This window comes from Amycolatopsis sp. NPDC101161 (genome assembly GCF_044768185.1).
GTDB lineage: Bacteria > Actinomycetota > Actinomycetes > Mycobacteriales > Pseudonocardiaceae > Amycolatopsis.
The window spans coordinates 1,666,192-1,720,714 of record NZ_JBIWPI010000002.1 but is presented as its reverse complement, the minus strand read 5'-3'; the positions used below and the strand labels follow the sequence as shown (position 1 = coordinate 1,720,714).

Annotated in this window: 57 protein-coding genes, 2 tRNA genes, 1 other RNA gene and 1 pseudogene (2 of these 61 running past the window's edge); 39 read left to right on the top strand and 22 right to left on the bottom strand. The window is 71.5% G+C overall.

The window, feature by feature from the left end; translation table 11 throughout:
• From ACIRSS_RS19515 to ACIRSS_RS19500, 4 genes are all read left to right on the top strand, one after another.
• On the top strand, positions 1–190 hold the 3' portion of the coding sequence (locus ACIRSS_RS19515; RefSeq protein ID WP_372671697.1) for a tRNA adenosine deaminase-associated protein. Its footprint begins 293 nt before the window's first position; 190 of the gene's 483 nt are visible here — the last part of the coding sequence; the start codon falls outside the window, past its left edge; its stop codon occupies positions 188–190.
• A 23-nt stretch (positions 191–213) separates the two neighbouring features.
• Positions 214–642, top strand: a complete 429-nt coding sequence (locus ACIRSS_RS19510; protein WP_400896612.1) for a nucleoside deaminase — start codon at positions 214–216, stop codon at positions 640–642.
• A 20-nt stretch (positions 643–662) separates the two neighbouring features.
• A complete protein-coding gene (locus ACIRSS_RS19505) occupies positions 663–878 on the top strand; it encodes a CsbD family protein (protein WP_400896610.1) in 216 nt (71 codons plus the stop codon).
• A 33-nt stretch (positions 879–911) separates the two neighbouring features.
• Positions 912–999, top strand: a tRNA-Ser gene (locus tag ACIRSS_RS19500).
• A gap of 19 nt (positions 1,000–1,018) precedes the next feature.
• On the opposite strand, the gene ACIRSS_RS19495 is transcribed toward ACIRSS_RS19500, so the two are convergent.
• The gene (locus ACIRSS_RS19495) at positions 1,019–1,735 is read right to left on the bottom strand and encodes an NBR1-Ig-like domain-containing protein (RefSeq protein WP_400896608.1); all 717 of its coding nucleotides are present in this window, start codon (positions 1,733–1,735) and stop codon (positions 1,019–1,021) included.
• 89 nt (positions 1,736–1,824) lie between these two features.
• Here ACIRSS_RS19495 and ACIRSS_RS19490 point away from each other — a divergent pair, with 89 nt between their 5' ends.
• Both ACIRSS_RS19490 and ACIRSS_RS19485 read left to right on the top strand, forming a co-directional pair.
• On the top strand, positions 1,825–2,229 hold the full coding sequence (locus ACIRSS_RS19490; RefSeq protein ID WP_400896606.1) for a hypothetical protein: 405 nt from the start codon (positions 1,825–1,827) through the stop codon (positions 2,227–2,229).
• Between the two features lie 64 nt (positions 2,230–2,293).
• Positions 2,294–3,061 (top strand): SDR family oxidoreductase, encoded by a 768-nt coding sequence (locus ACIRSS_RS19485; RefSeq protein ID WP_400896604.1) that lies wholly within the window; start codon positions 2,294–2,296, stop codon positions 3,059–3,061.
• Here the strand turns inward: ACIRSS_RS19485 and ACIRSS_RS19480 are convergent.
• A complete protein-coding gene (locus tag ACIRSS_RS19480; protein WP_400896602.1) occupies positions 3,054–3,626 on the bottom strand; it encodes a hypothetical protein in 573 nt (190 codons plus the stop codon). The two genes, ACIRSS_RS19485 and ACIRSS_RS19480, sit on opposite strands and share 8 nt — an antisense overlap.
• The gene (locus ACIRSS_RS19475) at positions 3,623–3,997 is read right to left on the bottom strand and encodes a hypothetical protein (protein WP_400896600.1); all 375 of its coding nucleotides are present in this window, start codon (positions 3,995–3,997) and stop codon (positions 3,623–3,625) included. The genes ACIRSS_RS19480 and ACIRSS_RS19475 overlap by 4 nt, the downstream gene beginning before the upstream one ends.
• 323 nt (positions 3,998–4,320) lie before the next feature.
• Between ACIRSS_RS19475 and ACIRSS_RS19470 the strand changes: the two genes are divergently transcribed.
• Positions 4,321–5,241 carry a TauD/TfdA dioxygenase family protein gene (locus ACIRSS_RS19470; RefSeq protein ID WP_400896598.1) on the top strand — a complete coding sequence of 307 codons (921 nt, stop codon included), beginning with the start codon at positions 4,321–4,323 and terminating at the stop codon, positions 5,239–5,241.
• 16 nt (positions 5,242–5,257) lie between these two features.
• On the top strand, positions 5,258–5,704 hold the full coding sequence (locus ACIRSS_RS19465) for a limonene-1,2-epoxide hydrolase family protein (protein WP_400896596.1): 447 nt from the start codon (positions 5,258–5,260) through the stop codon (positions 5,702–5,704).
• Between the two features lie 293 nt (positions 5,705–5,997).
• Here ACIRSS_RS19465 and ACIRSS_RS19460 read toward each other — a convergent pair whose 3' ends face one another.
• A complete protein-coding gene (locus tag ACIRSS_RS19460; protein WP_400896594.1) occupies positions 5,998–6,936 on the bottom strand; it encodes a CapA family protein in 939 nt (312 codons plus the stop codon).
• Positions 6,937–7,062: 126 nt separating this feature from the next.
• Here ACIRSS_RS19460 and ACIRSS_RS19455 point away from each other — a divergent pair, with 126 nt between their 5' ends.
• The 6 genes from ACIRSS_RS19455 (at position 7,063) to ACIRSS_RS19430 (ending at position 12,554) form a co-directional block, all read left to right on the top strand.
• Positions 7,063–9,540 carry an endonuclease/exonuclease/phosphatase family protein gene (locus tag ACIRSS_RS19455; protein WP_400896592.1) on the top strand — a complete coding sequence of 826 codons (2,478 nt, stop codon included), beginning with the start codon at positions 7,063–7,065 and terminating at the stop codon, positions 9,538–9,540.
• A 135-nt stretch (positions 9,541–9,675) separates the two neighbouring features.
• On the top strand, positions 9,676–10,128 hold the full coding sequence (locus ACIRSS_RS19450; protein WP_400896590.1) for a hypothetical protein: 453 nt from the start codon (positions 9,676–9,678) through the stop codon (positions 10,126–10,128).
• Positions 10,125–11,324: a putative T7SS-secreted protein gene (locus ACIRSS_RS19445; RefSeq protein WP_400896588.1), complete on the top strand. Its 1,200-nt coding sequence runs from the start codon at positions 10,125–10,127 to the stop codon at positions 11,322–11,324. The genes ACIRSS_RS19450 and ACIRSS_RS19445 overlap by 4 nt, the downstream gene beginning before the upstream one ends.
• Entirely contained in the window at positions 11,324–11,899 is a 576-nt protein-coding gene (locus tag ACIRSS_RS19440; RefSeq protein WP_400896586.1) for a hypothetical protein, read from the top strand. Before ACIRSS_RS19445 ends, ACIRSS_RS19440 begins: the two co-directional genes overlap by 1 nt.
• Positions 11,896–12,192, top strand: a complete 297-nt coding sequence (locus ACIRSS_RS19435; protein ID WP_400896584.1) for a hypothetical protein — start codon at positions 11,896–11,898, stop codon at positions 12,190–12,192. The genes ACIRSS_RS19440 and ACIRSS_RS19435 overlap by 4 nt, the downstream gene beginning before the upstream one ends.
• The gene (locus tag ACIRSS_RS19430; RefSeq protein ID WP_400896582.1) at positions 12,189–12,554 is read left to right on the top strand and encodes a YbaB/EbfC family DNA-binding protein; all 366 of its coding nucleotides are present in this window, start codon (positions 12,189–12,191) and stop codon (positions 12,552–12,554) included. The genes ACIRSS_RS19435 and ACIRSS_RS19430 overlap by 4 nt, the downstream gene beginning before the upstream one ends.
• On the opposite strand, the gene ACIRSS_RS19425 is transcribed toward ACIRSS_RS19430, so the two are convergent.
• From ACIRSS_RS19425 to ACIRSS_RS19400, 6 genes are all read right to left on the bottom strand, one after another.
• Positions 12,551–12,955 carry a hypothetical protein gene (locus ACIRSS_RS19425; RefSeq protein WP_400896580.1) on the bottom strand — a complete coding sequence of 135 codons (405 nt, stop codon included), beginning with the start codon at positions 12,953–12,955 and terminating at the stop codon, positions 12,551–12,553. The two genes, ACIRSS_RS19430 and ACIRSS_RS19425, sit on opposite strands and share 4 nt — an antisense overlap.
• Positions 12,952–15,681 carry an FtsK/SpoIIIE domain-containing protein gene (locus ACIRSS_RS19420; RefSeq protein WP_400896578.1) on the bottom strand — a complete coding sequence of 910 codons (2,730 nt, stop codon included), beginning with the start codon at positions 15,679–15,681 and terminating at the stop codon, positions 12,952–12,954. The genes ACIRSS_RS19425 and ACIRSS_RS19420 overlap by 4 nt, the downstream gene beginning before the upstream one ends.
• Before the next feature lie 33 nt (positions 15,682–15,714).
• Positions 15,715–15,960, bottom strand: a complete 246-nt coding sequence (locus ACIRSS_RS19415) for a hypothetical protein (protein ID WP_086677304.1) — start codon at positions 15,958–15,960, stop codon at positions 15,715–15,717.
• 4 nt (positions 15,961–15,964) lie between these two features.
• Positions 15,965–16,225, bottom strand: a complete 261-nt coding sequence (locus tag ACIRSS_RS19410; protein WP_086677306.1) for a hypothetical protein — start codon at positions 16,223–16,225, stop codon at positions 15,965–15,967.
• Between the two features lie 486 nt (positions 16,226–16,711).
• Positions 16,712–16,796: transfer RNA gene (locus ACIRSS_RS19405), tRNA-Ser, on the bottom strand.
• A gap of 44 nt (positions 16,797–16,840) precedes the next feature.
• Positions 16,841–17,584: a PP2C family protein-serine/threonine phosphatase gene (locus ACIRSS_RS19400; RefSeq protein WP_400896576.1), complete on the bottom strand. Its 744-nt coding sequence runs from the start codon at positions 17,582–17,584 to the stop codon at positions 16,841–16,843.
• A gap of 78 nt (positions 17,585–17,662) precedes the next feature.
• Between ACIRSS_RS19400 and ACIRSS_RS19395 the strand changes: the two genes are divergently transcribed.
• Together ACIRSS_RS19395 and ACIRSS_RS19390 are read left to right on the top strand one after the other, a co-directional pair.
• Positions 17,663–19,354, top strand: coding sequence for a class I SAM-dependent DNA methyltransferase (locus ACIRSS_RS19395; RefSeq protein ID WP_400896574.1), 1,692 nt, complete (start codon positions 17,663–17,665; stop codon positions 19,352–19,354).
• Between the two features lie 8 nt (positions 19,355–19,362).
• A complete protein-coding gene (locus tag ACIRSS_RS19390; RefSeq protein WP_372671672.1) occupies positions 19,363–20,253 on the top strand; it encodes a serine/threonine-protein kinase in 891 nt (296 codons plus the stop codon).
• Here the strand turns inward: ACIRSS_RS19390 and ACIRSS_RS19385 are convergent.
• The gene (locus ACIRSS_RS19385) at positions 20,243–20,752 is read right to left on the bottom strand and encodes a hypothetical protein (protein ID WP_400896572.1); all 510 of its coding nucleotides are present in this window, start codon (positions 20,750–20,752) and stop codon (positions 20,243–20,245) included. The two genes, ACIRSS_RS19390 and ACIRSS_RS19385, sit on opposite strands and share 11 nt — an antisense overlap.
• 216 nt (positions 20,753–20,968) lie before the next feature.
• On the opposite strand from ACIRSS_RS19385, the gene ACIRSS_RS19380 reads away from it, so the two are divergent.
• From ACIRSS_RS19380 to ACIRSS_RS19370, 3 genes are all read left to right on the top strand, one after another.
• Complete coding sequence (locus tag ACIRSS_RS19380) at positions 20,969–21,613, top strand: L,D-transpeptidase (protein ID WP_400896570.1); 645 nt, start codon at positions 20,969–20,971, stop codon at positions 21,611–21,613.
• Positions 21,614–21,724: 111 nt separating this feature from the next.
• Positions 21,725–24,553, top strand: coding sequence for a PQQ-dependent sugar dehydrogenase (locus ACIRSS_RS19375; RefSeq protein ID WP_400896568.1), 2,829 nt, complete (start codon positions 21,725–21,727; stop codon positions 24,551–24,553).
• Between the two features lie 139 nt (positions 24,554–24,692).
• Positions 24,693–25,220: a L,D-transpeptidase gene (locus tag ACIRSS_RS19370; RefSeq protein ID WP_400896566.1), complete on the top strand. Its 528-nt coding sequence runs from the start codon at positions 24,693–24,695 to the stop codon at positions 25,218–25,220.
• Here ACIRSS_RS19370 and ACIRSS_RS19365 read toward each other — a convergent pair.
• Positions 25,210–26,730 carry a 3-hydroxyacyl-CoA dehydrogenase gene (locus ACIRSS_RS19365; RefSeq protein ID WP_400896564.1) on the bottom strand — a complete coding sequence of 507 codons (1,521 nt, stop codon included), beginning with the start codon at positions 26,728–26,730 and terminating at the stop codon, positions 25,210–25,212. The two genes, ACIRSS_RS19370 and ACIRSS_RS19365, sit on opposite strands and share 11 nt — an antisense overlap.
• Before the next feature lie 38 nt (positions 26,731–26,768).
• Entirely contained in the window at positions 26,769–27,440 is a 672-nt protein-coding gene (locus tag ACIRSS_RS19360; RefSeq protein WP_400896562.1) for a TetR/AcrR family transcriptional regulator, read from the bottom strand.
• A gap of 127 nt (positions 27,441–27,567) precedes the next feature.
• On the opposite strand from ACIRSS_RS19360, the gene ACIRSS_RS19355 reads away from it, so the two are divergent.
• Positions 27,568–28,014, top strand: coding sequence for a nitroreductase family deazaflavin-dependent oxidoreductase (locus ACIRSS_RS19355; RefSeq protein WP_400896560.1), 447 nt, complete (start codon positions 27,568–27,570; stop codon positions 28,012–28,014).
• Here ACIRSS_RS19355 and ACIRSS_RS19350 read toward each other — a convergent pair.
• The 4 genes from ACIRSS_RS19350 to ACIRSS_RS19335 all read right to left on the bottom strand — a co-directional run bounded on the left by ACIRSS_RS19350 (position 28,004) and on the right by ACIRSS_RS19335 (position 30,787).
• Positions 28,004–28,201, bottom strand: coding sequence for a hypothetical protein (locus ACIRSS_RS19350; protein ID WP_400896558.1), 198 nt, complete (start codon positions 28,199–28,201; stop codon positions 28,004–28,006). The two genes, ACIRSS_RS19355 and ACIRSS_RS19350, sit on opposite strands and share 11 nt — an antisense overlap.
• Before the next feature lie 9 nt (positions 28,202–28,210).
• Entirely contained in the window at positions 28,211–28,876 is a 666-nt protein-coding gene (locus ACIRSS_RS19345; protein WP_400896556.1) for a response regulator, read from the bottom strand.
• Positions 28,873–30,027 carry a sensor histidine kinase gene (locus ACIRSS_RS19340; protein WP_400896554.1) on the bottom strand — a complete coding sequence of 385 codons (1,155 nt, stop codon included), beginning with the start codon at positions 30,025–30,027 and terminating at the stop codon, positions 28,873–28,875. Before ACIRSS_RS19340 ends, ACIRSS_RS19345 begins: the two co-directional genes overlap by 4 nt.
• 106 nt (positions 30,028–30,133) lie before the next feature.
• A complete protein-coding gene (locus ACIRSS_RS19335; protein WP_400896552.1) occupies positions 30,134–30,787 on the bottom strand; it encodes a hypothetical protein in 654 nt (217 codons plus the stop codon).
• A 175-nt stretch (positions 30,788–30,962) separates the two neighbouring features.
• Here ACIRSS_RS19335 and ACIRSS_RS19330 point away from each other — a divergent pair, with 175 nt between their 5' ends.
• From ACIRSS_RS19330 to ffs, 11 genes are all read left to right on the top strand, one after another.
• Positions 30,963–31,712, top strand: coding sequence for a response regulator transcription factor (locus tag ACIRSS_RS19330; RefSeq protein WP_033261680.1), 750 nt, complete (start codon positions 30,963–30,965; stop codon positions 31,710–31,712).
• Positions 31,690–33,201 (top strand): sensor histidine kinase, encoded by a 1,512-nt coding sequence (locus ACIRSS_RS19325; protein WP_400896549.1) that lies wholly within the window; start codon positions 31,690–31,692, stop codon positions 33,199–33,201. Before ACIRSS_RS19330 ends, ACIRSS_RS19325 begins: the two co-directional genes overlap by 23 nt.
• Positions 33,202–33,282: 81 nt before the next feature.
• Positions 33,283–35,145 carry a glycosyltransferase family 39 protein gene (locus tag ACIRSS_RS19320; RefSeq protein WP_400896547.1) on the top strand — a complete coding sequence of 621 codons (1,863 nt, stop codon included), beginning with the start codon at positions 33,283–33,285 and terminating at the stop codon, positions 35,143–35,145.
• Positions 35,146–35,803: 658 nt separating this feature from the next.
• Positions 35,804–36,772, top strand: a complete 969-nt coding sequence (locus tag ACIRSS_RS19315; RefSeq protein ID WP_400897564.1) for an ABC transporter substrate-binding protein — start codon at positions 35,804–35,806, stop codon at positions 36,770–36,772.
• Positions 36,769–37,707, top strand: a complete 939-nt coding sequence (locus ACIRSS_RS19310) for an ABC transporter permease (RefSeq protein WP_400896545.1) — start codon at positions 36,769–36,771, stop codon at positions 37,705–37,707. Before ACIRSS_RS19315 ends, ACIRSS_RS19310 begins: the two co-directional genes overlap by 4 nt.
• Positions 37,704–38,492: an ABC transporter ATP-binding protein gene (locus ACIRSS_RS19305; protein ID WP_400896543.1), complete on the top strand. Its 789-nt coding sequence runs from the start codon at positions 37,704–37,706 to the stop codon at positions 38,490–38,492. The genes ACIRSS_RS19310 and ACIRSS_RS19305 overlap by 4 nt, the downstream gene beginning before the upstream one ends.
• A gap of 25 nt (positions 38,493–38,517) precedes the next feature.
• Positions 38,518–41,271, top strand: a complete 2,754-nt coding sequence (locus ACIRSS_RS19300; protein ID WP_400896541.1) for a nitrate- and nitrite sensing domain-containing protein — start codon at positions 38,518–38,520, stop codon at positions 41,269–41,271.
• A complete protein-coding gene (locus ACIRSS_RS19295) occupies positions 41,268–41,702 on the top strand; it encodes a roadblock/LC7 domain-containing protein (RefSeq protein WP_361087652.1) in 435 nt (144 codons plus the stop codon). The genes ACIRSS_RS19300 and ACIRSS_RS19295 overlap by 4 nt, the downstream gene beginning before the upstream one ends.
• Positions 41,702–42,049 (top strand): DUF742 domain-containing protein, encoded by a 348-nt coding sequence (locus ACIRSS_RS19290; RefSeq protein ID WP_364447434.1) that lies wholly within the window; start codon positions 41,702–41,704, stop codon positions 42,047–42,049. The genes ACIRSS_RS19295 and ACIRSS_RS19290 overlap by 1 nt, the downstream gene beginning before the upstream one ends.
• Positions 42,027–42,626, top strand: coding sequence for a GTP-binding protein (locus ACIRSS_RS19285; RefSeq protein WP_400896539.1), 600 nt, complete (start codon positions 42,027–42,029; stop codon positions 42,624–42,626). Before ACIRSS_RS19290 ends, ACIRSS_RS19285 begins: the two co-directional genes overlap by 23 nt.
• Before the next feature lie 21 nt (positions 42,627–42,647).
• Positions 42,648–42,742, top strand: an RNA gene (gene ffs / locus ACIRSS_RS19280) — signal recognition particle sRNA small type.
• A gap of 155 nt (positions 42,743–42,897) precedes the next feature.
• Here the strand turns inward: ffs and ACIRSS_RS19275 are convergent.
• Positions 42,898–43,773: a spermidine synthase gene (locus ACIRSS_RS19275; RefSeq protein ID WP_400896537.1), complete on the bottom strand. Its 876-nt coding sequence runs from the start codon at positions 43,771–43,773 to the stop codon at positions 42,898–42,900.
• 55 nt (positions 43,774–43,828) lie between these two features.
• On the opposite strand from ACIRSS_RS19275, the gene ACIRSS_RS19270 reads away from it, so the two are divergent.
• Both ACIRSS_RS19270 and ACIRSS_RS19265 read left to right on the top strand, forming a co-directional pair.
• On the top strand, positions 43,829–45,379 hold the full coding sequence (locus ACIRSS_RS19270) for an ALF repeat-containing protein (protein ID WP_400896535.1): 1,551 nt from the start codon (positions 43,829–43,831) through the stop codon (positions 45,377–45,379).
• Positions 45,380–45,422: 43 nt separating this feature from the next.
• On the top strand, positions 45,423–47,795 hold the full coding sequence (locus ACIRSS_RS19265; protein WP_400896533.1) for a DNA polymerase III subunit gamma and tau: 2,373 nt from the start codon (positions 45,423–45,425) through the stop codon (positions 47,793–47,795).
• Between the two features lie 3 nt (positions 47,796–47,798).
• On the opposite strand, the gene ACIRSS_RS19260 is transcribed toward ACIRSS_RS19265, so the two are convergent.
• Positions 47,799–48,230: a TIGR03618 family F420-dependent PPOX class oxidoreductase gene (locus tag ACIRSS_RS19260; protein WP_400896531.1), complete on the bottom strand. Its 432-nt coding sequence runs from the start codon at positions 48,228–48,230 to the stop codon at positions 47,799–47,801.
• A gap of 49 nt (positions 48,231–48,279) precedes the next feature.
• Here ACIRSS_RS19260 and ACIRSS_RS19255 point away from each other — a divergent pair.
• Positions 48,280–48,634: pseudogene (locus ACIRSS_RS19255) on the top strand (winged helix-turn-helix transcriptional regulator).
• Here ACIRSS_RS19255 and ACIRSS_RS19250 read toward each other — a convergent pair.
• Positions 48,619–49,476, bottom strand: a complete 858-nt coding sequence (locus ACIRSS_RS19250) for an N-acetylmuramoyl-L-alanine amidase (protein WP_400896529.1) — start codon at positions 49,474–49,476, stop codon at positions 48,619–48,621. The pseudogene ACIRSS_RS19255 and the gene ACIRSS_RS19250 overlap by 16 nt on opposite strands.
• A gap of 78 nt (positions 49,477–49,554) precedes the next feature.
• Here ACIRSS_RS19250 and ACIRSS_RS19245 point away from each other — a divergent pair, with 78 nt between their 5' ends.
• From ACIRSS_RS19245 to ACIRSS_RS19235, 3 genes are all read left to right on the top strand, one after another.
• The gene (locus ACIRSS_RS19245; protein ID WP_400896527.1) at positions 49,555–49,914 is read left to right on the top strand and encodes a YbaB/EbfC family nucleoid-associated protein; all 360 of its coding nucleotides are present in this window, start codon (positions 49,555–49,557) and stop codon (positions 49,912–49,914) included.
• Between the two features lie 5 nt (positions 49,915–49,919).
• Positions 49,920–50,516 (top strand): recombination mediator RecR, encoded by a 597-nt coding sequence (gene recR / locus ACIRSS_RS19240; RefSeq protein WP_400896525.1) that lies wholly within the window; start codon positions 49,920–49,922, stop codon positions 50,514–50,516.
• A gap of 64 nt (positions 50,517–50,580) precedes the next feature.
• Positions 50,581–51,021 (top strand): hypothetical protein, encoded by a 441-nt coding sequence (locus tag ACIRSS_RS19235; RefSeq protein ID WP_400896523.1) that lies wholly within the window; start codon positions 50,581–50,583, stop codon positions 51,019–51,021.
• On the opposite strand, the gene ACIRSS_RS19230 is transcribed toward ACIRSS_RS19235, so the two are convergent.
• Positions 50,978–51,535 carry a glucosaminidase domain-containing protein gene (locus ACIRSS_RS19230; protein WP_400896521.1) on the bottom strand — a complete coding sequence of 186 codons (558 nt, stop codon included), beginning with the start codon at positions 51,533–51,535 and terminating at the stop codon, positions 50,978–50,980. The two genes, ACIRSS_RS19235 and ACIRSS_RS19230, sit on opposite strands and share 44 nt — an antisense overlap.
• A 56-nt stretch (positions 51,536–51,591) precedes the next feature.
• Complete coding sequence (locus ACIRSS_RS19225; protein ID WP_400896519.1) at positions 51,592–52,689, bottom strand: UDP-N-acetylglucosamine 2-epimerase; 1,098 nt, start codon at positions 52,687–52,689, stop codon at positions 51,592–51,594.
• A gap of 84 nt (positions 52,690–52,773) precedes the next feature.
• Between ACIRSS_RS19225 and ACIRSS_RS19220 the strand changes: the two genes are divergently transcribed.
• Positions 52,774–53,793 (top strand): glycosyltransferase family 2 protein, encoded by a 1,020-nt coding sequence (locus ACIRSS_RS19220; protein WP_400896517.1) that lies wholly within the window; start codon positions 52,774–52,776, stop codon positions 53,791–53,793.
• Between the two features lie 8 nt (positions 53,794–53,801).
• Positions 53,802–54,523 carry the 5' portion of a hypothetical protein gene (locus tag ACIRSS_RS19215; protein ID WP_400896515.1) on the top strand. The gene runs 583 nt beyond the window's last position, so 722 of the gene's 1,305 nt are visible here — the first part of the coding sequence; it begins with the start codon at positions 53,802–53,804; the stop codon falls past the right edge of the window.

The following is a 54,523-nucleotide window of genomic DNA, read 5'->3' as shown; positions in this document are numbered from 1 at the left end:
ACCGGACGAGGAGGACGACTCCGTCTGGCCCGAGGGCGACCTGGCGATCCTCGCCGACCTCGGGCTGCCGGGACCGGAGCTGGAGGTCATCGTCGGCGAGGTCGACCTCTACCCGGACGAGCAGCTGCAGATGGTCGCGCAGCGGTGCGGGTTCGGCAGCGAGTTCGCCAAGCTCCTGGACGAGCTCTGAGACGGCTGTCCGACACCGAGGCCGTGGAGGCCGCGCTGGAGGCAGCGCGGGCTCCGGGCGCGGACGTGCCGATCGGGGCGGTCGTGTTCGGCCCCGACGGCGTCCCCCTGGCGGCGGCGCGCAACGCGCGCGTCGAGCTGGGCGACCCGACGGCGCACGCGGAGATCCTCGCGCTGCGCGCGGCGGCGGCCGTAGTCGGCGACGGCTGGCGCCTGGAGGGCTGCACGCTGGCGGTGACGCTGGAGCCGTGCACGATGTGCGCGGGGGCGCTGGTGCTCGCCCGCATCGCGCGGCTGGTGTTCGGGGCGTGGGAGCCGAAGACGGGCGCGGTGGGGTCGCTGTGGGACGTCGTGCGTGACCGCCGTCTCAACCACCGCCCGGAGGTCCACGGCGGCGTGCTGGTCGAGGAGTGCGCCGCCGTCTTGGAGACGTACTTCGCTACGCGTCGCTGATTTTTGGGTACTCCTCCGGTATGACGATGAAGCACAAGATCCAGCAGGCAATGGGCAGTGCTCGCGAGAAGGCCGGCGAGGTGACCGGCAACCGCCGTCTGGAGGCATCGGGCCGGGCGCAGAAGCGGTCGGCCCAGTTCCGCTCGGCGGTCGACGACGTCCGGGTGCGAGCGGGTCGCGCGGTGCGGGAAGCGCAGGTCAGGCTCCGGTCGGGCCGCCGTATCGACCCCTCGTGAGGCAGCGGCGGGCCCTCGGGTATTGTTCTCGGCGGTGGCGTGTCCGAGCGGCCGAAGGAGCACGACTCGAAATCGTGTGACGGCTAATCCCCGTCCGTGGGTTCAAATCCCACCGCCACCGCTTTCACTCGGACCCCCGGTCAGCCCAGCTGGCCGGGGGTTTGGTCGTCTGCGGGGCAGTGCCCGCCGACGAGGCGGCGAAGATCCGGTGGGTACGCTCCGGCTTCGACCACGATCGTCGTGAAGATGCCTTGGTAATAGCGGTCTGGAAAGTACTCGAAGCCGTCTTCGTCGACCATCTTCCAGTGCACCTCAGCGGTTCCCGGCAGGATGTGCGCCTTCAGCGGAACCAAGATGTCGACGGTCTCACCGGGGTTCGTGTCGGCGATCCGTACCTGGACAGGCGAGCTCGGAATGCCCAGTCCGCCCGGTGCGCCGAGCCGACGGAGGAAACGGCCTGACCACGGGACAGTGCCGCTGTTGCGGAGCCGCCACACCTTTTCGAACCTGAACCCCGGCGGCATCACAGTTCCGTCGGGAACGGTCACGTCGGCGACGAACGTCGACTCATCACCGTCGAGCGGGTAACCGGGCCGGTCGCGGCGGGCCTGGGGGCGTCTCCTCGGGCCGGCCACGGTCTCCACGTACGCCGACCACAGCTGACCCTCGCCGCCGTAGGCTTCTTCGTAGAACGCGACCAACTCCCAGCTGGGAGCGTCGCGTCCACGCTCGACGTTGCTGAGGTGCCCCTTGCTGACGCCGGCCGCGCGGGCGGCCGCGGTCAGGGTCACCTCGTTCGCGATCCTGAGAAGGCGCATGGTCTCGCCCAGGGTTTCCAGGGCGCTCTCGCGGCTCATGGAAACAACCCTGGTTGGGGGTTCGCCAAACGGCAATCGTCCGACCTAGCGTGTTGTTCCCCGTTCGCCGCGACCGCTGGGAGAAACCGATGGCCACCCCTTCCGACTTCGACCTCGGTCGATCACTGCGGTTGGTCCGTGCTCTGAACAAGCTACGGGCGGACTCCCGGTTTGGGCCGTTGCCCCAAATCGAAGCTGCGGACAACCTCGCTTGGCAGGTCGTCCTCGAAATGCAGAAGCGGAAGAACCGCCCAGCAGAGCCCTACGGTCCCGCCGCCGGGCTGCCGCCGTCGACACTGCGACGTGCGGGCTTCCGGCCGAAGCAGATCGTCGGGTACCGGGCGTACAAGGCAGGGACGGAATTGGACTTGCTGCCGCGGATCTGGGTTCAGCAGGTCGAATCCTTCCGTCGCTTCGTGCTCGACGAACGGGTCGCCTGCTGCGGCGCGGCGCACCAGAACAACTGCTATGCGCTGATCCTCTCGGCTAAGTAGCTTGACTTGAAGAGCCCTTGAAGTGTGACCGTGGTCGGCGGAACCGATCACCAGGGAGCACACCATGAAGGTCCTCGTCACCGGGGCCACCGGCAACACCGGCCGGCACGTCGTCCGCGGACTCCTCGACCGGGGCGACGATGTCCGGGTCCTCGTCCGCGATCCGGCCAAAGCCGCCGGAGGAGAAGTCGTTCAAGGCGACATCAGGGACAACGCCGAGGCCGCCGAAGGGGTCGATGCCGTCTACCTCGTCTGGCCCTTCTACTCCTCCGAAGGAATCGACAAAGCCCTAAAACCCTTCAAAGACAAGAAAATCGTCTACGTCTCGTCGGCGGCCGCCGAGGATGGCGGGTTCTGGGGTGATGTCGAAGACGCCGTCAAAAACGTCACCGATGACTGGACCTTCCTCCGCATCACCGGACTCGCCACCAACACCCTCGGCTGGGTCAAGCAAGCCGAAAGCGGCAAGGTCCGAGCCCCTTACGGACAAGCCAAACGTTCCCTCGTCCACGAAAAAGACGTCGCCGACATGGCGATCAAAGCCTTCACCGAAGACCACGCGAAACAGATCTACCTCGTGACCGGACCGGAAGCCCTGACCCAGGCCGACCAAGTGAAGATCATCGGGCAAGCGATGGGAAAGCCCGTCCGCTGGGAAGAACAGCTCGAGCAGGAAGCGATAACGCAACTGGGCGAGGAATTCGCGAAGAGCGCCCTGCCTTACTGGGCCTCGCTCGTCGATGATCCGGAGCCCGTCTCGCTCGACGTTCCGAGAGTCACCGGGCACCCCGCGCGGTCCTTCGAGGAATGGGCGCGGGAACGGTTCAGCTGAGCTCGACCGCCGGTGCCGTCAGCGGCTCCAGTTCCGCCGCCAATGTGGACAACGACGCGACCTGCGCGGACACCGTCCGGAGCACCGCTGTGCAGGTCGAACTGACCGTGCTCACCACCTCGGCCGAACGGTCGCCCGCCAGGACTGCCGTTACCGATGTGGCGGCCGCCGAGGCCAGCTCGCACACCTGCGTCGCTGTCGAGACCGCCAATGCGTCCAGCTCCGAGGCGATCCGGGCGCCCAGCGCCGCCGTCGCCGCGGCTGCTCGGGCCGCGGCGCCGTACTGACCGTCCACTGTGTCCGCCCAGATGCCGAACGTCTCCGCGCTGCCGCCCGTCTCCGCGTGCTCGACGCCCGCTCGGAACTCCGCCGATGCCGACGTCACCAGCAACGCGCCCGCGTCGACCGCCGAAGCGGACGTGCTGATCGACGTCGGTGCGCAGTCCAGGTGGCGCAGGGCCGCTACCGGGTCCGGGGCGCCGATGCGGCCGGCTGCCTCGCGCAACGACGCCAGCGAAGCGGCCGCCGACGTCAACGCCGGGTGCTCGAACACCGGAGACGTCACGGCGCCACCGCGATGCGGCCGCGGAAGCCGGTGCTACGGGTGCTCTCCGCCGCCATGCGCAGGCGGCCGGCCAGGTCGGACGTCGCGTCGCCGAGGACGCGCGCGTCCGCCTCGCGGGCCGCCAGTGCCGCTGACCAGCGGGCCGCCAGCTCGCGGGCCTGCGCCGAGATGCCGAACGGCGTCGAGTCGACGCGGGCCTCGGCGAACCTCCCCGCTGCCTTGTCGTCGGCGGCCGTCGCCTGGTCCAGCAGGTCGGCTGCAGTGCGGAGCCGATCAGGCCTCTTTGCGGGGGTCCGGGTGGCGGAGCCCCCGGCCCCGGAGCGCAGCTCCGGGACGGCACTGTCGATCCGCGAGCCTCTGCCTTCCGGCATGGGGACCTCCGTCGTCCAAGGGCGCTCACCCGATCGTGGAAGATCTTGCCTCATGCCCCCGAGCCGCCCGCATCGCGGTGACCAGCGGCGTTGACCGTGTTCCACCAAGTGGACGTCTTGACCGCAGGGCGGGAGGAAGAACACCATGAGCGCATGCCCGCCACCTCGGAAAGCACGCCTGTCCGGTGGCACGGCCGCGCCTCCAAGCGGTCGGTCGGGGAAGGCACCGTGGAGCTCCTGCTGCGCCGCGGCCGCCTGGGCTCGCCCCCTGCCTGACGCGAGCCCGGCGTCCGAACCCTCCCGAAAACCCTTGGAGCACAACCATGTCCGTAGACCTGCCTGCCCGCATCCAGCTGCGGGAAGCCGTCACACCCCCGGACGGCCTCCTCGAAGGCCCGCGCGTCCTGCGCCGGAGCGGAAGCGAACCGTACGAACTCCTCCGAATCCGCCCGCTTGGCCGGCTGATCGGCGCGGAGATCGACGGCGTCGACCTGCGCGAGCCGCTCACGCCCGAGCTGCGTGAGGAGCTCAACCGCGCCCTGCTCGAGTGGAAGGTGCTCTTCTTCCGCGACCAGGACATCACGTCGGCGCAGCAGCGCGCGTTCGCCGCGAACTGGGGTGAGCTGGAGACCAACCCGTTCATCCCGAAGGGTGACGACGACGCCGTCACGCGCTTCGAGCGCACCGCCGCCATGCCCGGCTACGAGAACATCTGGCACGTCGACGTCACCTGGCGGCCCAACCCGGCGCTCGGCTCGGTGCTGCGGCTGATCGAGGTGCCGCCCGTCGGCGGCGACACGCTGTGGGCCGACATGGCCGCCGCCTACGACAACCTGCCCGAAGACGTCCGCGCCCGCATCGACGGGCTCACCGCCGTCCACGACTACCTCCCCGGCTTCGACCGGTTCTCCGATCCCGCGCTGCTCGCGCAGTGGCAGGACGAGTTCCCGCCGGTCGAGCACCCGGTGGTCCGGACGCACCCGGAGACCGGGCGGCGCACCCTGTTCGTCAACCAGGCGTTCACCACGCACATCGTCGGCCTGGACCGCGACGAGAGCGACCGGCTGCTGCGGTACCTGTTCCTGCAGGCCCACACGCCGGAGTTCCAGGTCCGGTTCAGCTGGCGGCCGAATTCGGTGGCCTTCTGGGACAACCGCGCCACGCAGCACTACGCGGTCAACGACTACCACCCGCACGTGCGGATCGCGGAGCGCGTCGCCATCGCGGGCGACCGGCCGTTCTGACCCTTAGCCTGGGGCCATGACCGATGAACCCCAGGCAGTGGTGACCGGTTTCCTGAAAGCCCTCGAAGACCTCGACGTGGACCGCGCGCTGACGTTCGCGGCGAGCGACATCGTGTACCAGAACGTGCCGTTGCCGCCCGCCCGCGGCGTCGCCGCGGTCGAGAAGCAGCTGCGTCTGATGGCCCGCTTCGGGTCCGGGTTCGAAGCGCGGACGCACCACATCGCCTCGGACGGCAACGTCGTGCTCACCGAACGCACCGACGTGCTGCGCCGCGGCGCGTGGGAAGCGGAGTTCTGGGTGTGCGGCACGTTCGAGGTCGAAGCCGGCCGGATCGTGCTCTGGCGCGACTACTTCGACTGGACGACGGTGCTGGCCGCGAGCGCGAAGGGCGCCGGGCGGGTCGCGCTCGCCGGTGCGCGGACGCTTCTCGGCCGCTACAAGGCGAAGCAGGCTGTGCGCTAGACCCGGTGTTCGCCGCGGTCGTGGTCCCGAAGGTCCACGACCGCGGCTATCCCCAGCACCAGCACGAACACGCAACTGAGAACAATCAGCCCCCACATGATGGTTCTCCCTCCCCCACGTGTTCGTGCTGGTCGAGAGCTGTCGAGGAGTGGTCTGTGCCACTTTTCCGGCGGCTCTCGCAGACCGTACCGCCGCTTCACGCGGGTTGTTCCCGGTCTTAGGGAGCATTTAAGGCAGATGCGCCGGATGGGTGACAGGAGCACCGCGTCCTGTAACAGCTCGCACGCGATCAGTTATGTGCCAACGCTTACCGATGCTATTCCGTCCCGGATGGAGACGGACGTCGAGCGCCGGGCCGAAAGATCCGCGACGTACTGCAGGACTTTGCCCGCTTCGTCCCCCGCGAGCGGTACGCACTCGTTGTCGGCGTTGCGCCGCACCGGGATCAGCTCGAGGCGGGGTTCGTCGCCGAACATGCAGCCGGCCAGCAGCCCGTCGACGTGGCGGCCGCGCATCGCCGGCCAGTCGAAGACGAGGTTGCCGAGGCTGTAGAGGATCGGACGGCCACGGTAGACCTCGACGGCTTGGATCGTGTGCGGCCCGTGCCCGGCGACGAGGTCGGCGCCCGCGTCGATCGCCGCGCGGCCGTAGGCGACCTGGTACTCGGCCAGTTCGGCGCCCGGCAGGCCCCAGTGCATCGAGACGACGACGTGGTCGTGGGCGGCCTTGGCCTGCTTGACGTCGGCGACGAGCCGGTCGAGGTGCTCGGGCAGGGGTGTCGTGCGGACCAGCGGCGGCCGGCCCGGGATCTCCGCGACGCGCGGATCGGGCTGGTAAGCCGTGGTCGCAAACGCTTGCGCAACGCCGGGAAAGTCCAGATGCGAGCCGTAGGGGCGAAGTGACGTGTACGCGAGGAAGGCGACCTGCTCCCCGGCCCGTTCGAGCACCGCGGGCGCGTGCGCGGCGGCGAGGTCCGGGCCCGCGCCGCAGTGCGCGATCCCGGCGTGGTCGAGGACCGGGAGGGTGGTCAGCACCGTGAGGTCGTTGGCGCACGAGACGACGTCGATGCCGCCCGACGTCAGCGCTTCGGCCATCGCCGCGTCGAGGGGGCCTTCGAGGTTCGCGAACCGGACGTCGGCGCCCTTGAGCAGCGGTTCCAGCCGCTCGAACGCCGTTGACGGCGTCGCGCGGCCCTGAACATTGACGTCTCCGCCGAGTACCAGCGTGATCACGAAACCTGCTCTGCCGAACGAGTGACGACGAAAGTAGTTGTTACGAATCGTTGCATCTTTGTCTTCCTCCTCCTCACTTGCCCGGGGGACTATGCCACGACTGTTCAAGCACAAAGGGGACTCAGGGTGACCAAGACCCACAGAGGCAAGGCCGCGCTCACCGCGGCCGTCGCGTCCGGCCTCGTACTCGGTGGCGTGGCCGCACCGGCCGCGCTCGCCGCGCCGAGCGCCGACGCGGTGATCGCCGAGGTCTACGGCGGTGGCGGCAACTCCGGCGCCACGTTGACCAACGACTTCGTCGAGCTCGCCAACCACGGTACTGCGGCCGCGAGCGTGGACGGATTCAGCGTCCAGTACCTGTCCGGCTCGCCGAGCGCGTCCAGCACGTGGCAGGTGACGCAGCTGGCCGGCAGCGTCGCGCCCGGTGGGCGTTACCTCGTCGCCGAGGGCAAGGGCAGCGGTGGCACCGTCGCGCTGCCCACCCCGGACGCGACCGGCGCGATCGCGATGTCCGCGACCGCGGGCACGATCGCCCTCGTCTCCGGCACCACCGCGCTGACCTGCAAGACCGCTGCGGACTGCGCCGCCGAGCCCCGGATCAAGGACCTCGTCGGCTTCGGTGCGGCGACCGTGCGCGAAGGCGCCCCGACGGCCGCGCCGTCCAACACGACGTCCGTCGCGCGCGCCGCGTCGCTCGCCGACACCGACGACAACGCCACCGACTTCACCGTCGGCGACCCGACCCCGACGAACACCAAGGGCGAGACGACCGGCGGCGGCACCCCCGGCGACCCGGGAACCCCGGCGAAGATCCACGAGATCCAGGGCACCACGCGCATTTCGCCGTTCAAGGACAAGAAGGTCAGCGACGTCACCGGCGTCGTGACGGCGACCCGCACCTTCGGCTCCTCGCGCGGCTTCTGGCTCACCGACCCGAACCCCGACAACGACCCGCGCACCAGCGAGGGCCTGTTCGTGTTCACCGGTTCGACCAGCCCGGCCGTCGCGGTCGGCGACGCGGTGACCGCGGCCGGCACCGTCCGCGAGTTCTACCCGGACGCGCCGGCGACGTCGAACTACCAGTCGCTCACCGAGCTGAGCAGTGCACAGTGGACGGTCGGCTCGCACGGGAACGCGCTGCCCGCGCCGACCGTGCTGAACCCCGACACCGTGCCGACGACGTACGCGCCGTCGCCCGGCGGCAACATCGAGCCGCTCACTTTGGAGCCCACCAAGTACGCGCTGGACTTCTGGGAGTCGCACGAGAGCGAGATCGTCCAGATCAGCGACGCCCGGGTCGTCGGCCCGTCGAACTCGTTCAACGAGCTGTACGTGACGTCCAAGCCGGACCAGCACGAGTCGGTCCGCGGCGGCAGCGTCTACCTGGGCTACGACCAGCTCAACAGCGGCGTCATGAAGGTTTCGTCGCTGATCCCGTTCGACCAGCGGCCGTTCCCGAAGCTCAACGTCGGCGACGTGCTGACCGGCACCACCTCGGGCCCGGTCGAGTACAGCAACTTCGGCGGCTACACGCTGTTCGCCAGCGTGCTGGGCACCGAAAAGGACAACGGGCTGCAGGCCGAGACCACGCGCAAGCAGCGCTCGGGCGAGCTCGCCGTCGCGACCTACAACGTCGAGAACCTGGCGCCGAGTGACCCGCAGGCGAAGTACGACCGGCTCGGCGAGGCGATCGTGACGCACCTCGCGACGCCGGACATCGTGAACCTGGAAGAGATCCAGGACAACACGGGCGCGACCGACGACGGGACCGTCGCAGCGGACCAGACGCTGCAGAAGTTCACCGACGCCATCGTCGCCAAGGGAGGCCCGCGCTACCAGTGGCGCTCGATCGACCCGGTGAACGACCAGGACGGCGGCCAGCCGGGTGGCAACATCCGCGTGGCGTTCCTGTTCAACCCGGCGCGGGTGTCCTTCGTGGACCGTCCGGGTGGGACGTCGACGACCCCGGTCGGGGTCGTCCGCGAGCACGGGAAGACGCACCTGACGGCGTCGCCGGGCCGCGTCGACCCGGCGAACGACGCCTGGACGTCCAGCCGCAAGCCGCTGGCCGGCGAGTTCGTCTTCAAGGGCCGCACGGTGTTCGTGATCGCCAACCACTTCAACTCCAAGGGCGGCGACCAGCCGACGCACGGCCGCTTCCAGCCGCCGGTGCGCAGTTCCGAGGTGCAGCGGGCGAAGCAGGCGACGGTGCTGCGCGGGTTCGTCGACTCCCTGCTGGCGTCGGACAAGAGCGCGAACATCGTCGTGGCCGGTGACCTGAACGACTACCCGTTCTCGCCGGCGGTCCAGACGCTCACCGCCGGTGGCGCGCTGAAGGACCTGATCGCGTCGGTGCCGGAAGCCGAGCGGTACAGCTACGTGTTCGAGGGCCAGTCGCAGGTGCTGGACCACATCCTGGCGTCGACGGCGCCGCGCGGGGTGGACTACGACGTCGTCCACATCAACGCGGAGTTCGCCGACCAGGCCAGCGACCACGACCCGCAGGTGGTCCGGTTCCGGCCGGGCTCGGGGAACGCGATCCAGGACGGGCTCAACGACCTGCTCGACTACCTGGAGCAGCTGCTGGACAAGTACTTCCCGTAAGCCAATACCCGGAAAGGCCACCGTCGGGCGTTTTGCCCCGATGGTGGCCTTTTCCGTGCCTGCTCCAATGGGTGACTATGGAACCACGCAGCGTGGACGGCCGTCTCACCACGGACGGACCACAGGGGAGGGTGTGTGGACGGGTATGCGGTGAAGGTCGACGAGCTGGGCAAGCTCATCGGCGACCTCGACACGGCGGCGGGCCGGATGGCCGACGCCAACCGGAAGCTGGGCGGTGGCGGGGCGTTCGGCTCGCTGGGCACGGCCGGCTTGGGCCAGGCGGGCGTCGAGTTCGAGCAGGCCTGGGGGTACGGCATCGGGCGGCTCGGCGACGCGGCTTCGGACATCACCGAGCGGCTGAAGCAGGCGAAGGCGAAGTACGAGCAGATCGAGGCGGAGTTCGGCGAGGGGTTGTCGAAGTTCGGCGCCGAAGTGCTGGGTCCCGTCGACGACGGGCAGACCGGCGGCCGGCGGGGGACGTACCCGGGGGTCGGACAGCCGATCGGCGACGTGCTCGGCGACGACGGCATGGTCGGCGGCGGCGCGACGGGCGGCATCCCGGGCCTCCTGGACGGACTGGACCGATGAGCACCCGCGACTTCCCGGCCCTGGGCTTCGACCCCGCGCCGGGCGACCTCGACGGCGTCGCCGACCTGGCCGGCAAGTACCGCGCGGTGAGCACCGACCTCACGGAGGCCGATGACGCGCTGCGGCAGATCGTCCGGAAGCAGGGCATCTGGCAGGGCGAGGCGAGCGAGGCGTTCGCCCGCCGCATCGGCCCGCTGCCGCAGTACCTCGAGGGCGCGGCGAGGTCGATGGGCTCGGCGGCCGACGCACTCGAAAAGTGGTCCCACGGCCTAGGTGACCTGCAGAAACGGGCAGCGGACCTGGAGGCCCGCGCCGAGGCGGCGGCGAAGGCGGCCGAAGCGGCGCGGGCGAACCCGGACCTGGGGCTGGCGAACCGGACGTTCCCGGACGAGCAGTCATTGCAGATCGCCCAGCGGCTGCTGGACAACGCGGGCCACCAGCTCCAGACCGCGATCGACGGCTGCCAGAACGTCCAGGACGCGGCGAAGCAGCTCCAGCAGGAGCACGCGGAGGCGGCGGGCCGGGTCGCGGAGGCGCTGCGGAAGGCGAAGGAGCTGGCGCCGGAGGAGCCGGACGTCCTCGACAAGCTGAGCGACGCCGTCGGCGGGGCACTTGTCGACTTGTCGAACACCCTCGCCGATGGGGTGGACCAGGCTTGGGACTTCGTCCAGGACCACGCCGAGGTGATCTCGAAGGTCTCCGACGTGGTCGGTGACCTCGGCAACATGCTCGGGATCGTCAGCGACGCGGTCCCCGATCCAGCCGGCATGATCGTGAGCGGGATAGCCACCGGCCTGGGGGTCATGGCACTGGAGGGCCACGCGACGGCGAAACTCGCGGGTGCCGACGTAGCGCCCGAAACCCTCGCGTTCGACGCTCTCGGTGCGGCCACGTCGCTCGTGGGCGTGATCCCGATGGTGCCGGATTCCGCGGCGAAGGCGATGACCTTCGCCGGATACGGATTGCTGGGGGAACAAGCGGGCGGAGAACTCGCCGCCGATGCCATGGGCAAGAAGTTCGAGGGACCGATCGGCGACTTCAACAACTACTGGGTGCCGAAGAGCGCCGCGCAGGTAGTCGAGATGAGGCTCTCGTGGGCGGGCGTCGCGGCTTGGAACGCCATGGACGCCGGGGAGCAGGCCGACAACGCGCCGGAGCGGCGTCGTGCGCGGGCGGAAGACGAGGTGTGGAACTGATGCCTCTGCAGATCGATCTGCCGCCCGGGTTCGCCGGGATGCCGGTGGGCGCCGACGACAAGATGAACCGCGGTTACGCGTGGACCGTCGCCGAGAACGCGGCGGCCGGGGCCGGGAAGTCCGTCGAGGAGTTCGGCAGCTACCTGATGGCCCTGGTGCCCACCATGCAGGCCAACGGCATCCGCGTCTTCGGCAAGTTCGCCGTCGGTCCTCGTCAGGGAGACGTCGCCACCCTGACGCTCGGCGTGGCGCACTGGCCGGAAACCCCGCCGGGGAACCGCGAGGCGCTCGTGGCGGCCTTGGCCGAGCAGTACCGGAGCCGGCACAAATGCGCGGTCGTGCAGCCGGTGCGCCTTCCGATCGGACCGGCGATCGTCGCCATCAGCGGGGGCGAGTTCCACCTGCCCGGCCAGGACGCGCGGCCCCAGCTCAAAGCGGAGTACCAGATCCCGCTCCCCGACGGCCGGTCGGTGGTGATCCTGACGGCGGTGGCGGAGTCGGAGGAAGCCTGGCCGGCGATCGCCGAAGCGACGGCGAAGGTCGCCTGGAGCCTCCGCAGTCAGGACCTGTCGTGACCGGCGTCGATGTGATCGGCGCGGTCACGATGGGCGGCTTGGTCGCCACCGGCCTGACCATGACCATCGTCCGCATAGTCCGTTCGACGAAACCGCGGGAGAAGCAGATGGCGCGGCTGGCCGCGGAGCTGGACGGCCGGAACCAGGTGTATCTCCGCATGATCGAAAACGGTCTCGCCGAGCAAGATCTCGCCTGGGTCGCGGGCACCCGCGGCTACAGCGTGATCGTCCACCGGTCCTTCAAGTGCTACGAGTTCGTCTACACGCCGCACCAGCCGGGGAGGATCGCATGAGCGACAACGCGCAGCTGATCGAGGAAATGCGTTGGCAGCTCAAGCAGATCGAAGACCGCAAGGCCGAAAACCAGCGTCTCCTGGCCGGCATCGCGGGGAGCGGCCACACAACCGTCGTCTCGCCGGATCGGTCCGTCACGGTCCTCGCCGGGCCCGGGGGTGTCGTCAGCGAGGTGCGGCTCGCGCCCGAGGCCATGCGGTTCGACGCCGTCACGCTGAGCCGGACCATCACCGCCGCCGTCCGGGAAGCCGTGGCCGCCGGGGTCAAGCCGGCGCCGGTCCCGCAGCGGCAACCACCGCAGCCCCAACGCAAACCGGCCCCGGCCGACGACGAGCCCTATGACACCGTCTACGACCTCTAGGCCGGCGGCTGGTCTCCCCGCTTCGACGCCGCCCGCTTGGCGCGCCAGCCCAACGCGAGTACCGCCTGCACCAGCTCCTGGTAACTGGGCTTGACCTCCTCGAGGTACCGCTCCAGGTACGCCGGGCGGGCCGTCGCGATCGGGTGGGGCTCGTCGCCCGGGTCCAGCCACAGCAGGCCCTGGATGTTGTGCAGCGCCATCTTCCACCAGCGCGTCGCGCGCTCGGCCGCTCGCCGCTCGCGTTCGGTCGCCGCCTCGATCGCGGCCTGGGCTTCCTCGATCTCCGCTTCCAGCGCCTCCGCGCGCTGGAGTTCCCAGTCGCGCAGGTTCTCCGCCGAGCCGCGGGACAGGGCGATGATTTCCTTGTACCGCATGGCCGCGGTGGCGCCGTCGTCGGTCACTGGAGGTTCTCCGGGCGCTGGAACGGGATGATCACTTCGGGGGCGCCGTGGGTCGTGCGGTCGAAGAACAACGCGCGGCCCGGACGCGGCGACCAGTGCACCACCTGGCCGGCCGCGAACGGCGAAAGCTCGTTGCCCTGGACGTCGAGCGCCGCCCACGTGCCGATGTCGTCGGTGCCGGCGAACCCGAGCGTGTCCTTCAGCCGGGCGATGCTGCGCCACCAGCCGATCGTGTGGATGCCGTGCCCCGGCCCCTGTTTCAGCACCACACGCAGGTGGTCGAGGCCGCTCTTCAGCTGCCCCACGGCCTTCGTCTCCAACGCCGGCAGGGCCGCGTCGACGCCGTACAGGAGCAGGATCTTCGCGCCGCCCGACATCGAGCCCGTCATCGACTCGAGCACGCCGGTCAGGTCGTCGACCAGCGTCGCCGCGTGGCCGTCCGCGCGCAGGCGCTCGGTCAGCTCCAGCGCGGCCGGGGCGCACGCCTCGATCGGGCAGCTCAGCAGGAACTCGACCTCGCCGGGTTCGTACTGCCGGGACAGCGAGCGCGCCGCCGAGTCCATGATGGACAGTGCTTCCGCCGTCGCCGACCCGAGCACCGCGACGTTGCGGCCCGGCGCCCGCGGCAGGTCCACCCCGCACGCCGTCTCGGTCACGTCGATCGACTGGCCGAGCAGCGCCCGCGGCTTCGAGTTCGTCTTGAGGTCGAGGTACGCCGGGAACTGTTCCAGCACCGGCGAATGCGCGCCGTCGAACAGGCGCGGCCGCGGGAAGTACCCCGCGTACGCCTCCCACAGCCGGTGCTGCAGCCGGACGAAGACGTTCTTGCTGCTCGCGTCCGGGATGTGCGCCAGCTGGTTGCCGTGCGCGACGCCGGAGTCGTGGTTGATCACCGCGTGCCACTTCGGCGCCGACACCGCCGCGTTGTTCGTCTCGGCCAGCACGCGCCGCGCCTTCGGCATCGCGATGCGCAGCGTGCACTGCTCGAACACCGCCGGCTTGCCCCAGAACGCCTCGATGCCGGCGACGTCCTGGCTGGCCAGCACCAGGTGGATGCCCTGCGACCGGCCACGCCGCGCGATGTCCTCCAGCAGCTGGGTCGCCGCCGCCGTCACCTGGTCGCGGCCCGCGAACAGGTACTGGAACTCGTCGATCACCGCGACGATCCGCGGCCAGTGCCCGCCCGGGTCGGCTTCGCGCAGGTCGGCGAGGTTGGTGACCTCGTGCTCCTTCGCGGCCGCGGACCGGCGCCGCAGCTCGTCGGCCAGGAACCGCAGCAGCGCCAGGCCGAACTCGCGGTCGGTGTTGACGTTGACGCCGACGAGCCGCGCGTGCGGCAGCCAGCTCGCGTCCTTGCGCCCCGGCGCCAGCCCGGCGAACGAGACGCCTTCCTTGAAGTCCAGCAGGTACAGCGCCAGCTCGTCCGGGGTGTACCGCGCCGCGAGGCTGCCGAGCAGCGCGTACAGGAAGTTCGTCTTGCCCGAACCGGACGGTCCGCCGATCAGGGCGTGCGGGCTCGCGTCGCCGATGACGACCTCGACCGGCTCGCCCTCGAAGAACCCGACCGGCGCCCGGAGTTCCCGCGCGGAGCTTTCGTGCCCGATCTCGGCCGGGAGCAGATCGTCGAACGACCGTGGCCCGCCCTGCTTGGCGATCAGCGCCTCCGCGATCTTGGAGACGGCGCGGATCACCTGTCCCGACGGCAGCGGCGGGTCGAGCGCGACGGTCAGGTCGGTCCCGGTCATGCTGCTGATCGCGTGCCGGTCGTCGATGAGGCTCAGCGTCTCGACGGGCGCGCTCACCGCCGTCGGCACGTCGACCATGATCAGGCAGATCCCGGCAGCCAGCGCGCCGCTCGCGACGCGCTTGAGGTCGCGGGCGCGTTCCGGTTCGAGGGTTTCGCCGTTGCCGTACAGCACGACGACGCGGTACGGCTCGCTCCGCTGCCCGGTCTTCTGCCGCATTTCCCGCAACGACGTGTACCCGGCGGACATGCAGCTGGCGTGGATGCGGCGGATGTGCCCGGCCAGCTCGTCGAGGAGGTCCTCGAGCCGGCCCGGGTCGTACAGCGAAAGCGCGCTCGTGCGGCTGAGCGGGTAGAGGTCGGGCAGGATCGCGGTCAGCTGCCCGATGTCCCACAGGTGCACGCGCACCGCGCCGGCTTCGAACGTCGAAAGCACGCGGAGCAGCAGGTTCTGCACAATACCGTCGATGGTGGGCCGCGTCTTCGGCGCCGACGTGATCGCCAGGTGCGACTCGTCGAGGAGCGGCACGGCGACGTCGAACGTACGGGTGGCGTCACTGCCCGCGGCCGTCGCGGATCCGACGCGCCACAGGCCGGGCGAGGTGAGGCCGGCGTTGTGGCCGACGCGCCCGAGCCACTCGCCCGGCGGCAGCCCGGCCGGGCCCGGCGCGTTCTGCGAGACGAGCTCGCGCAGCATCGACGGACCTTGGCTCCAGTCGGTGTAGAAAGCGCTTCGCGCACTCCCGAGCGCGCCGAAGACTTCGTGCGCCGCCGGGTGCCGGGACCACTCGTTCTGCTGCTCGGTGGTGGCGTGGTTCATGCCCACCTTGACGATGGCGCGTTCCAGCTCGAGCTTCGCGAGGTCGGCCTCCGCGGCTTGGCGCGCACCGGCCGCCGCGCCCAGCACCAGTCCGATCTGGTGGCGTACCCGGTCGAGCGCGGTTTCGACGCGGTTGCGTTGTTCGGCTGCCCTGTTGGCCATCGGCGTCCCCAAAAACGGTGTCCCCTGCAAGGATTACAAACGCGACCGGTATCCGCTCACCAGATCTTCCGCGGAGGCCAGGCGGCCGAGGAGCTGGTCCAGCCCCTCGCCGGCCTGTGCGTACTGCGAAGGGAGCCAGGGATCGGCCTTGGCCTGGGCGTCCACGAGAGCCTGTCGCGCTTCCCCGAGCAGGCTGGTGGCGCGCTCGGAGTGGGCTCGCGCGTCGGCGAGCCCGGTGACGACAGCGGTGAGCAGCTGGTGGAGTTCGGCGAGCGTCATCCCGCTAGAGACGCGCCGAGTAGGAGTCGGCGGAGGAAATGCTCGCTTGGACGGTGCTCTGCAGACCGTTGATGCCCTGCAGGGCTTCCGCGAGCAGACCGTGGGCCTGGCTCACTTCGTGCTGGCTGCTGCCTTGGGTCGCCTGCGACAGCGACTGCTGCGCTTCTTCGAGAGACTGCGCTGCTTGTTGCAGAGCGGCGATGCTCGCGGACGCCTTTTCGTTGGCGAGAGCGATGCCAGCGCGGATCTCTTCGACTCCGGCCATCGGGCCTCATACTCCTCGGAATCGGGGTGGTTGAGAGGGGGACTTCCATTGAAACAGATCCAACGACTGAGCGTGATCATCTGATTGTGCGGAGTGATCGCGATTGCTGAATCGACAAGGCCCCGGACGTGGGAACGTCCGGGGCCAGACCGATCACGGTGTGTGCTGGGGGTGGCCCGGCACCACAACCGCGCGCGAAACGTCGTTGGCCAGCGCTGTCGCAGGTCAGAGCGGTTTTCGTGCCACTGCTGGCCTTTCTGGAAGCGTCGGGCTTGGTTCGGGGTGAGACTAGCGCGACCGGAGCAGCGGGCTGCGATCAGCCCCGCCGGTAACTCCCTGTGGACGCACGAATTTGTCCGTCAGTCTGTCGAAGACATTTCACCTTCTGGCCGGTGGCTTGCTCCGACCGGCGGCACGGCACTAGGCGGTTCGCCCCGGAACGACGAAACGCCGGGCGCGTGGCCCGGCGTCTCGACTGTTCAACGGCGGAGGATACAGGATTCGAACCTGCGAGGGCGTGAACCCAACACGCTTTCCAAGCGTGCGCCTTAGGCCGCTCGGCCAATCCTCCGCGGGAGACGATACCGGATGGCTCCGCTCTCCCGTGCAGGTGGGTCAGCTCGTGACGTCGGCCACCACGCAGGTGATGTTGTCCGGGCCGCCGCCTTCGTTGGCCAGGCGGATCAGCTCCGGGATGACGTCCGCCGGGTCGGGGATCGAGTCCAGGACGTCGCGCATGGTCGCTTCGGTGACCGGGCCGCTCAGGCCGTCCGAACACAGCAAGTACCGGTCGCCCGGCTTCGCCTTGAACGTCCAGATGTCGGGCTGGCTGGACCCGGTCGTCTGCAACGCTTTCATCAGCAGCGAGCGTCGCGGGTGGGTCGCCGCGTCTTCGGCCGCGACCCGGCCGTCCTCGACCAGCGCCTGCACCAGTGTGTGGTCGCGGGTCAGCCGGCGCAGGTCGCCCTTGCGCAGCAGGTAGCCGCGGGAGTCGCCGATGTGGGCCGCGGCGAACTCGGCGCCGTCGAACATCAGCGCCGTCAGCGTGGTGCCCATGCCTTCGGTCGTCGGCTCGTTGGACGCGACCTCCGCCAGTCGCTCGTCGATCGACTTGACCACGCCGGTCAGCGTCGCCGCCAGGTCGACGTCCGCGAGGTCCATTCTCCGGAGGTCGACGTCGAGCTCGCGCAGCACGTCGACCGCGGTCGCGCTGGCGACTTCGCCGTGCGGCTGGCCGCCGATGCCGTCGGCGACGGCGAGCAGGCGGGAACTCGCGTACAGCGAGTCCTCGTTGACCTTGCGGCGCCTGCCCACGTCCGACCCCGCGGCGTACCGGAGGACGTACCGATCGTGTGTCATGCCACCCATGAAAGCATTGGTTGACTGAGTTCACAAGCAACTCGGCTGAATGGAGCACCCTCCGATAGAGTGCCCGCCATGGACGACGACGCCACGGTCAGCGCGGCCGACATCGCGCGGCTCGCCGGGGTCGGCCGGGCCGCCGTGAGCAACTGGCGCCGTCGCTACCCGGACTTCCCGCCGCCGGTCGGCGGCACGGCGTCCAGCCCGTTGTTCGGCCTGTCCGCGGTCGCCGGCTGGTTCCGCGCCCGCGGCAAGAAGTTCGAGCTGTCCGCCGGCGAACGCGCGTGGCAGCGCCTGCGCGCGCTGGGCGACGACCTCGACCTGGCCGAGCGCGTGAGCCGCGCCGGCGTCTTCTTCGCCTTCCAGGCGGGCGTCCTCGACACGTTCGACAGCCGGCTCGACGACCCCGAGCTGATCACCCTGCTCAGCGAGATGACGCACCGGGCGGGCCCGCTCGAGTCCTTCGAACTGTTGTGCCGCCGGTACTTCGAGGCGCATTCGCGGCGGTTGTCGGCCACGCCGGAGCCGGTCGCCGAGCTGATGGCCCGGCTCGCCGGTCCGGTGTCGACGATCCTCGACCCCGCCTGCGGCTTCGGCGCGCTCGCGCTGGCGAGCGGCGCGAAAACCGTGCTGGCCCAGGACAGCGACCCGATGACGGCCTCGATCGCGACGATGCGGCTGCGGTTGCGCGGCATCGAAGCCGAGGTTCACGCGGTCGACGCGTTGCGCGAAGACGCTTTCGCGGGCCGGACCGCCGAAGCCGTGTTGTGCGATCCGCCGTTCAACGAGCGGGCCTGGGGGCACGACGAGCTCGTCGGCGACGCGCGCTGGGAGTACGGCCTGCCGCCGCGGGGCGAACCCGAGCTCGCCTGGGTGCAGCACTGCCTCGCGCACGTCGAACCCGGTGGGACGGTGGCGATCCTGATGCCGGGCGCGGCGGCCGGGCGGCGCAGCGGCAAACGCATCCGCGGCAACCTGCTGCGCGCGGGCGCGGTCCGCGCGGTCGTCACGCTGACGTCGGCGGGGCCCGACCTCTGGCTGCTGCGGCGGCCGGTGCCCGGGCAGCGCCCGCCGTCCACCGTGCTACTAGCCGAGGCGGGCGACGATCTGTCCACAGTGGACGAACTGTGGCGGGAGTTCTTCGAGCGTCCCGAATCCGGCGTCCGGATCATCGACCTCCTCGACGACGACGTCGACCTCACGCCGTCCCGGCGCCGCGGCCGCGACGAGGACCTCGGCCAGGCTTTCCAGGTGGTGCACGGCAGGTTCGCCGAACTGGCGCCTCGGCTGCCGCCGCTAGAAGCGGCCGACGGCGAACCGGCGTTCACGACGATCGGCGAACTGGTCAAGTCCGGCGTCGTCGAGGTCAAGCACGCCGCTCGCACCGACGGCGAGCACCCGATCGCCGAAGATGGCGACGTCGTCGCGTCCGTGACCGGGATCGCGTACGTCCACAGTGGAGTGTCGGCGCCGGTGGGGGCCGGCCTCACCGTGTACCGCGTCGACGCGAACCGGCTGGACGCGGACTTCCTGGCCGGCTGCCTGCGCGCGGCCGACCTGCCCGCCGCGTCGGCGTCGACGCGGATCGACGGCAGGCGCGTGCGGATCCCGCGCGTGGCGATCGACGTCCAGCGCGAGTACGGCGAGGTCTTCCGGCGCCTGGCCGAGTTCGACACCGTCCTGCGCCAGACGGCGGAAACGGGCCGCGAGCTGGTCCGGCTAGGCTTCGCTGGACTTGTCGAGGGACGGCTCAGGCCGGGCCGTTAGGGGAACGGATGCTGATCGCCGACCGCTACGAGCTCGACGAGCTGCCGCTCGGCCGCGGCGGGATGGGCGCGGTGCACGGCGGGCACGACCGCAGGCTCGGCCGGCGCGTGGCGATCAAGCTGCTCAGGCTGCCGGGTCGCGACGAGGAGCTCGAAGCCCGCTTCGCCCGCGAAGCGCGGATCTTGGCGACGCTCGACCACCCCGGCGTACCGACGTTGTACGACTACGGCACCCACGACGACCGGTTGTTCCAGGTCATGCAGTTCGTCGACGGTGTGACGGTGGCCGATCTGCTCGCCGAGCACGGGCCGCTGCCGGTGGCGTGGGCCGCGGCGATCGCGGCGCAGGCGTGCGCGGTGCTGGCCGCCGCGCACGCGCTCGCGGTGTGCCACCGGGATCTCAAGCCGTCCAACCTGATGCTCGGGCCCGACGGCGGGGTCAAGGTGATGGACTTCGGGCTCGCGGTGCTGCGCGAAGCGGACGCCGCGCAGTTCACGCGCGCCGGCCAGCTGCTGGGGACGCCGTCGTACATGGCGCCGGAGCAGATCCAGCGCGGCGGCGCGGAACCGCGCAGCGACCTCTACGCGCTGGGCTGTGTGCTGCACGAGATGCTCACCGGGCGGCGGCTCTTCGACGGGCCCACCGCGTACGCCGTGTTCGAGCGGCAGGTCAAGGAGCTCCCGCCGCCGGTGCCCGGGGTGCCGAAGCCGCTCAACGCGTTGCTCGCCGAGATGCTGGCGAAGGACCCGGAAGCCCGGCCGCCGGGCGCGGCCGTGCTGTACGAGCGGCTGGGCGCGTTCGTCGGCGCGCTGCCGCCGCTGCCGGGGTTCCTGGTGCCGCCTTCGGTGCCGAGCCCGGGCCGGATGTACGCGCGGATGCTGGGGCGCGTCAGCGGCTGAGCGCCGCCGGCCGCCGGTCGGCGAGCGGCAGGCCGCGCTGCTGGACGCGGTAGTAGGTCGTGGCGTTCTGCACGGCGATGCTGACGCCGATGGTGAGCGCGATCGACGCGGAGGTCAGCGGCCCGGCGATGCCGAGCGCGGTGCCCAGCGCGACGAGCCCGACCCGCACACCGATCGTGAGTACCCACAGCCCGACGGTGATGGCCGAGCCCTTCTGGAAGGTCGTGCCGTCGCGCTCGGTGAGCGTGGTGGTGGTGCTGCGCAGGACGCCGAGCCCGGCGAGCACGACGAGGTCGACGGCGAGCAGCCCGAGTTCGGCGGCCGAGGCGCCGGGGAGCGCTTTCGCGCAGAGGTAGCCCCCGACGGCGACCAGGACCAGCGGCATGACCGTCAGTGTCCGGCGGTCGAGCAGCGTGCCGCGGACCTGCCTGTAGACGACCCGGTAGAGGACGTAGGCGACGATGGCCACGTAGAGCAGGACGTTCGCGGCGCTGGGCATTTCGGGGCTCCTTGGTTGGCGAGGTGCCTCCAGCTTCGGCGAACGGCGGGCGGGTTTCGTCGGCGTGGGGATCGGGGCTGGGTTGATCCGGAGGTCAACCCAGGGGTTGAGGCGCTTCTGCCCAAATCGTGACCTTTCCGGACGAACCTCGACCGGGTGACCCCCGTCTTTACGGGTGTCCACAAGCGATGATCGAACAACTGGGGGTTACGGATCGTGAAGAGGCTTTTGGCGGGAGCGGCCGCGCTGGCCACCGCGTTCGTGCTGGCCGCGTGCTCCGGGGGTGGGGCGGCGACGCCGAACGCCGGGGGCGGGGCCGTCGCCGCGGCCGGGACCGGGGGTGGGACGCCGACCACGTCGAGCAGCAGCGCCGCCCCCACCACGACGACGACCAGTGCCACCCCGACTCCGACGCCGTCCACCACCAAGCCGGCGCCGACCACCAGCGCGAAGCCGAAGCCGAAGCCCAAGCCGGCCGCTCCGGCGAGTGACCCCGGCGTTCCGTGCGCGGCCGCCGCGGCTTCGGCCGGGACCGCCGCCTGCGTCGACCTCTCCGCGCACAAGGCGTGGATCCTGCAGGGCGGCAAGGTCGTCTACGGGCCGGTGCCGATGCTGCCGGGCCGCAAGGGGTACGCGACCCCGACCGGCACGTTCCACGTGCTGTCGAAGGAGAAGGTGCACCTGTCGAAGGAGTTCGACAACGCGCCGATGCCGAACTCGGTCTTCTTCTACCCGGGCGACGCCTTCCACACCGGCAGCCTCTCGGTCTACTCGCACGGCTGCATCCACCTGTCGGCGGGCGCGTCCCTGAAGTTCTTCAACACCTTGCACATCGGTGATGTCGTCCAGGTCGTTCCGTAACCGGTTCCGGACAGTTACGGACAGTAGATCACAGTAAGGTAAATTCACTCAGCCGAGTGCAACTGGCCCCCCTGTTCAGGCGATAAGTGATCGCTTGGGAAGGGGGGCCAAATGGCCTTGGGAAAGCTCAGAGCACTACGCCACGCCTTCGTGGCGGCGGTGCTGACCGGCGCGCTTCTGCCCGTCGTGTCCACTGGGGAAGCGGCAGCGGCGACCACGCTGCCGGCGGGATTCGTCCTGCAGGACACCGCCACCGGCACGGGGCAGTACCAGCTCACCGACTTCGCGTACCTGCCGGACCAGTCCGTCCTCGCCACGGCGAAGAACGGCCGCGTCCAGTGGGTCCCGACGAGCGGGGCACCGCGGACCATCGCGACGCTGCCGACCCGCGAGATCAGTGACATCGGGCTGGTCGGGCTGGCCGTCGCACCGGACTACGCGACGTCGCACACGATCTACACCACGCGCTCGCTGAACGTCGGAACCGGCTTCGTCATGCGGCTTTCGAAGTTCACCGTGGGCCTGGACGCGGCCGGGGCGCCCGCGTCGCTGGCCGGCGAGCAGACGCTGTTCGAGGTGCCGGGCATCTCCGAAGTCCACGGCATCAACGGCATCATCCCCGCCGCCGACGGCACGCTGTGGCTGTCCATCGGGGACAACGGCGACTTCACGAAGGTGGACGCGGGCTCGCTGCGTTCGCAGGACATCAACCAGCCGTACGGCAAGATCTTCCACCTGGCCGCCGACGGCAAGGGCGTGCCGGGCAACCCGTACTACGACGCGGCCAACCCGGCGTCGACCGCCAGCAAGGTCTTCGCACGCGGGTTCCGCAACCCGTTCCGGATGACCATCGACCAGAACTCCGGCCTGCCAGTCGTGGGTGACGTCGGCTGGAACACCTGGGAAGAGGTCGACGTCGTCCAGCGCGGGTCCAACCAGGGCTGGCCGTGCTGGGAAGGCAACCACGCGACCTCCGGCTACAGCACCCTCGCGGGCTGCGCCGGCGTGCCGAACCAGGCGCCGCTCTACGAGTACCAGCACGGTACCGGCCCCATGCAGGGCAACAGCGTCACCGGCGGGATCGTCTACAACGGATCCAGCTACCCGGCGTCCTACCGCGGCTCGTACTTCTTCGGTGACTACGTCGGCCAGAAGATCTGGACCCTGCGCTACGACGACCAGGGCAAGCTCACGCAGGCCCCGGAGAACCCGCCGGTCTTCACCGGCATCGGCGGCCCGGTCAAGTTCGCGGCGGCGCCCAACGGCGACATCGTCTTCGCCGACATCCTCAGCGGCAACCTGCGCCGGCTGAGCTACTCGGCGGGCAACACCGCGCCGGTCGCCAGGGCCACGACGACGACCGACCCGGACACCCGCACGGTGTCCTTCGACGGCTCGACGTCGGTCGACTACGACAACGACCTGCTGAAGTACGACTGGGACTTCGGAGACGGGACCACGGCGGCCGACGCCGGGCCCACCACCAGCCACCAGTACGCGGCCGGCACCGAGTCGTTCACCGCGAAGCTGACGGTCCGCGATCCGCTGGGGCTCACCGGCACGACCGACATCAAGGTCGCGCCCGGCAACCACACCCCACAGCTCACGCTGACCACGCCCGGCGACACCGCGACGTTCGCGGTCAACCAGCAGGTCGGCCTGAGCGCGACGGCGACCGACACCGAGGACGGGCCGCTCACGGTCAGCTGGACCAGCGCGGTCCGGCACTGCCCGAGCGAGGCGACCTGCCACGCGCACCCCGGCGCCGGCGGCACCGGGGCGAGCTTCTCGCAGCCGTTCACCGAGCACCCGGACTCCCGGATGGAGTTCACCGCGTCGGTGACTGACAGCGCGGGTGTCACCACGTCGAAGACGTACGTGGCCCGGCCGCGCCAGCACCGGATCACCCTGCTCAGCACGCAGCCCGCGGCGCTGAGCATCCCGGTCGAGGGCGGCGTCAACACCGCGCTGGTGACCGAGGGCGCCAGCTTCGACGTCGAGGCCTCGCCGCTGGGCACCGACGGCGTCTCGAAGTTCACCGGCTGGCAGGGCGGTCCCACGGACACCACGTGGGTCGTCACGGTCGGCACGAGCGACCTGACGCTGACGGCGAACTACGACACCCCGATCGACCAGCGCTACAACGCCGACGCGGCGTTGCGCGCGACGCTCGGGGCGCCGACGGCGGCCGAGGTCACCGACGGCGCGATCCACTACCGGACCTACGCCAACGGCCGCATGTACTGGGGTGCCGACACCGGAGCGAAGTACCTGACCGGCCCGGTGCTGGACAAGTACCTCGCCGTCGGCGGGCCCACCAAGCTCGGCCTGCCGACGAGCGACACCGCCCCCACGACGGACGGTGCGCAGTTCAGCAACTTCGTCCTCAACGGCAACGTGGGGTCGATCTACTACACCGCCGCGACTGGCGCGCACGCGATCTACGGTGAGATCCGGAAGAAGTGGGCGGCGCTCGGCTACGGCGCGCTGCTGGGCTACCCGACGAACGACGAAGACGGGACACCTGACGGCATCGGCCGCTTCAACCACTTCCTCAAGGGCAACAACGTCGGTTCGATCTACTACACGCCTTCGACGGGCGCGCACGCGATCTACGGCGAGATCCGGAAGAAGTGGGCGGCGCTCGGGTACGAGCGCGGTCTCGGCTACCCGACGAACGACGAGGACGGCACGCCGGACGGCATCGGCCGGTTCAACCACTTCAGCCTCGGCCACTCGATCTACTTCACGAACGCCACCGGCGCGCACGCGGTGAAGGGCGAGATCCGCAAGCGCTGGGCGGCGCTGGGCTGGGAGCGGTCATACCTGCGCTACCCGACGACGGACGAGTACGTGACGGGCGGGGTGTACCGCAGCGACTTCCAGGGCGGTTACATCACCTACACGCCGCAGACGGGAGCGGTCGACCGTCCTTGGTGACGGGTTCCCGCGGCAGCTGAACGAGGCTCAGGCCGTCTCCGGACCTCCGGGGGCGGCCTGAGCCGTTTCCGTGGAACCTCGCCGCCGGTCGCGCGTCTTGGTGGCAGAGAACGGGAACCACGGATTTCTGGGGGAACACATGCGCATTCGGCGCGCGCTGGCCGGTCTGTCCACTTTGGTCGTCGCGGCGGTCCTGACCGCCTGCTCGGCGGGGCAGACCGCCGACGTCCGGCTGGCGGCCGGAACGCCGTCCGCGGCTCCGTCCACTTCGCACCCCGCCACGACGTCGCCGGCGCCGGTTCCGACGATGGCGCCCGGCGTTCCGTGCACGATCACCGCGAAGGCCTGCGTTTCGCTTTCCGGCAAGCAGGCCTGGCTGCTCGACGAGGGCAAGATCGTCTACGGCCCGGTGAAGATCATGCCCGGCAAGAAGGGCAGCACCACTCCGGTGGGCACGTGGCACGTGCTCTACAAGGAAAAGCTGCACCTGAGCCGCGAGTTCGACAACGCGCCGATGCCGAACTCCGTGTTCTTCTACAACGGCGTCGCGTTCCACGAGGGCAGCCTGGGCAAGTACTCCAACGGCTGCGTGCACCTCTCGGCCGGGGCGTCGCTGAAGTTCTTCTCCTCGCTGGACAAGGGTGACGAGGTTCAGGTCATCCGTTGACCAGGTCCGCCGGCGTGGTGCCGGCCGACGTCAGCGGCAGCCCGAGCGCGACGCGCTCGGTGAGCCACGGGCTCGGCCGGTACCGCGGGTCCCCGGTGCTCGCGGCCAGGCCGCGCAGGATGCGCAGCACGATGTCGCCGCCCACCAGGTCGCCCCACTCCAGCGGGCCGCGCGGGTAGCCGAGGCCGAGCCGGACCGCCGTGTCGATGTCCGCCGGCGTCGCCAGGTGCTGGCCCGCGATGAAGCACGCCGTGTTGACGATCGAGGCCAGGAGCCGCTGGGCGATCGGGGCCGGGCCGTCGCGGACCACCGTCACCGGCCGGCCCGTCGCCGCCAGTGCGCCCCACGCCGCGCGCCCCGCCGCCGGGTCGAGTCCCGGGTGGACGGACATCGTCAGGCGCCTTTCGTAGCCGCCCAGGGGATCGACGCCCGCGACGCGGTCCAGCCGCAACCCGGCGCGGGTGCCCGCGTCCACTGTGGACTCGCCGTAGAGCGGGACGAGCAGGACCGTGTCCGGGTAAGCGTCCGACACCACCTGCACGCCGGCCGCGGACAGCACGCGGGCGAGGTGCTCGTCCGCCGTGAACACCGGGCTCGTCGGCTTCGGCGGCGCGGCCGGCTCGTCGGCGAGCTGCTGCTTCCCGTCGGCGTAGTCGTAGAAGCCCGAACCGTTCTTGCGCCCGAACAACCCGGCGGCGACCCGCGGGCGGGTCAGCCACGACGGGCGCAGGCGGGGGTCGCCGTGGAACCCGCTCCAGATGCTTTCCAGCACGGCGTGGGACACGTCGAGGCCGGTCAGGTCGAGCAGTTCGAACGGCCCGAGCTTCAGGCCGAGCGTTTCCCGCGCGACGCGGTCGACGTCGGCGGGCTCGGCCAGCGCCTCGGCGAGGATCTGCAGCGCCTCGGTGTTCAGGCCGCGGCCGGCGTGGTTGACCAGGAAGCCCGGCGCGTCCTTGGCCAGCACCGGTTCGTGGCCCCAGCTCCGGACCAGCTCGAGCGCCTCGCCGGGCAGCCAGTCGCGCGTGCGCGCGCCCGGAACCACCTCGACCAGGCGCATCAGCGGCACCGGGTTGAAGAAGTGCAGGCCGATAAGGCGCCCGGGGTCGGCGAGCTCGGCCGCGATCTCGGTGACCGACAGCGAGCTGGTGTTCGTCGCGAAGATCGTCTCTTGTGGACAGACGCGCTCGAGGCCGGCGAACAGGGCCCGCTTGGTCGCCAGGTCCTCCCGCACGGCCTCGATGACGACGTCGACGCCGTCCGCGGGCGCGTCGGGCGCGTCCACCGGCACGAGCCGCGCGCGCACCGCGGCCGGGTCGTCGAGCTTGCCCTTGGCGGCCAGCTTGTCCACCATCGCGCCGACGTGCTCGACCGCCTCGGCGACGGCCTCGCGGCGGACGTCGGCCAGCTCGACGGTCACCCCCGCGGTCGCGGCCAGCTGGACGATCCCGCGGCCCATCACCCCGGTGCCGATCACCCGGATCCTGCCGACCTTCCCGGCCCACCCCGTCACGTCACGCCCGCCTTCCGCCGTTGGACTCCCGCCCCAGCCTAGAGGCCGACGAACTCCGCCATCCGCTTCGCCGAGTGGGCGAAGAACGCGTCGGCCGGGTCGACGCTGCCGACGTACTGGCCGAACAGGTCGAAGCTGATCGCGCCGAACAGCTGGGTCCACGCCATCAGCAGCCGGGCCACGGTCTCGGGGCCGGCGACGATCCCGAGGGTCTTCGTGAGCACCTCCGCCTGGGTGCGCAGCTCGGGCGGGACCTCACCGTCTATGTTCCGCAGCTCGGTGTGCGTGAGCACCTTGACCAGGGCGAGCGCGACGCGGGCGGCCGGCACGACGGTGTCCTGCGGCGCCGCGTACCCGGGGATCGGCGAGCCGTAGATCAGCGCGTACTCGTGGGGGTGCGCGCGCGCCCAGTCGCGCGTTCCCTGCCAGATCGCCAGCCACCGGTCGCGGGGTGCGCCCTGGCCGGGGTCCGCCTTCTCGGCGGCTTCGCCGATCGCGTTGTAGGCGTCGACGATCAGGTCGGTCAGCAGCCGGTCGCGGCTGGGGAAGTACCGGTACAGCGCGGACGACACCATGCCCAGCTCCCGCGCCACCGCGCGCAGCGAAAGCCCGTGCGCGCCGACGTCGGCGAGCTGGCGGCGGGCCTCGTCCTTGATCTCCTGGGTGAGTTCGGCGCGGGCTCGTTCGCGCGCGGTCCGGGTCGCGGTCATGGGGATCAGTGTGCCACGACGAGAGCGGCGCACAAAATAGAGAGCGGTGCTCTTGACAGAGAGCGGCGCTCGGGTGTTCACTGCTCTTAACCGAGAGCACTGCTCTCCCAAACTTCCGGAGGACACCATGACCGCCGCCCGCTACATCGAGCCGAAGAAGGCCACCAACGCGTTCAACGAGGTCGTCGCCAAGCTGACGAACCTGGGCGTGAGCGTCTGGGGCAGCCGGGTGCTGACCGTCGTCGGGCGCAAGAGCGGCGAGCCGCGGTCGGTGCCGGTCAACCTGCTGACCGTCGACGGCGTCCGCTACCTCGTCGCCCCGCGTGGCGAGACGCAGTGGGTGCGCAACCTGCGCGTCGCCGGCGGAGGCACGCTTTGCGTCGGGAAGCGCGTCGAGGAGTTCACCTTCCGCGAGCTGGCCGACGACGAGAAGCCGGGCATCCTCCGCGCGTACCTCAAGCGCTGGAAGTTCGAGGTCGGCGTGTTCTTCGACGGCGTCGACGCGAAGGCGTCGGACGAGAAGCTGCGCGAGATCGCGCCGGGCTACCCGATCTTCGAGATCTTCACGAAGTAGGTTTGCGCCGCGTCAGGTTGGCCGCGACCAAGACCACGCCGACGAGGAACGCCGCCAGCCCGATCAGGAACCACAGCTTCTGGCCGGTCATGAAGCTGCCGGTGATCACGCCGATGCCCTGCAGCACCCAGACGGCGCCGACCAGCACGAGCACGACCCCGACCGCGAGGGTGATCCACCGCCTCATCGGGCCAGCTTAGGCCGGTCGCCCGTCCGGCACGAGTTTGTGGCGGTAGGCGTAGACGACGGCGTGCACGCGGTCGGGGAGCCCGAGCTTGCTCAGCACGCGCGAAACGTGCGTCTTGACCGTCTCCTCGCCGACGTGCAGCTGCCGCGCGATCTCCGCGTTGCTGCAGGCGTTGGCGATCAGCAGCAGGACTTCGCGTTCGCGGGAGGTCAGCCGGGCCAGCTCGGGGGGCTCGGCGGCCGCGGGTTCGAGCACCGCGGTGAACTTCGCGACCAGCCGCCGCGTCACCGACGGGTCGATCAGCGCGTCCCCGCGCGCGGCCACCCGCATCGCCGCGACCAGCTCCTCGGGCGCCAGGCTCTTCAGCAGGAACCCGCTCGCCCCGGCGCGCAGCGCGCGGTAGACGTACTCGTCGGCGTCGTAGGTCGTGAGCACGAGGACGCGGGTGTCGTTGCCCGGCGTGGCGAGGATGGCTTCGGTCGCGGCGAGGCCGTCGAGGCGGGGCATCCGGACGTCGAGGACCGCGACGTCCGGGCGCAGGCGGGCGGTCTCGGCGACGGCTTCGCGGCCGTCGGAGGCTTCGCCGACGCAGGTGAAGTCGGGCTGGGTGTCGAGCAGCGCGCGCATCCCGGAGCGGAACATCGCGTGGTCGTCGGCCAGCAGGACGCGGATCATGTGCTCTCCACCGGGAAGGTCGTGCGCAGCTGCCACTGGTCGTCGGATTCGCCGTAGGAGACCTGGCCACCGAACAGGGTGACGCGCTGGCGGATGCCTGCCAGGCCGCGGTGGGCGTGCTCTTCCTGCGGGACGCGGCCGGCGCGCAGGCCGTTCGTCACCGTGAGCACGACCTCGGTGCGGCCGTGGTGCAGCTCGACCTCGACCGGGCCTTCGCCGTGGCGCAGCGCGTTGGTCAGGGCTTCCTGGGCGATCCGGTACAGGGCGACGTCGAGCGAGCCGGGGAGGTCGCGGGGCTCGCCGCGCAGGGTCAGCCGGGTCGGCAGGCCGGCCGCGCGGACGGTCTCGACCAGCTCGTCGAGGTTGTCGAGGCCGGGTTGTTCGGCGTTGGGCTGCGCGTGCAGGAGGTCGAGGAGGCGGCGCAGGTCGGCCATCGCCGAGCGGCTCGCGGACTCGACGGCGCCGAGGGACTTGCGGACCGGGCCGTCGCCGTCGGGGAGGCCGAGCCGGGCCGCGCCCGCGTGCACGCCGATGGCGCTGACGTGGTGGGAGATGACGTCGTGGAGGTCGCGCGCGATGGTCGTGCGCTCCTCGAGGACGGCTCGTCTGACGGCTTCTTCTTCGTGCTGGCGGCGTTCGTCGGCCGCGCGTTCGAGGTCGGCGATGTAGGCGCGGCGGGCCGTCGTGTACCGGCCGACCAGCCACGGCAGGAGGCCGCTGACGCTGACGCTGATGGCGGTCAGCCGCCAGTCGGACGCGGTGCGGCCGCCGCCTTCGAGGCACCCGGCGACGACCCCGGCGAGCAACGCGAGGAGCGCGAGGACGGCGGGTTTCGGGCGCAGCCAGGCCCCGGCCCGGTAGCCGGCGATGAGGATGCCGGCGTTGTTCCCGACGACGTAGCCGGAGCAGGTGCAGAGCAGCAGGGGCGCGCCGGCGAAGAGGACGGCGTGCGCGAGGGCGACCCAGCCGGAGTAGCGGGCGGGTCCGGCGAGGGCGGCGTTGACGGCGACCCCGCCGAGCAGGACGGCCCAGGCCCGCCAGCCGGCTTCGGCGAGCGGGGCGCGAAGGCCGAAGAGCGCGGCATCGCAGACGACGCAGACGAGCGCGACCAGCAGCGACTGGCGTCGCAGGGAGCCGCTGATGTCGTGCACAGCTGCCACTTTGCCCTAGTCGCGGGGCGGGATGGGCGGGAACGCCCCGATGCGGCGGGAGGGGGACGCGGCACCGGGGCGGTCCCTGGTCGGCGGGGCTCCCGGCTCAGTTCGTCGGGCGGGCCGAATACTCCCCGCCGCGGCGCTGGCCCGGCTGGCGCTGGCCCGGCTGGAAGCCCTGCCCCAGCGTGGTCGCCGTCGCCGTGGTGCCCTCGACCTTGGCCACCACCGTCACGTTCGTGTCGCCCTGCTTCACGTCGCCCGTCTTCTGCGTCGAGTCGTTGAGCGTGTACGTCTGCTTGTAGCCGTCCTTGCTCGTCAGCGTCACCGAGGTCGCGCTCAGCTCCGTCACGTCGCCCGTCTGCAGCCGCTCCGTCGTGTAGCCGCCGCTGCCGTTCGACACCACGAAGTCGCCGTGCAACGCCTCGCGCAGCGCGGCCATGCCGCCGCCCGGTCCGCCGCCCGGGAAGCCCTGGCCCTGGCCGCCGCGGGGGAACTGGCCGCCGCCGAAGCCGCCCGGGCCGCCCTGCTGGGCCGAGTTGTCCGCGCTGCTGGTGCCCGCCCAGATCGCCGCGCCGCCGCCGGCCGCGATCACCACCGCGATACCGGCCGCGATCGCCGTCTTCTTGCCGGACCAGCCCTTCTTGGGAGCGGCCGGGGCCGGGTCGCCCCAGTTGGCCGGGGCCGGCTCACCCCAGGCCGGGGTGTTCGCGGCGGGGGCCGGCTCGCTCGGCGGCGGGGTGTTCGGCTCGGTCGTCATCGTGTCCTCCGGTCGTGCCCACACTGGTCCAGGCCAGGTTCGCCGCCGTGGCTGTGTTTGAGCTGTGCGCGCCGTCAGCGCGTGCTGTGGCTCCCTTACCCGAACGAAGGACCTTCACAGGAAACGCACAGCGGTGTCACAGTGAGCACTGAAGAGCCGCCGAGAAGATGGCACTATGACCGCTATGAACGCCACGTCACCCGGCCCTGGCAAGGCCGACCTGCGCCGCGCCGACGGGAGCCCGGTGCGGGTTCTCGTCGTCGACGACGAGGCGACGCTGGCCGAGCTCGTGTCGATGGCCCTGCGCATGGAGGGCTGGGAGGTGCGCAGCGCGGGCGACGGCACGGAGGCCGTCCGGATCGCGCGCGACTTCCGGCCCGACGCCGTCGTCCTCGACGTCATGCTCCCCGACTTCAGCGGTCTCGAAGTGCTGCGGCGGATGCGGTCCGAGGCACCGAACCTGCCCGTGCTCTTCCTGACGGCGAAGGACGCGGTCGAAGACCGCATCGCCGGGCTCACCGCGGGCGGCGACGACTACGTCACCAAGCCCTTCAGCCTCGAAGAGGTCGCGCTGCGCCTGCGCGCGCTGCTGCGCCGGGCCGGCGGGGTGACCGGCGCGAGCGGGTCGACGCTCGTCGTCGGCGACCTCACCCTCGACGAGGACAGCCGCGAGGTGCACCGCGGCGGCGACCTCGTGCCGCTCACCGCGACCGAGTTCGAGCTGCTGCGCTACCTCATGCGCAACCCCAAGCGCGTGCTGTCGAAGGCCCAGATCCTGGACCGCGTGTGGAGCTACGACTTCGGCGGCCAGGCCAACATCGTCGAGCTCTACATCTCCTACCTGCGCAAGAAGATCGACGCCGACCGCGAGCCGATGATCCACACCATGCGGGGCGCCGGGTATGTCCTCAAGCCAGCGGGCTGAGCGGCGGCGGTTCCGGGTGCGGCGGCCGTGGTCGCTGCGGCGGCGGCTGATCGTCCAGCTCGCCGCGCTGCTCGCGCTGGTGTGCGTGGTCGTCGGCGTCGTCACGGAGTTCGCGCTGAGCGAGTTCCTGGTGCGCCAGCAGGACGACCGGCTCAAGGCGGCCACCGACCGCGCCGCGCACGGCGGGGAACGCCCACCGTGGCCCTACGGCGAGGCGCCGCCGCCGGACCCGCTGCGCGTGCTCGGCCAAGGCGACGGCACGCTCGCGGTCGTCCAGACCGGCAACCAGGCGCAGGCCGGCGTGCTCGACTTCAGCGCGGGGACGCCGTCGAAGCGCCGTCCGCCGCTGAAGGCGATCCCGACGGCCCAGGTGCTGACCCTGCTGGCGGTGCCGTCCGACGGGAAGCAGCGCAGCATCGACCTCGGCGGCAGCCTCGGCGAATACCGCGTCGTGTCGACGATCTCGCGCAGCGGCGAGAAGACGGTCATCGGCCTGCCGCTGAAGGACGTCAACGAGACGCTCTGGCGGCTGGGCTTCATCCTCGGCGGCGTCGCGCTCGCCGGGATCCTGGTGGCCGGCGCGGTGGGCGCGGCGACGATCCGGCGCACGATGAAGCCGCTCGACCGGCTGGCCGCGACGGCGACGCGCGTCTCCGAACTGCCGCTGGACCGCGGCGAAGTCGCGCTGTCGGAACGGGTTCCCGAGGCGGACACCGATCCAGGCACCGAGGTCGGCAAGGTCGGCTCGGCGCTGAACCGGATGCTGCAGCACGTCGCGAACGCGCTGACCGCGCGGCACGCGAGCGAGAACCGCGTCCGCCAGTTCGTCGCGGACGCGAGCCACGAGCTGCGCACGCCGCTGGCGGCGATCCGCGGGTACGCCGAGCTGACCCGGCGCAGCGGCGAGCAGGTGCCGCCGGATGTGGCGTTCGCGATGAGCCGCGTCGAGTCGGAGTCGCGCCGGATGACGACGCTGGTGGAGGACCTGCTGCTGCTCGCGCGCCTGGACTCCGGGCGCCCGGTGGTGCACGAGTGGGTGGACCTGTGCCGGCTGGTGGCCGACGCGGTCGCGGACGCGCACGTCGCGGGCCCGGACCACAAGTGGCTGATGGACGTCCCGGGCGAGCCGCTCGGCGTCCTCGGCGACGCGGGCCAGCTGCACCAGGTGGTGATCAACGTGCTGGCCAACGCGCGCACGCACACCCCGGCGGGCACGACGGTGACGACCGCGCTGTCCACATCGGACGGAGTGGTCCGGCTGCACGTGGCCGACGACGGCCCGGGTATCCCACCGGACGTCCTCCCGGACGTCTTCGAGCGCTTCGCCCGCGGAGACAACTCGCGGTCCAGGGCGGCGGGGAGCACGGGCCTCGGGCTGGCGATCGTGGCGGCGGTGGTCGGCGTGCACGGCGGCCGCGTCGGAGTGCAGAGCCGGCCGGGGCGGACGGAGTTCGAGATCACGTTCCCGGAGGCGCCGGCGCCGTCGTGATCACCCGATCGGAGCCGATGCACAGCTGACGCACAGCTTCGGCACAAGTTCACCACATGCGGCGCCGACACGGTGGGCCTCATGACGACCACGCTGTCGGCGCCCGCACACGCCCAGCCCGCTCCCGAAGCCGTCCGGAAACCGCGGTGGGTCAAGCCTTCCGTGGCCGCGCTGCTGGTCGGGACCGGCCTGCTCTACCTGTGGGATCTGGCGAAGACCGGCTGGGCCAACGACTTCTACGCCATGGCCGCCCAGGCCGGCACGTGGAGCTGGAAGGCCCTGTTCTTCGGCTCGCTCGACCCGGGCAACGTCGTCACCGTGGACAAACCGCCGTTCTCGCTGTGGGTCATGGGGTTGTCCGGCCGGATCTTCGGCTTCTCCAGCTGGAGCCTGCTCGTGCCGAACGCGCTCGCCGGGGTCGCGTCCGTCGGGCTGCTCTACCTCGCCGTGCGCCGGCTTTCCGGGCCCGCCGCCGGCCTGCTCGCTGGCGCCGCGCTCGCGCTGACGCCGGTCGCCGCGCTCATGTTCCGCTACGACAACCCCGACGCCTTCCTCGTGCTGCTGCTCGTCGCCGGCGCCTACTGCGTCGTGCGCGCGCTCGAACGCGGGAGCACGATGTGGCTGGTGCTCGCCGGGGTCGCGATCGGGTTCGGCTTCCTCGACAAGATGCTGCAGGCGTTCCTCGTCCTGCCCGCGTTCGTGCTGGCGTACGCCGTCGCGGCGCCGACGTCGCTCGGGCGCCGGATCGGTCAGCTCTTCGCCGCGGCCGGGGCCGTGGTCGTCTCCGCGGGCTGGTGGATCGCGGCCGTCGCGCTGTGGCCGGTCGCCGACCGGCCGTACATCAGCGGTTCGACCGACAACACCGTGCTGGAACTGGCTTTCGGCTACAACGGCCTCGGCCGGATCTTCGGTGAGGGCCGTGGTGGCGGCGGGACGTCCACCCCACCGAGCGGCGCCGGCGGCCGCGGCTTCGGTGGCTTCGGCGGCGAAACCGGCCTGACGCGGTTGTTCAGCGGCGAGTTCGGTGGGGAAGCCTCGTGGCTGCTGCCCGCCGCCGTCATCGGCCTGGTCGCCGGCCTGTGGTTCACGCGCCGCGCGCCGCGCACCGACCGGACCCGCGCCGCGCTGCTGCTGTGGGGCGGCTGGCTGGTCGTCACCGCGCTCGTCTTCAGCTACATGAGCGGCATCATCCACCCGTACTACACGGTCGCGCTGGCCCCCGGGATCGCCGGCACGCTGGGCATCTCCGCGCGTGAGCTTTGGCGCGGCCGGGCGAACTTCGCGGCCCGCGCGGTGCTCGCCGTCATGCTCGCGGTCTCGGCGGTGTGGGGGTTCGTGCTGCTCGCGCGGACGCCGGACTGGCAGCCGTGGATCCGCTACGCGCTGCTCGTGCTCGGCGCGGCCGCCGTCCTGGCGCTGCTCTTCGGCGCCGACCGCGTCCGGCGGCTGAGCCCCGCCGTGGCCGCGGTGGGCCTGGTCGGCGCGCTGCTCGGGACGGCGTCCTTCACCGTCGCCACCGCGGCGACCGCGCACTCCGGTGGGACACCGTCGTCCGGCCCGTCCGTCGCGAGTGGACGCGGGTTCGGCCGCGGCTTCGGCGAGGGGCAGACCGACACCGCGGTGATCGACCTGCTGAAGGGCACGACGACGAAGTGGGCCGCGGCGCAGAGCGGCGCGATGCAGTCGGCCGGCCTGGCGCTCGCGAGCGGCCGCCCGGTGCTCGCGATCGGCGGCTTCAGCGGCAGCGACCCGGCGCCGACGCTGGCGCGGTTCCAGCAGTACGTCGCCGCCGGCGACATCCACTACTACGTCGCCGGGGGACGCGGTGGCTTCGGCGGCGGCCGCGGGACCTCGGGCGAGATCGAGACCTGGGTCGAGCAGAACTTCGCGCCGATGACCGTCGGCGGCACGACGATTTACGACCTAACGAAATCGGTCAATTGATCGAAATTCGGCCGATTGTTTCAGGCGTGTTAACAGTCGAGGAATCATTCGCGGCCCCGGACCCGGTGCGCTATCGACGGGGGCGAACACCTGTTCGAACACGGTCTCGCTGACCGGTGCATTGCGAACGATTGTTCGGCTCTCGCGAGTAGCCCTCGGTGATGATCACGGGGCGGCGTAACGACGAGGGACTACGGCCCGTGCAACTGCACGGGCCCGCGGCCGCGATCTTGGCCGGGCGGCCGACAGAAACACGGCGGTACTCGATCTTCGAAGTTGTCGATGTTGCTGGTTGACACGGTTGATGGTCACTCGTTCGGATGCACTGCCGAGGCGTTGTGGGGATCTTGTGCTACTCGCTAGGCTCTCCGCCGGGAGAGGGACAAGGGGTGGCTGACCCAGCGCGCTGAGTGCTGGGTTTTGGGGGTGCTCCCGGTCCTGTTCTCTCGCCATGACCCGATCAGGTGCGGCTGGAAGAGAGCAGTGATGACCGTGCGCGGTGGCGCCGCTCGGCCCGACCCCCCTCCTCGTCGTCACCGGTCGTAGTTCCGAGCACCGCAATTCCCCCATTGGTACGGCACCACTCCACTTCCCCCGCAACCTGGAGTTCGTTGTGATTTCCCGTTCCCGCCCCCGTCTGCTGACGGTGCTCTTGACCCTGCTGACCCTCGCCGGCGTCACCGCCCTTTCCGGGTGCAGCGACAGCGACGCTTCCGGCACCGGCGGCAAGATCACCCTCGGGTTCAGCGCCTGGCCGGGCTGGTTCCCCTGGCAGGTGGCGCAGGAACAGGGACTGTTCGCGAAGAACGGCGTGAACGTCGACCTGAAGTACTTCGACAACTACACCGACAGCATCAACGCGCTGTCCAGCGGGGCGATCGACGCGAACAGCCAGACCCTCAACGACACGCTCTCCTCGGCGTCGGGCGGCGCCAAGCTGTCGATCGTGCTGGTGAACGACAACTCCACCGGCAACGACAAGATCATCGCGCGGGAGGGCATCAACGCCATCGCCGACCTGAAGGGCAAGAAGGTCGCGGTCGAGCAGGGCACGGTCGACCACTACCTGCTGCTGCTCGCGCTGCAGGAGGCGAAGCTGACCGAAAAGGACATCGAGCTGGTCAACCTGCCGACCGACGCCGCCGCGGCCGCGTTCGTCGCCGGCCAGGTCGACGCGGTGGGCGCGTTCGCGCCGTTCACCTCGAAGGCCCTCGAGCGCAAGGGCAGCCGCGCGATCTCGACGTCGGCGGAGTTCCCCGGCGCCATCCCGGACCACCTCGTCACGTCGCAGAAGCTGGTCAAGGAGCGCCCGAAGGACGTCCAGGCGCTGGTCAACACCTGGTTCGAGACGCTGACCTGGATCAAGAACAACAAGGACGCGGCCATCAAGATCATGGCCAAGCGCGGCGGTGTGTCCGACGCGGACTACAAGTCCTACGACGCCGGCACCACGATCTTCACGCGCCAGCAGAACATCGACGCGTTCACCCCGGGCGTCACCGCGCAGCACCTCGACTTCCAGGCGAACAAGATCGTCGACTTCATCGTGAACACCGGGCTCGCGCAGCAGCGGCCGTCGCTGGACGGGCTGTTCGACGACCAGTTCGTGAAGGCCGCACCGCAGTGACCGGTCCGACCCAGCGCACCACCCCGGCGGTCACGGCCGACGAGCGGGCCGCCGAGGCGCTGGAGGCCGAGCAGCGCCTGGCCGAGGAGCAGGAGTCCGGCCGGGGCCGCCCGGCCTGGGCCCCGCTGCCGCGCCGGGCCGCGCCCAAGGCCGCGTCACCGCTCTTTTCGTTGCGCACGCCCCTTTCCGCGGGGGCGCGCTGGACGCTGGCGGTGCTGTCGTTCGCGATCCCGTTCCTCGCGTGGGTCGTGCTGAGCGTCAGCGGGGCCGTCGACTCGACGTTCCTGCCGTCGCCGGCCGCGGTGGTCAAGGCCGGCGTCGACATGGCGAGCACCGGTGAGCTCTTCGGCGACCTGTGGGCGACGACCCAGCGGGTGCTCGAAGGTTTCGGTCTCGCCGTGCTCGTCTCGGTGCCGCTCGGCATCCTGATGGGCACCTTCGCCGCCGGGCAGGCGTTCTTCGAGCCGCTGATCGGCCTGCTGCGCTACCTGCCGGCGAGCGCGTTCATCCCGCTGCTGATCATCTGGCTCGGCCTCGGCGAGCCGTCGAAGATCGCCATCCTCTTCATCGGGACGGTCTTCTTCAACACGCTGATGACCGCCGACGTCGTCCGCGGCGTGCCGGGCGCGCTCATCGACGTCTCCTACACCCTCGGCGCGCGCCGGGGCGAGGTGCTGCGCAAGGTCGTCGTGCCGCACTCGCTGCCGGGCATGATCGACGCGATCCGCGTCAACGCAGCCGCGGCGTGGAACTTCGTGGTCGTCGCCGAGCTGATCAACTCCTCGGCCGGTCTCGGGTACCGGATCGTCCGCGCGCAGCGGTTCCTGCAGACGGACAAGATCTTCGCCGTGCTCGTGGTCATCGGGATCGCCGGGCTGGTCATCGACGTCCTGCTGCGCCTGCTGCGCACGCGGGTCGGGAAGTGGGCGGCATGACGCTGGAACTGCGGAACGTCGCGAAGGACTACACCGTGCGCGGCAAGGTGACGCGCGCGCTCGACGGCGTCGACCTCGAAGTGCTGCGCGGCGAGTTCGTCTGCGTCGTCGGCGCGAGCGGCTCGGGCAAGTCGACGCTGCTTTCGCTGGTGGCCGGGCTCAGCAAGCCGACCGAGGGCGAGATCGTGCTCGACGGTGTCCCGGTGACCGGCCCCGGCCCGGACCGCGGGCTCGTCTTCCAGGCGGGCGCGCTCTACCCGTGGCGCAACGTCGAGAAGAACGTCGCGTTCGGACTCGAGCTGCTGCCGGTCGACGCGGCCGAGCGCGCCAAGCGCGTCGACTGGTACCTCGCCGAGACGGGCCTGCACGCCGTGCGCAAGTCGCTGCCGAAACAGCTTTCGGGCGGCCAGAAGCAGCGCGTCGCGATCGCGCGGGCGCTCGCCTGCGAACCGGACGTGCTGCTGCTGGACGAACCCTTCGGCGCCTTGGACGTCCAGACCAAAGAGGACATGCAGGTGCTCATCCGCCAGGTGTGGGCCGACACCGGCACCACGGTGCTGATGGTCACCCACGACGTCGAGGAAGCGGTGTTCCTGGGCGGCCGGGTGGTGGTGCTCGCCTCCGACCCCGGCCGGATCGCCGCCGACGTCGAGGTGACGCTGCCCGCGGAGCGGGACCTGGCGGTGAAGCGCGAACCGCGGTTCCTCGCGCTGCGCGCCCGGATCGAGGACCTGGTCCGGGAGCAGCACCGCGGGCACGTGAGCCGGGTGGCCGCGGTCGAGTGAGAACGGAAGACGGGAAGGTGGCGGGATGAGGCACGGCGGGGCGACCGCGGAACGGGCCGGCGGCGGGGGAATCCTGGCCCGGCTCGGCATTCGCGGCAAGCTGAACCTGCTGCTCCTGCCCCCGCTGGCCGCGGTGGTGCTGGTGTCGGTGCCGTTCGTGCTGACCCAGGCGAACAGCGCGGTGGCCGCGACGCAGTCGGCGACGGTGGCGCGGCACACCCAGCAGCTCGGCGGACTGGTCTGGCAGCTGCAGCGCGAACGGCTGCTCACCGGCGCCTTCGTCGCGACGCCGTCGATGCCCGCCGACCAGATGCTCCAGCAGCAGAAGGCGGTGGACGCGGCGGTCGAGAACGTCCGGTCGTCGCTGGGTGCCGACGCGCCCGACGAGCTTTCCGCGGCCCTGACCCGGATCGGGTCGCTGAACGAGCTGCGGCACAACGCGCAGCTGCGCGGCGTCGCGCTCGACAGCGTCGCCCGCACCTACCACGCGGTGATCGGGGCGGTGATCGACTCGCTGCGGCTCGTCCCGCAGCTGACCAGCGACGCCGAGGGCACCCGCGAGCTGACCGCGCTGGAGGCGCTGCTGCGCGCGAACGAGGAGAACTCGTTGCGCGGCATGGCGTTGATCGTGACGGCGGTGTCGCCCGACGCCGGCCGGTCCATCCTGGACGACGCGACCCAGCAGGCGCCGATCTTCACCGAGCGGTTCGTCCAGCAGGCCGACGACGAAGAGGACCGCGGCCAGTCCGCGCTCGTCGTCAACGTCGAGGAGAGCGAAGCCGGCCGCCGGATCGACGACCTCGCCGCCCAGATCGGCAACCCGCGGGACCCGGCGGCCACCACCCGGTACGTCACCGACGTCCTCACCGCGTCGGAAAGCCAGGCGAGCCAGCGGAAACTGGTGCAGGAGCGGGTCACCGGCGAAATCGCCGACGCGGCGACCGGGCGAGCCGACGCCGGCACCCGGCTGGCCTGGACGGTCGGTGTCGGCGCCGGGCTGCTGTTCCTGCTGGTCGCCTTCCTCGCCGTCGCGGTGTCGCGGTCGATCGCCCGGCCGCTGCGGCGGCTGACCAGCGCGGCGACGTCGGTCGCCGACCTCGCCGGCACCGAGCTCGTCCGCGTGACCGACACCGAGGAGGCCGAGGAGCAGGTCCCGCGGCTGGCCACCATCGACGTCGTCTCGAGCGACGAGCTGGGCAAGCTCGCCGCGGCGTTCAACCGGGTCCAGACCACCGCGGCCGAGCTGGTCGAACGGCAGGCGCTGACCCGGCGCAACACCAGCCTGATGTTCGCGAACGTCGCCAAGCGCACGCAGAACCTCGTCGGCCGCCAGCTCGCGCTGATCGACGAGGTCGAGCGCAACGAGCAGGACACCCGGCTGCTGGCCAGCCTCTACCGGCTCGACCACCTCTCCACCCGCTTGCGCCGCAACGCCGACAACCTGCTCGTGGTATCCGGCACCCGCGACGAAGCCCGGATCGCCGGCCCGATCGAGCTGTCCACGGCCCTGCGTTCCGCGCTCGCCGAGATCGAGGACTACCAGCGCGTCAAGCTCGGGGTGGTCGCGGAGATCCTGCTGTCGTCGGCCCTCGGCGCCGACCTGGTGCTCGTGTTCGCCGAGCTGCTGGAGAACGCGACGTCGTTCTCGCCGCCGGGGTCGGTGGTCGAGGTCGACACGATGATCCTCGCCGACGGCTCCTGCCTGGTGAACATCGTCGACCACGGCATCGGCATGACCGCCGAGAAGCTGGCCGAGGAGAACCAGCGGCTCGTCGAGCGCGAACGCCTGGAGCTGGCGCCGACCAGCGTGCTCGGCCTGTTCGTCGTCGGCCGCCTCGCGCGGCGCTACGACCTGGGCGTCGAACTGCTCGCGACGCCGACCACCGGCGGTGTGACCGCGCGGCTGACGATCCCGCCGTCGCTGTTCAGCCACCGTTCCGGGCTGCGGCCGCCGAGGGAGACGCCGTCGATCCCGGCGCAGGCTCCCGCGCCGGTCCACGCGCGGCCCGCGGAGGCCGTCGCGGTGTCCACGGTCGCGGTGTCCACTTCGGACGATCTGCGGCCGGTCGAGCCGTTGCCGGCGCCGGCGATCCCGGCGCTGCTCGACATCCCGCGCGCCAACGGCTTCCGCTGGTTCAACCAGCTCGAACCGGTGTGGCCGGACACCGAACCCGCCGAGCCGCCCGCGGCCGAACCGGACACCGAGTCCCGCGGTGGCCTGCGCCGGCGCGTCCGCGGCGCGCAGCTGCCCAGCCCGGGCACGACCGCGCCGGTGGCCGGGGAGAAACCGCGCCACGACCCGGACGCGACCCGGGCCGCCATGGACGGGTTCGAGAGCGCCTTCGCGAAGGCCGCCGAGGTCAGCGCGATGGAGCACGACCCGCCGTCCGCGCCGCCGACCGTCGTGACGGCGCCCGTGCCCGCGCCGGGCGACGGCGCGTCCCTGCCGGTGCGCGTGCCCGGCGACTCGGCGATGCCCGCGTCGCACCACCTCACGACCCCGCCGGCCGGCGTCCCGGCCGCGCCGCAGTCCCGGGACGGCCTGGTCCGCCGCGTCCCGGGTGCCCAGCTCGCCCCCGGACTGCGCCAGCAGCCCGCGGGCAGGCCGATCGCCCGCGCCGTCGTGAACCGCACCAGGCGGGACCCGGCGGCCGAGCGAGCGGCGTTCGACGCGTTCGCCGCCGGCCTCGCCAAGGCGGACGTGGTGACGGCAGACAGCCCGCCGCGAGGCGTGGTCGCCGGTCGTGTGACGGAACGAGCAGAAGAGAGCAGGAAATGAGCATCCCCGCAGCTGGCGTCAGTGTCGAAGCCCAGAACTTCAACTGGCTGGTGAGCCGCTTCGCGCAGCACACGGCGGGCGCGATCGCCGCCATCGCGGTTTCGGCCGACGGCTTGCTGATCGCGATGTCGTCGGAGCTCGAGCGGTCCAACGCCGACCGCCTCGCCGCGATCTCCTCCGCCATGCTCGGCCTCGCCCACGGCGTCTCCGAAAGCCACCCGCTCGGCTCGCCGGACAAGGTGATCATCGAGCTGGAGCACGGGTACCTGCTGGTCTGCACCATCAGCATCGGCTGCTCGCTCGGCGTGCTGGCCAACAAGCAGGCGAGCCTCGGCACGATCGCCTACGAGATGGCGATGTTCGCCAACCGCGCCACCGAGGTCCTCACGCCGGGGCTCATCGAGGAGCTGAAGAACACCGTGGGTTCGTGATGACCGAAGAACCTTCGCTGCTTCGGCCGTACCTGATGACCTCGGGACGGGCCCAGCCGGTCGACCAGAGCCTGGAGATCGAGGCGCAGGTCATGACGTCCCGCCTGGGCGCGGCGTCGCACCCGAAGCTCACGTTCGAACGGCAGGAAATCGTTTCCCTCTGCCGCACCACCATGTCGGTCGCCGAGGTGGCGGCCATGCTCGGCCTCCACATCGGCGTCGCCCGCGTGCTGGTGGCCGACCTCGCCGAGCTGGGCTACGTCGTCGTCCGGCGGCCGGCGAACCACACGTCGCAAGACCTCGGCATGATCGAAAGGGTCATTCGTGGACTCGAAGCCATTCACTGAGGCGGCGCCCCGCCCACCGGCCCCGGTCAAGATCGTCATCGCGGGCGGCTTCGGCGTCGGCAAGACGACGGCGGTCGGCGCCATTTCGGAGATCAAGCCGCTGACGACGGAAGCGGCGATCACGTCGGTGGCGGCGAACGTCGACCGCACGGGCCACGTCCCGGCCAAGACCACGACGACGGTCGCGCTGGACTTCGGCTGCATCACGATCGACGACGAGGTGAAGCTGTACCTGTTCGGCACGCCGGGCCAGGACCGCTTCGGCTTCATGTGGCAGGACCTGGTCCACGGCGCCTTGGGGGCCCTGGTGATCGTGGACACCCGCCGCATGGACGACTGCTACCCGGCGGTCGACTACTTCGAGAACGCGGGCCTGCCGTTCGTGGTGGCGGTGAACATGTTCGACGGATCCCTGGGCCACAACCTGGACGACGTGCGGTGGGCGCTGGCGGTGAGCGAGGACGTCCCGCTGATCACGTTCGACGCGCGGCAGAAGCTTTCGGTGCGGGACGCCCTGCTGGCGGTCCTGCACAACACGTTCAAGAAGGCCCGTGCCCAGGCGGGCGCGGGAGCCTGATCCGGGCCCGCTACACTTGGCGACGGACCCCGCGCGGCGTCCACCCTGTGAACCTCCCCAGGGCCGGAAGGCAGCAAGGATAAGCAGGCTCTGACGGGTGCGCGGGGTCCCCTTCTTTTCGGGCTCCGGCTCTCGGGGCTTCGCCCCTTCGCCGGGCCCTTCATTCCGTCCTTTCACCCGGGGGCCGAGCCCCCGGACCCCCACGGTGCCTCCCTCGCGGGTCTGCGGGTCTGCCGCGGCCATCCTCGCGGGTTGTCGGTCTGCCGGCCGCCTAGAACAGGCCCAGCACGTCTTCCGGCGGCTGCGGCGACGGTGGCCGGTCCTCGTCCGTGATCGGGGCCGCTCTTCCCGCCAGCTTGCGCAGCTCCGCGCCCTCCACGCACCTCGTCGGGAACGCCGCCGACGCCGTCCGGCGGGCCAGCTCCGCCGTCGGCAGCGGCGCGGCCGATGCCGCGAACACCAAGTTGCCGAACCGGCGGCCCTTCAGCACCGCCGGGTCCGCCAGCAGCAGGACCTCCGGGAACACCTCGCGCAGCGTCGCCAGGAACCGGCGCGCGAACGGCAACCCCGAGCCGTCCGTGATGTTCGCCAGGTAGATCCCCGGCGGGCGCAGGATCGTCGCGATCGCGCTCGTCGCCTCGACCGTCGCCAGACCGCCCGCCAGCGTCGCGCGCTCGAACGCGTCCACCACCGCCAGGTCCGCCGTGTCCTCGCGGCGGGTCGCCAGGCCGGCCCGGCCGTCCGTGACGCGCACGCGCAGGCCCGGCACCCGCAGCCCGAGCTGGGCGCGGACCAGCTCCACCAGCTCGCCGTCCGCGTCGAACACCAGCTGCCGCGAACCCGGGCGCGTCGCCGCCACGTACCGCGGCAGCGTGCAGGCCGCGCCGCCGATGTGCAGCGCGTCCAGGGGGCCCAGCGGCAGGTGGTCCACGACGTCGCCGAACCGCCGGACGTAGTCGAACTCCAGGTGGGCCGGGTCGTCGAGGTCGACGTACGACTGGGCGACGCCGTCCACCGACACCAGCCAGGCGTTGCCGCGGTCGGCGTCGCGCAGCAGCTCCGCCGTCCCGAACCGGACCGGGTACCGCCCGGGCACCGGACCGGGTTTTCGAGAACGGCTCACGAAGTCGGAGCGTATCGGAAACATTCCGCCCGGCCTGGCGATAAGTGAGCGGAACGATCATCGATCGAGGGGGATTTCCTTGCGTGCAAACGCAGTAATCGTCGCCGCGGCGCTCGCCGCCGGTGTCTTCGCGACGCCGGCGGCCGCGGATGCGCTGCCCGACCGGGCCCAGGCCGTGGGGTACCTGGAAACCGGCGGGCCCGGCGTCGCCAGAGCCGCCGAGGCGGCCTTGCTCGGCAGCCCGGCCGACCTGCAGACCTTCCTGGCCACCGGCCGCCAGCGGGCCCAGGACGACGACGACCGGGTCCGGGTGACCCAGACGCTGTCGACCGGCGGCCCGGCCACCAAGCGCGCCGCCCAGCAGGCGCTCGACGGCACCATCGAGGACGTTCGTGCCTTCCTGGCCACCGGCCTGGCCCAGACGCGCATCGCCGACGACCGCATCGCCGTCGGCCAGGCCATGAGCACCGGCGGCCCGGTCGTGAACGCCCGCGCCCAGAAGGCGCTCGACGGCACGCCGGCCGACGTCCGGGCGTTCCTCGAGACCGGCCTGCAGCAGGCACGTGACACCGACGACCGCATCACGACAAACCAGGCGCTCGCCGCCGGCGGTCCGGAGGTCCAGGCCGCCGCGCAGACCGCGCTCGATGGCACCCCGGCCGACGTCCGGTACTTCCTCTCCGTCTGGCGGCAGGTCGCCGCGAACGGGGACGCCGAGCTCGCCGCGGTCCAGGGCCAGCTCGACGGCGCCAAGGCCGGCGCGGCCGCCCACCACCCGCTCATCGTGCGGCTCGCCGAGGAGCGGGCCCGGAAGCTCGCTTCGGACGCGCGTCAGGCGAACACCGACCGGCTCGCCGCCCAGCGGTCCGCGGCCCAGCACGACGCCCAGGTCGCGGCGGGCGTGGCCGCCGACGCCGCCCAGCAGGCGAGTGACGCCGCCGCCCGTGCGGCGCAGGCCAAGGCCGACAACGACAAGCTGCTCACCGACGCGGCCGACCCGGCGCTGACCGTGCCGAACGGCCGTCGCGCGGCGGTCTACCTGCTGCGCAACGGCGGCGCCGCCGTCAAGAACGCCGCCCGCACCGCGCTGAGCGGCACGGACGACGACGTCGTCACCTTCGTGCGCAGTGGGCTCGCCGCCGCGCAGGAGTCCGACGACCGCGCCGCCGTCGCGGCGATCGCGGCCGACCCCACGGCCCGCCCCGGGCTGCGGCAGGCCGCCCGCGACGCGCTCGCCGGGCCGTACGCCGGCGTCGCCGCGCTGCTGCGCACGCGGGACTACCCGGGTCGCGACACCGACGACCGCGTCGAGGTCAACCAGATCATGGCGGCCGGCGGGCCCGCGACGAAGTCGGCGGCGCAGCAGGCGCTGGACGGCACCGTCGCCGACGTCCGGGCGTTCCTGGCCACCGGTCAGTACATCGCGCGGACGCACGACCTGCGGATCCGGGTGGCGCAGACGCTGTCGGAGGGCCCGGAGGTCACCGCGGTCGCGCAGGGCGTCCTGGACGGCCCGGAGTCGTACCTGCAGCCGTACCTCGACGGCGAACTGGGCAAGGCGCGGGCGCGTGACGCCTTCACCGCCGGGCACGTCGCCAAGGTGAACGCGCTCTTGGCCCAGCTGCCCTGACCGCACGGCGAAGGTTGTCGGTGGTGCCCGGTACCCTCGCGACGTGGCTCTCGCGCTGTACCGCAAGTACCGTCCGGCAACCTTCGCCGAGGTCGTCGGGCAGGAGCATGTGACCGAACCCCTCCGCACGGCGCTGTCCGCCGGGCGGATCAACCACGCCTACCTCTTCTCGGGTCCACGCGGCTGCGGGAAGACGTCGAGCGCGCGCATCATGGCGCGCTCGCTGAACTGCGTGAAGGGGCCGACGCCGGACCCGTGCGGCGAGTGCAACTCGTGCAAGGCGCTCGCGCCGGAGGGCTCGGGCAGCGTCGACGTCACGGAGCTGGACGCGGCGAGCCACGGTGGTGTCGACGACGCCCGCGAGCTGCGGGACAAGGCGTTCTACGCGCCGGCCGAGTCGCGGTACCGGGTGTTCATCATCGACGAGGCGCACATGGTCACCACGCAGGGCTTCAACGCCCTGCTGAAGATCGTGGAAGAGCCGCCCGAGCACGTCATCTTCATCTTCGCGACGACCGAGCCGGACAAGGTGCTGACCACCATCCGCTCGCGCACGCACCACTACCCGTTCCGGCTGATCCCGCCGAGCTCGATGCGCGCGCTGCTGGAGCGCAACATCGCCGCGGAGGGCGTCGAGGTCGAGCCGTCGGTGTACCCGCTGGTCATCCGCGCGGGCGGCGGCTCGGCGCGGGACACGCAGTCGGTGCTGGACCAGCTGCTGGCGGGCGCGGGCCCGGACGGCGTTTCGTACTCGCGCGCGGTGGCGCTGCTGGGCGTCACGGACGTCGCGCTGATCGACGACATGGTCGACGCGTTGTCGACGGAGGACGCCGCGACGGTGTTCTCGACGGTGGAGAAGCTCGCGGAGGCGGGGCACGACCCGCGCCGGTTCGCGACGGACTTGCTCGATCGCCTGCGCGACCTGGTGCTGCTGCGCGCGGTGCCGGACTCCGCGGGCGGGCTGGTGTCCGCGCCGGAGGAAGAGCTGACCCGGATGGTGGCGCAGGCCGAACGCATCGGCCTGGCGACGCTGTCCCGGTACGCGGACATCGTCCACAATGGACTTCTGGAGATGCGCGGTGCGACTTCGCCGCGGCTGGTCCTCGAGCTGTTGTGCGCGCGGATGCTGCTGCCGTCGGTGACGGAGGCGGAGAACGCGCTCCTGGCGAGGCTCGAGCGGCTGGAGCGCCGGGCGACGCTGGCCGGCGGCGGTGGCGCGTCGGCGGAGGGTGGCGTGGAGCCCCCGCTGCGAGCGGCGCCGGAGAAGGAGTTTTCCCGCCCGTCGCAGCGCGCGGGTTCGGCCGGCCCGGCGCCGGTGGCGGCTCCGGAACCGGCCGCACGGCCGGCACCCGCACCAGCCGCGGGGACCGGTGCCTCGGCTCCGGCGGCCGGGCCTGGCACCGCGCCGGGGCAGTCTGCCGACGGCGGCTGGGGAACCCCGCGCACCCCGGCCGAGGGCACGTCGGCCGCGCAGGGAACTCCGCGCACCCCAGCCGGCGGCACGTCGGCCCCGCAGCCCGCTGCGGCGGCTCCGGCGACCCAGCCTGCCGATGGCGGTTGGGGAACTCCGCGTACCCCGGGCGGCGGCACCCCGGCCGCGCAGCCCGCTGCGGCGCCCCCCGCGACCCAGCCCGCCGGTGGTGGTTGGGAAACTCCGCGTACCCCGGGCGGCGGCACCGAGGCCCCAGCGGGGCAGGCCGCCGCGACCCAGTCCGCCGATGGTGGTTGGGGATCCCCGCGCACTCCCGGCGGCGGCACGCCCGCCCCGGCGGCGGAACCGCCCGCCGCGGCCGAACCCGACGCCCCCGCGGCGTCCGGTGGGTTCGATGCCGCCGCGATCCGGAACGTCTGGCCGCAGCTCATGGCCGCCCTGCGCAAGTTCACCGGCGGGCGGAGCCTCGAGGCGATGCTCACCCAGGCCACGGTCGCGAGTGTCGACGGGAACGCCGTCACCCTCACCCACAAGTCCGAACCGCTGGCCCGCCGGCTGTCCGACCAGGACAACGCGCAGAAGATCGCCGGCGCGCTGACCGACGTCCTGGGCGGCGACTGGCGGGTCCGCTGCGTCCACGGCAACGCCCCGGCCGCGCCCGCCGCCCGGGCGCAGCAGGCCGCGCCCGCGCCGGAACGGTCGTTCACCCGGCAGTCGACGGCCGCCGCCGCCGCGGCGCCCGCCCCGGCGCCGGAACGGCCCGCGCCCGCCCCGGTCGCCGCCGCGCCGGCGCGGCCGAAGGTGACCACCGCCGAGCCGGACATCCCGCTGCCCCCGGAACCCGCCGACGAGGACGACGAAGACCTCTACAACGAGGACGCCAGCCCGGCCCCGCCGCCGCCCCCACCGCCGCCGGACCAGGACCCGGACGAGGTCGCCCGCAAGCTCCTCGCCGACCACCTCGGCGCCCGCCCCCTGGACTGACGCTCACGCCGCCCAGGGACCGATGCCCGTCACCCGGTCCGCGGTGATGCGCACGATCACCGCGGTCGGCGAGCCCTGGTTGCCCAGCAGGTACTTCGGGACGCCGAGGTACCGCTGAGCCTGCCGGTCCATCAAGGCCGTGAACTCGTCGGCGATGTCCGGGCCGACGATCCGGGCCGTCCCCCGGACCAGCAGGTATTGAGGCAGCCCGCGCGCGTCGTGCCCCTCGTGGTCCTCGATGAGCACGGTCACCCGCGGGTCGCGGCGGATGTTGCGCACCTTGGGGCGCCGCCCCTCCATGCCCATCACGATCTCGTCGCCCTCCCGGCTGGCCCAGACCATCGAGGTCTGCGGCGAGCCGTCCGGGTTGATCGTCGTCAGCACGGCGTTGAACGGCCGCTCGAACAGGCGGTGGCAGCTTTCGGGGAGTTCCATGCTCCCGAGCCTAGGAACCCGAAAGGTACTGCTGGGTACCTTGGTTCCCATGGGTGACTTCTCCCGCGACGTCTTCCTCGCCGACTGCCCGGCCCGGCTGGCGATCGAGATCATCGCCGACAAGTGGGCGGTCGTCGTCGTGTTCGCGCTGAGCCGCGGGCCGCGGCGGCACGGCGAGCTCGTCGACCTCATCGGCGGCATCTCGCGGAAGGTCCTCACCCAGACGTTGCGCAAGCTCCAGGGCTACGGCCTCGTCGACCGCCGCGCGTACGCCGAGGCGCCGCCCCGCGTCGAGTACCGCCTGACCGAGCTCGGGGCAGACCCTCGTCGAGCCCATCGGCGTCCTGACGAAGTGGGCCACGGTCAACGGCGACGCCGTCGTCGCGGCTCAGGCCGCCAGGTAGGCCTCGATCGCCGCCGCGATGGCGGACGCGTACTGCTGGCGTCCCTCCGGGCTCGTCATCCGGGCCGCTTCCGCCGCGTTGCGCATGTTGCCGCACTCCACCAGCACCGCCGGGCGCGTCGACAGGTTCAGCCCGCCCAGGTCCGTCCGCGCCGACAGGCCGTTGCCGCCGATGTAGTTCGACGTGCTGAAGCCGCCCGTGCGCAGCGTGTCCCGGACCACCTGCGCCAGCCTCGTCGACGGCTCGCCCTGCGCCGCGTTCAACGGCGGCGACGAGTACGCCACGTGGAAGCCGTTCGCGCCCGCCGCGGTCGAGCCGTCCGCGTGGATCGAGACGACCGCGTCGGCGTTCGCCTCGTTGCCGATCGCCGCCCGGCGGTCGACGCAGGGGCCGACGCCGCTGTCGTCCTGTCGCGTGTAGACAACGCGGATCCCCTTGGCCGCCAACGCTTTTCCGACGCGCTGCGCGACGTCCCAGGTGAACGCGTGCTCGGGGTAGCCGGCGTTGGTCGCGGTGCCCGTGGTGTTGCACGGCTTGGTCTGCCCGCGGCCCGCGGGCACCTGCCGGTTGATCTCGGCCGGGTGCGCGGCGTTCCCGCCGTTGTGCCCGGGATCCAGCACGACGACCTTCCCGGACGCGACCGGCGGCGCGGCGACCGACGAAGACGGCGGCGCGACCGGAGCCGATGAACCCGGCGGAGTGGAAGTCACGGTCGTGGGCGTGACCGTCCTGGTCGTCAAAGTGGCAGGCGCCGGCGCCGCCGGGACGTCGCCGGAGCACCCGGTGAGCAGCAGGGCACCGGCCAGCAGGAGGGGGACAATCGCGCGTCGCACGGCGACCACGGTGCCACAGCCCGGCACCCCGCGTGGCGCGACTACCCTGGTGGATGACACAGGCGTGCAGAGAGGATCGAGCGAACCATGGCGCAACCCGGCGGCGGCTTCGACATTTCCCAGCTCATGCAGCAGGCGCAGCAGATGCAGCAGAAGCTCGTCGAGGCCCAGGAAGAGCTCGCCAACACCGAGGTCACCGGCAGCGCCGGCGGCGGGCTGGTCACCGCGACCGTCTCCGGTGACAGCCAGCTGAAGAGCCTCAAGATCGACCCGAAGGTCGTCGACCCGGACGACGTCGAGACGCTGTCCGACCTGATCGTCGCGGCGGTCCGCGACGCGTCGGCGAGCGCGCAGAAGCTCACCGAGCAGAAGCTCGGCCCGCTGGCCGGCGGCCTCGGCGGCGGTGGCGGCATGCCGGACCTCGGCAGCCTCGGCTTCGGCGGCTGACGAACTTGTACGAAGGTGTCGTCCAGGACCTGATCGACGAGCTCGGGCGGCTGCCCGGGGTCGGGCCGAAGAGCGCCCAGCGGATCGCGTTCCACCTGCTGGCCACCGACCCGGCCGACATCGCGCGGCTGCAGGACGTGCTCGGCAAGGTCAAGGAGGGCGTGCAGTTCTGCGAGGTGTGCGGCAACGTCTCCGAGCAGCAGAAGTGCCGCATCTGCCGCGACGAGCGCCGCGACCTCACGATCATCTGCGTGGTCGAGGAGCCGAAGGACGTCCTGGCGGTCGAGCGGACGCGCGAGTTCAAGGGCCGCTACCACGTCCTGGGCGGTGCGCTCGACCCGTTGTCCGGCATCGGGCCGGAGCAGCTGCGGATGCGCGAGCTGCTCAAGCGCATCGGCGAGGCGGACATCAAGGAGATCATCATCGCCACCGACCCCAACACGGAGGGCGAGGCGACGGCGACGTACTTGGTGCGCATGCTGCGGGACTTCCCGGGCTTGAGCGTGACGCGGCTGGCGTCGGGGTTGCCGATGGGCGGCGACCTGGAGTTCGCGGACGAGCTGACCCTGGGTCGCGCGCTTTCGGGCCGCCGTGCCCTTTGACGGGCGGCCGGTTCCGCGGATCCGGACGTTCGTGCTCATCGGGCGGGGCCGGAAGGGGCGGTACGTGGACATCGCCGACTGCGCCGAGCTGCCCGGGTCCGCGAAGTCCGGCCTCGTGGAAGGCTCGATCGAGCTGCCGTTCGGAGTGCCCGCCGTCATCGGCCGGACCACGCTCGACACCGAGGTCGTGATGATGTGGTCCGACATCGCCAGCCTCGTGGCCCGGTACCGCGAGGCGGGCAAGGCCACGACGAGCCTGCCCGACCAGCCCGGCGAACTCCGGCTCGAGGCGATCCCCGGCGGCCTGGCGCGGCTCACCGTGGCGTACAGCGAAGACGTGAGCCTGACCAATGTCGCCGGCGAGGAGGACCTGCTCTCCGCCCTCGCGTTGGGCGGGGTCGCGTTCTTCGAGAAGCTCGGCGAGCTCACAGGCCGCTTCCACGACCGGGAAATCGACCAGCTCACCGGTCGAAGCGGCGCAGGTCGTACAGGTCCATCAACCTGATCACCTTGTTCGCGTACTCCGGGTCGGTGGCGTACTTCCGCGCCACCGCCCGGATGAACGCGTCCGGGTCCGACCGCACCGGCAACGCCGCCGCGTAGTTCGACGATGTCGTCAACAGCCGTCCGTAATCGCGGAACGAGTCGGAAACCGACGCGTACGAGCGGAAAAACGCGTCCACCGGGTGGCACGGCGACGGAATGCACTCAGTCGTCGGGTAGCGGGCGCACCGCAGCGCGATCGGCCCCGGGCTCGTCGGCGTCACGCACTTGAAGCCGAAGTAGTTCAGCTCCGCCGTCGACAGCTTGCTGCGGCCCCAGTTCGACTCCAGGATCGACTGCGCCACCGTCACCGATGCCGGGATGTCGTACGCCGCGTGGATCGCCCGCGCGATCGGGCCCGCCTCGCCGACGTACGCCTCCTGGAAGCCCGAGGAAAGCGCGTCGTCGCGCACCGCCGCCTGGTCGATGGGCGGCGGGACCACCGCCAGCAGCGCCGCCAGTCCGATGTGGATCATGGCGACACTCTGCCCGGCTCACCCCCGGAAAAACCGGGGGTCACCCCAAAGAGACCTCAGCAGTAGCCGAGCTGCGCCAGCGTGTCGACGATGATCTCGGACGGGTGGTACTTGTCCATCCAGGACTCACCGCGCCGGTTCTGGTACGTGTCGAGGAAGTTCTGCAGCTTGTCGCCGCGCATTTCCGTCAGCACGACCGTCTCGCCGAGGTGCTGCGGCGTCTCCGTGCGCTCGCGGTGCACCGCGCACGGCAGGCCGAGGTAGTAGCACTCCGCCGAAAGACCACCCGAGTCGGTGACGACGTACTCGGCGCGCGCCACCAGCGGGAGGAACTTCAGGTAGCGCATCTTCGGCTGGACGATGAACTGGTCGTCGAAGATGTTCCCGATGCCCAGCGAGCGGATCTTCTCGCGCTCCGGCGCGCCGGCCATGTACAGGATCGGCATCTTGCGGCTCTGCTCGCGCAGGATCTCCAGCGCCTCGCGGTACTTGTCCGGGCGCGAGACCAGCTCGAAGCGGTGCAGCGTGGCGAGGCCGAACTTCTCCGGCAGGTTCGGCACGTCCAGCGGTTGGTTGATCGCCAGGCGCATCGCGTCGATCGCCGTGTTCGCCTCGGTGTCCACGACCACGCCGCGGGCGTTGCGGAGGTTGTTGACCTCGCGGATGCTCGGCGCGAAGTGGATGTCGACGATCTTCGCCGCGATCTTGCGGTTGAGCTCCTCGGGCAGCGGCGACAGGATGCTGCCCGACCGCGCGCCCGCCTCGACGTGGCCGACGCGGGACTTGAGGATCCGCTTGCCGATCAGCGAGCCGTACGGCGTGGTGAACGTGTCGCCGTGCACCAGCACGAGCGGGGGACGGCCGTCCTCGGTGAGCGCGGCGCGCAGCTCGTGGCGGCGGCTCCAGGCGGTGCGCATGACCTGCGCGGCCCAGCCCGGCACCTGCGCCGGCGACTCGAGGTTGTGGGCCTTCTCCTCCGGCACCAGCCAGACGTCGGGCGCCGGCATGTCCAGGTCCGCGAGGACGTCCGCGACCTCGTCGACGTGCTGCGCGGTGAACCAGATCTTCGGCCGCATCCCGCGCTCGCGGATCCCGTGGTAGACGGGCGCGATCTTGATCAGTTCCGCGGTGGTGCCGAGAATGAAGGAAATCACCGGAGGTGCCCATTTCTGGTCGGGTGCGGTGGCGTAAGGATACTGGCCGACCTCCCGCGGGGGCCGCCGGGTAGCCTCGGCCCGGTGAGTGCGAACCCGCTCCTCCCCTCGCTCAGCGTCGTGATCCCGGTCTACAACGAGCAGGACTGGATCGAACGCAGTGTCGGCGCGCTGCTCGCCTCGGCCGAGACGGCCAACTGGCCGATCGAGGTCGTGGTCGTCGACGACGGCAGCACCGACGCCACGCCGTCGCGGCTCGACGAGCTGCGCGAACGCCACGGCATCACCGTCGTCAGCCAGGCCAACGCGGGCCGGTTCGAGGCCCGGCGGGCGGGCCTCGCCAAGGCCGGCGGGGAGCAGATCCTGCTGCTCGACAGCCGGGTCGTGGTGGACGACGGCGCGCTGACCTTCCTGCGCGACCAGCTCGTCGACCACCCGGAGCGCACGGTGTGGAACGGGCACGTGAACGTCGCCTCCGAAAACAACCCGTACGCCGGTTTCATGGCCGGGCTGGTGAAGATTCCCTGGCGCCGCTACTGCGCCGACCCGCGCCTGATGTCCTTCGGCATCGAGGAGTTCGACCTCTTCCCGAAGGGCACCGGATTCTTTTCCGCGCCGCGCGGTGTTCTCGAAGCCGCTTCGGACGCTTTCGTTTCGCTGTTCGACGACGTGCGCTTCGCCAGTGACGACACCGGTGTCCTGCGCTGGATCGCCGAGCGCCACCGCATCCACCTCGCCCCGGGCTTCTCCGCGACCTACCACGGGCGCGACAGCTTCAAGAAGTTCGCCGCGCAGGCCTACTTCCGCGGGACGACCTTCGTGGACTCCTACCTCGGCTCGCCGGGCCCGGCCCGCAACGGCCTGTTCGCCGCGTTCGGCGTCGGCGTGCTGGGCCTCGGCCTGGCGCTGCGGAAGCCGAAGACGGCCGTGGTGCTCGCGGCCGCCGGTTCGGCCGCGGCCGGTGCCGCCGTGACGCGCTTCGGCGCGACGAACGCGGAGGCCAAGGCCGTCGCGAAGCTGGCGCCGGTGTTCGGCGCCGGCTTCGGTGCCGGTGCCGTCCGCGGCCTCGTCATGGCGGTGCGCGCCCGCCGGCGGCGACGATGAGCTCGCCGGTGACCCACGAGTCCGACGAGGCCGACGGGCGCAGCCTGGCGAAGGAAACCGGGCGCTCGGCCGGGAAGATCGGCGTCTCGCTGCTCGTCGCGATCGCGCTCGGCTACGTGCTGACGCTGCTCGCCACCCGCTGGCTCGGGCCGGAGAACAGCAAGGTCTACCTCTCGTTCTGGGGCATCCTGATGGGCCTCGGCAGCGCGCTGTCGCCGCTGGAGCAGGAGCTGTCCCGCCAGTCCGCGGTGGCCGCGCTCGACGGCGGCAAGGCCGGCAAGCCCGCGCTGCGCGCCCTGACCGTCGGCGCCGTGACCGTGGCCGTCGTCGCCGGGCTGACGATGGCGGTGCCGGTGCTGTCGGACCGGCTCTACGCCGGCAACACCGCGCTCGGCGTCATCGTGCTCTGCGGCGCGATCTCGTTCGCCTGCCAGTTCGCCGCCCGCGGCCTGCTGGTCGGGCAGCAGCGGATCAAGCCGTACTCCTGGCTGGTCGTGGCCGAGGCCGCGGTCCGCGTGCTCGTGCTGTTCGGGATCGCCGCCGCCGGGCTGACCGGTGTGACGTCGTACGCGATCGCGGCCGCGGCGGGCTCGTTCGCCTGGCTGCTGTTCGTCAAGCCGGTCTCCGGGCTGGTCGACCCGCACGCCGACGGCGAGGGCTGGGGCCCGGTGACCGGCCGGATCCTGGTCCTGCTGACCGGCGCCGCGCTGACCGCGAGCGTCATCACCGG

Coding starts and splice junctions, on each gene's coding strand:
- ACIRSS_RS19505 (WP_400896610.1), top strand. CDS start 663: ATGACGATGAAGCACAAGATCCAGCAGGCAATGGGCAGTGCTCGCGAG.
- ACIRSS_RS19495 (WP_400896608.1), bottom strand. CDS start 1,735: ATGAGCCGCGAGAGCGCCCTGGAAACCCTGGGCGAGACCATGCGCCTT.
- ACIRSS_RS19490 (WP_400896606.1), top strand. CDS start 1,825: ATGGCCACCCCTTCCGACTTCGACCTCGGTCGATCACTGCGGTTGGTC.
- ACIRSS_RS19485 (WP_400896604.1), top strand. CDS start 2,294: ATGAAGGTCCTCGTCACCGGGGCCACCGGCAACACCGGCCGGCACGTC.
- ACIRSS_RS19475 (WP_400896600.1), bottom strand. CDS start 3,997: ATGCCGGAAGGCAGAGGCTCGCGGATCGACAGTGCCGTCCCGGAGCTG.
- ACIRSS_RS19470 (WP_400896598.1), top strand. CDS start 4,321: ATGTCCGTAGACCTGCCTGCCCGCATCCAGCTGCGGGAAGCCGTCACA.
- ACIRSS_RS19465 (WP_400896596.1), top strand. CDS start 5,258: ATGACCGATGAACCCCAGGCAGTGGTGACCGGTTTCCTGAAAGCCCTC.
- ACIRSS_RS19445 (WP_400896588.1), top strand. CDS start 10,125: ATGAGCACCCGCGACTTCCCGGCCCTGGGCTTCGACCCCGCGCCGGGC.
- ACIRSS_RS19440 (WP_400896586.1), top strand. CDS start 11,324: ATGCCTCTGCAGATCGATCTGCCGCCCGGGTTCGCCGGGATGCCGGTG.
- ACIRSS_RS19430 (WP_400896582.1), top strand. CDS start 12,189: ATGAGCGACAACGCGCAGCTGATCGAGGAAATGCGTTGGCAGCTCAAG.
- ACIRSS_RS19420 (WP_400896578.1), bottom strand. CDS start 15,681: ATGGCCAACAGGGCAGCCGAACAACGCAACCGCGTCGAAACCGCGCTC.
- ACIRSS_RS19415 (WP_086677304.1), bottom strand. CDS start 15,960: ATGACGCTCGCCGAACTCCACCAGCTGCTCACCGCTGTCGTCACCGGG.
- ACIRSS_RS19410 (WP_086677306.1), bottom strand. CDS start 16,225: ATGGCCGGAGTCGAAGAGATCCGCGCTGGCATCGCTCTCGCCAACGAA.
- ACIRSS_RS19400 (WP_400896576.1), bottom strand. CDS start 17,584: ATGACACACGATCGGTACGTCCTCCGGTACGCCGCGGGGTCGGACGTG.
- ACIRSS_RS19395 (WP_400896574.1), top strand. CDS start 17,663: ATGGACGACGACGCCACGGTCAGCGCGGCCGACATCGCGCGGCTCGCC.
- ACIRSS_RS19390 (WP_372671672.1), top strand. CDS start 19,363: ATGCTGATCGCCGACCGCTACGAGCTCGACGAGCTGCCGCTCGGCCGC.
- ACIRSS_RS19385 (WP_400896572.1), bottom strand. CDS start 20,752: ATGCCCAGCGCCGCGAACGTCCTGCTCTACGTGGCCATCGTCGCCTAC.
- ACIRSS_RS19375 (WP_400896568.1), top strand. CDS start 21,725: ATGGCCTTGGGAAAGCTCAGAGCACTACGCCACGCCTTCGTGGCGGCG.
- ACIRSS_RS19370 (WP_400896566.1), top strand. CDS start 24,693: ATGCGCATTCGGCGCGCGCTGGCCGGTCTGTCCACTTTGGTCGTCGCG.
- ACIRSS_RS19360 (WP_400896562.1), bottom strand. CDS start 27,440: ATGACCGCGACCCGGACCGCGCGCGAACGAGCCCGCGCCGAACTCACC.
- ACIRSS_RS19355 (WP_400896560.1), top strand. CDS start 27,568: ATGACCGCCGCCCGCTACATCGAGCCGAAGAAGGCCACCAACGCGTTC.
- ACIRSS_RS19350 (WP_400896558.1), bottom strand. CDS start 28,201: ATGAGGCGGTGGATCACCCTCGCGGTCGGGGTCGTGCTCGTGCTGGTC.
- ACIRSS_RS19345 (WP_400896556.1), bottom strand. CDS start 28,876: ATGATCCGCGTCCTGCTGGCCGACGACCACGCGATGTTCCGCTCCGGG.
- ACIRSS_RS19335 (WP_400896552.1), bottom strand. CDS start 30,787: ATGACGACCGAGCCGAACACCCCGCCGCCGAGCGAGCCGGCCCCCGCC.
- ACIRSS_RS19330 (WP_033261680.1), top strand. CDS start 30,963: ATGACCGCTATGAACGCCACGTCACCCGGCCCTGGCAAGGCCGACCTG.
- ACIRSS_RS19325 (WP_400896549.1), top strand. CDS start 31,690: ATGTCCTCAAGCCAGCGGGCTGAGCGGCGGCGGTTCCGGGTGCGGCGG.
- ACIRSS_RS19320 (WP_400896547.1), top strand. CDS start 33,283: ATGACGACCACGCTGTCGGCGCCCGCACACGCCCAGCCCGCTCCCGAA.
- ACIRSS_RS19305 (WP_400896543.1), top strand. CDS start 37,704: ATGACGCTGGAACTGCGGAACGTCGCGAAGGACTACACCGTGCGCGGC.
- ACIRSS_RS19300 (WP_400896541.1), top strand. CDS start 38,518: ATGAGGCACGGCGGGGCGACCGCGGAACGGGCCGGCGGCGGGGGAATC.
- ACIRSS_RS19295 (WP_361087652.1), top strand. CDS start 41,268: ATGAGCATCCCCGCAGCTGGCGTCAGTGTCGAAGCCCAGAACTTCAAC.
- ACIRSS_RS19290 (WP_364447434.1), top strand. CDS start 41,702: ATGACCGAAGAACCTTCGCTGCTTCGGCCGTACCTGATGACCTCGGGA.
- ACIRSS_RS19275 (WP_400896537.1), bottom strand. CDS start 43,773: ATGTTTCCGATACGCTCCGACTTCGTGAGCCGTTCTCGAAAACCCGGT.
- ACIRSS_RS19260 (WP_400896531.1), bottom strand. CDS start 48,230: ATGGAACTCCCCGAAAGCTGCCACCGCCTGTTCGAGCGGCCGTTCAAC.
- ACIRSS_RS19245 (WP_400896527.1), top strand. CDS start 49,555: ATGGCGCAACCCGGCGGCGGCTTCGACATTTCCCAGCTCATGCAGCAG.
- ACIRSS_RS19230 (WP_400896521.1), bottom strand. CDS start 51,535: ATGATCCACATCGGACTGGCGGCGCTGCTGGCGGTGGTCCCGCCGCCC.